This is a genomic window from Syntrophales bacterium (genome assembly GCA_023228425.1).
GTDB lineage: Bacteria > Desulfobacterota > Syntrophia > Syntrophales > UBA2210 > MLS-D.
In genome coordinates, this window is record JALOBE010000001.1 from 57672 (window position 1) to 115342 (window position 57671).

The 57671-nt window shown below is 56.0% G+C and carries 54 protein-coding genes and 1 pseudogene (2 of these 55 cut by a window edge); 29 read left to right on the plus strand and 26 right to left on the minus strand.

Going from position 1 to position 57671, the window contains the following annotated elements:
- From M0Q23_00270 to M0Q23_00305, 8 genes are all read left to right on the plus strand, one after another.
- Positions 1-936: the 3' portion of a prenyltransferase gene (locus M0Q23_00270; protein MCK9527082.1), read on the plus strand. 6 nt of this gene lie to the left of the window's left edge; 936 of the gene's 942 nt are visible here — the last part of the coding sequence; its start codon lies off the left edge, out of view; the stop codon is at positions 934-936.
- A gap of 5 nt (positions 937-941) precedes the next feature.
- The gene (locus M0Q23_00275; GenBank protein MCK9527083.1) at positions 942-2198 is read left to right on the plus strand and encodes a radical SAM protein; all 1257 of its coding nucleotides are present in this window, start codon (positions 942-944) and stop codon (positions 2196-2198) included.
- A gap of 156 nt (positions 2199-2354) precedes the next feature.
- Positions 2355-3446, plus strand: coding sequence for a histone deacetylase (locus M0Q23_00280; GenBank protein MCK9527084.1), 1092 nt, complete (start codon positions 2355-2357; stop codon positions 3444-3446).
- A gap of 25 nt (positions 3447-3471) precedes the next feature.
- Positions 3472-3759 (plus strand): Asp-tRNA(Asn)/Glu-tRNA(Gln) amidotransferase subunit GatC, encoded by a 288-nt coding sequence (gene gatC, locus M0Q23_00285; protein ID MCK9527085.1) that lies wholly within the window; start codon positions 3472-3474, stop codon positions 3757-3759.
- Positions 3760-3784: 25 nt separating this feature from the next.
- Complete coding sequence (gene gatA, locus M0Q23_00290; protein MCK9527086.1) at positions 3785-5245, plus strand: Asp-tRNA(Asn)/Glu-tRNA(Gln) amidotransferase subunit GatA; 1461 nt, start codon at positions 3785-3787, stop codon at positions 5243-5245.
- Entirely contained in the window at positions 5245-6678 is a 1434-nt protein-coding gene (gene gatB, locus M0Q23_00295; GenBank protein ID MCK9527087.1) for an Asp-tRNA(Asn)/Glu-tRNA(Gln) amidotransferase subunit GatB, read from the plus strand. Before gatA ends, gatB begins: the two co-directional genes overlap by 1 nt.
- Positions 6675-7712 (plus strand): S-methyl-5-thioribose-1-phosphate isomerase, encoded by a 1038-nt coding sequence (gene mtnA / locus M0Q23_00300; GenBank protein ID MCK9527088.1) that lies wholly within the window; start codon positions 6675-6677, stop codon positions 7710-7712. The genes gatB and mtnA overlap by 4 nt, the downstream gene beginning before the upstream one ends.
- 313 nt (positions 7713-8025) lie before the next feature.
- Complete coding sequence (locus tag M0Q23_00305) at positions 8026-8658, plus strand: HAD-IA family hydrolase (protein ID MCK9527089.1); 633 nt, start codon at positions 8026-8028, stop codon at positions 8656-8658.
- 322 nt (positions 8659-8980) lie between these two features.
- On the opposite strand, the gene M0Q23_00310 is transcribed toward M0Q23_00305, so the two are convergent.
- From M0Q23_00310 to M0Q23_00335, 6 genes and pseudogenes are all read right to left on the minus strand, one after another.
- A complete protein-coding gene (locus tag M0Q23_00310; protein ID MCK9527090.1) occupies positions 8981-9478 on the minus strand; it encodes a rubrerythrin family protein in 498 nt (165 codons plus the stop codon).
- A 178-nt stretch (positions 9479-9656) separates the two neighbouring features.
- A complete protein-coding gene (locus tag M0Q23_00315; GenBank protein ID MCK9527091.1) occupies positions 9657-9926 on the minus strand; it encodes a hypothetical protein in 270 nt (89 codons plus the stop codon).
- Between the two features lie 199 nt (positions 9927-10125).
- Positions 10126-10536, minus strand: a complete 411-nt coding sequence (locus M0Q23_00320; GenBank protein MCK9527092.1) for a pyridoxamine 5'-phosphate oxidase family protein — start codon at positions 10534-10536, stop codon at positions 10126-10128.
- 277 nt (positions 10537-10813) lie between these two features.
- Positions 10814-11293 (minus strand): ferritin family protein, encoded by a 480-nt coding sequence (locus tag M0Q23_00325; protein ID MCK9527093.1) that lies wholly within the window; start codon positions 11291-11293, stop codon positions 10814-10816.
- Between the two features lie 71 nt (positions 11294-11364).
- Entirely contained in the window at positions 11365-11535 is a 171-nt protein-coding gene (locus tag M0Q23_00330; GenBank protein MCK9527094.1) for a rubredoxin, read from the minus strand.
- A gap of 165 nt (positions 11536-11700) precedes the next feature.
- Positions 11701-12081: pseudogene (locus M0Q23_00335) on the minus strand (flavin reductase family protein).
- 595 nt (positions 12082-12676) lie between these two features.
- On the opposite strand from M0Q23_00335, the gene M0Q23_00340 reads away from it, so the two are divergent.
- The 5 genes from M0Q23_00340 (at position 12677) to M0Q23_00360 (ending at position 17766) form a co-directional block, all read left to right on the plus strand.
- Positions 12677-14350: a hypothetical protein gene (locus M0Q23_00340; protein MCK9527095.1), complete on the plus strand. Its 1674-nt coding sequence runs from the start codon at positions 12677-12679 to the stop codon at positions 14348-14350.
- Between the two features lie 23 nt (positions 14351-14373).
- Positions 14374-15174, plus strand: coding sequence for an enoyl-CoA hydratase-related protein (locus M0Q23_00345; protein ID MCK9527096.1), 801 nt, complete (start codon positions 14374-14376; stop codon positions 15172-15174).
- An 80-nt stretch (positions 15175-15254) separates the two neighbouring features.
- Entirely contained in the window at positions 15255-16445 is a 1191-nt protein-coding gene (locus M0Q23_00350) for a pyruvate carboxyltransferase (protein ID MCK9527097.1), read from the plus strand.
- A gap of 145 nt (positions 16446-16590) precedes the next feature.
- Positions 16591-16806, plus strand: coding sequence for an acetyl-CoA carboxylase biotin carboxyl carrier protein subunit (locus M0Q23_00355; GenBank protein ID MCK9527098.1), 216 nt, complete (start codon positions 16591-16593; stop codon positions 16804-16806).
- Between the two features lie 168 nt (positions 16807-16974).
- A complete protein-coding gene (locus M0Q23_00360) occupies positions 16975-17766 on the plus strand; it encodes an SDR family oxidoreductase (GenBank protein MCK9527099.1) in 792 nt (263 codons plus the stop codon).
- Positions 17767-17772: 6 nt separating this feature from the next.
- On the opposite strand, the gene M0Q23_00365 is transcribed toward M0Q23_00360, so the two are convergent.
- Positions 17773-17976 carry a zinc ribbon domain-containing protein gene (locus M0Q23_00365; GenBank protein ID MCK9527100.1) on the minus strand — a complete coding sequence of 68 codons (204 nt, stop codon included), beginning with the start codon at positions 17974-17976 and terminating at the stop codon, positions 17773-17775.
- A 444-nt stretch (positions 17977-18420) separates the two neighbouring features.
- A complete protein-coding gene (locus tag M0Q23_00370) occupies positions 18421-18816 on the minus strand; it encodes a carboxymuconolactone decarboxylase family protein (GenBank protein ID MCK9527101.1) in 396 nt (131 codons plus the stop codon).
- Positions 18817-19313: 497 nt separating this feature from the next.
- On the opposite strand from M0Q23_00370, the gene rplU reads away from it, so the two are divergent.
- The 4 genes from rplU (at position 19314) to proB (ending at position 22220) form a co-directional block, all read left to right on the plus strand.
- Positions 19314-19625, plus strand: a complete 312-nt coding sequence (rplU, locus tag M0Q23_00375; GenBank protein MCK9527102.1) for a 50S ribosomal protein L21 — start codon at positions 19314-19316, stop codon at positions 19623-19625.
- Positions 19626-19638: 13 nt separating this feature from the next.
- Positions 19639-19893, plus strand: a complete 255-nt coding sequence (gene rpmA, locus M0Q23_00380; GenBank protein ID MCK9527103.1) for a 50S ribosomal protein L27 — start codon at positions 19639-19641, stop codon at positions 19891-19893.
- A gap of 158 nt (positions 19894-20051) precedes the next feature.
- Positions 20052-21062 (plus strand): GTPase ObgE, encoded by a 1011-nt coding sequence (gene obgE, locus M0Q23_00385; GenBank protein MCK9527104.1) that lies wholly within the window; start codon positions 20052-20054, stop codon positions 21060-21062.
- 6 nt (positions 21063-21068) lie between these two features.
- Positions 21069-22220 (plus strand): glutamate 5-kinase, encoded by a 1152-nt coding sequence (gene proB / locus M0Q23_00390; GenBank protein MCK9527105.1) that lies wholly within the window; start codon positions 21069-21071, stop codon positions 22218-22220.
- Between the two features lie 11 nt (positions 22221-22231).
- On the opposite strand, the gene M0Q23_00395 is transcribed toward proB, so the two are convergent.
- Positions 22232-22852: an MGMT family protein gene (locus M0Q23_00395; GenBank protein ID MCK9527106.1), complete on the minus strand. Its 621-nt coding sequence runs from the start codon at positions 22850-22852 to the stop codon at positions 22232-22234.
- Between the two features lie 205 nt (positions 22853-23057).
- On the opposite strand from M0Q23_00395, the gene M0Q23_00400 reads away from it, so the two are divergent.
- Positions 23058-23732 carry a lysophospholipid acyltransferase family protein gene (locus tag M0Q23_00400; GenBank protein ID MCK9527107.1) on the plus strand — a complete coding sequence of 225 codons (675 nt, stop codon included), beginning with the start codon at positions 23058-23060 and terminating at the stop codon, positions 23730-23732.
- On the opposite strand, the gene M0Q23_00405 is transcribed toward M0Q23_00400, so the two are convergent.
- From M0Q23_00405 to M0Q23_00420, 4 genes are all read right to left on the minus strand, one after another.
- On the minus strand, positions 23733-24260 hold the full coding sequence (locus M0Q23_00405) for a gamma carbonic anhydrase family protein (GenBank protein ID MCK9527108.1): 528 nt from the start codon (positions 24258-24260) through the stop codon (positions 23733-23735).
- Positions 24261-24324: 64 nt separating this feature from the next.
- Complete coding sequence (locus M0Q23_00410) at positions 24325-25299, minus strand: polyprenyl synthetase family protein (GenBank protein ID MCK9527109.1); 975 nt, start codon at positions 25297-25299, stop codon at positions 24325-24327.
- A 145-nt stretch (positions 25300-25444) separates the two neighbouring features.
- Entirely contained in the window at positions 25445-26860 is a 1416-nt protein-coding gene (gene rmuC, locus M0Q23_00415) for a DNA recombination protein RmuC (GenBank protein MCK9527110.1), read from the minus strand.
- A 1-nt stretch (position 26861) separates the two neighbouring features.
- Positions 26862-27581, minus strand: a complete 720-nt coding sequence (locus tag M0Q23_00420; GenBank protein MCK9527111.1) for an SOS response-associated peptidase — start codon at positions 27579-27581, stop codon at positions 26862-26864.
- 151 nt (positions 27582-27732) lie between these two features.
- Here M0Q23_00420 and M0Q23_00425 point away from each other — a divergent pair, with 151 nt between their 5' ends.
- A complete protein-coding gene (locus tag M0Q23_00425) occupies positions 27733-28167 on the plus strand; it encodes a universal stress protein (protein ID MCK9527112.1) in 435 nt (144 codons plus the stop codon).
- Positions 28168-28352: 185 nt separating this feature from the next.
- On the opposite strand, the gene M0Q23_00430 is transcribed toward M0Q23_00425, so the two are convergent.
- The 3 genes from M0Q23_00430 to M0Q23_00440 all read right to left on the minus strand — a co-directional run bounded on the left by M0Q23_00430 (position 28353) and on the right by M0Q23_00440 (position 33466).
- Positions 28353-30173, minus strand: a complete 1821-nt coding sequence (locus M0Q23_00430; GenBank protein ID MCK9527113.1) for a long-chain fatty acid--CoA ligase — start codon at positions 30171-30173, stop codon at positions 28353-28355.
- Positions 30174-30737: 564 nt separating this feature from the next.
- A complete protein-coding gene (locus M0Q23_00435; protein ID MCK9527114.1) occupies positions 30738-32021 on the minus strand; it encodes an NAD(P)/FAD-dependent oxidoreductase in 1284 nt (427 codons plus the stop codon).
- A gap of 146 nt (positions 32022-32167) precedes the next feature.
- A complete protein-coding gene (locus M0Q23_00440; protein ID MCK9527115.1) occupies positions 32168-33466 on the minus strand; it encodes an OFA family MFS transporter in 1299 nt (432 codons plus the stop codon).
- Positions 33467-33730: 264 nt separating this feature from the next.
- Between M0Q23_00440 and M0Q23_00445 the strand changes: the two genes are divergently transcribed.
- Positions 33731-35431 (plus strand): acyl-CoA dehydrogenase, encoded by a 1701-nt coding sequence (locus tag M0Q23_00445; GenBank protein MCK9527116.1) that lies wholly within the window; start codon positions 33731-33733, stop codon positions 35429-35431.
- 24 nt (positions 35432-35455) lie between these two features.
- Here M0Q23_00445 and M0Q23_00450 read toward each other — a convergent pair whose 3' ends face one another.
- The gene (locus M0Q23_00450) at positions 35456-36397 is read right to left on the minus strand and encodes a TIGR01212 family radical SAM protein (protein MCK9527117.1); all 942 of its coding nucleotides are present in this window, start codon (positions 36395-36397) and stop codon (positions 35456-35458) included.
- A gap of 162 nt (positions 36398-36559) precedes the next feature.
- Between M0Q23_00450 and mnmG the strand changes: the two genes are divergently transcribed.
- The 7 genes from mnmG to M0Q23_00485 all read left to right on the plus strand — a co-directional run bounded on the left by mnmG (position 36560) and on the right by M0Q23_00485 (position 44686).
- Positions 36560-38476 carry a tRNA uridine-5-carboxymethylaminomethyl(34) synthesis enzyme MnmG gene (gene mnmG, locus M0Q23_00455; GenBank protein ID MCK9527118.1) on the plus strand — a complete coding sequence of 639 codons (1917 nt, stop codon included), beginning with the start codon at positions 36560-36562 and terminating at the stop codon, positions 38474-38476.
- Positions 38476-39732, plus strand: coding sequence for a UDP-N-acetylglucosamine pyrophosphorylase (locus M0Q23_00460; protein ID MCK9527119.1), 1257 nt, complete (start codon positions 38476-38478; stop codon positions 39730-39732). The genes mnmG and M0Q23_00460 overlap by 1 nt, the downstream gene beginning before the upstream one ends.
- Positions 39733-39751: 19 nt before the next feature.
- Positions 39752-41026: an ATP-binding protein gene (locus tag M0Q23_00465; GenBank protein ID MCK9527120.1), complete on the plus strand. Its 1275-nt coding sequence runs from the start codon at positions 39752-39754 to the stop codon at positions 41024-41026.
- 22 nt (positions 41027-41048) lie between these two features.
- On the plus strand, positions 41049-41282 hold the full coding sequence (locus M0Q23_00470) for a hypothetical protein (GenBank protein ID MCK9527121.1): 234 nt from the start codon (positions 41049-41051) through the stop codon (positions 41280-41282).
- Positions 41283-41362: 80 nt separating this feature from the next.
- Positions 41363-42379 carry a biotin--[acetyl-CoA-carboxylase] ligase gene (locus tag M0Q23_00475; GenBank protein ID MCK9527122.1) on the plus strand — a complete coding sequence of 339 codons (1017 nt, stop codon included), beginning with the start codon at positions 41363-41365 and terminating at the stop codon, positions 42377-42379.
- Positions 42380-42555: 176 nt separating this feature from the next.
- Positions 42556-43287 carry a DNA repair protein RadC gene (radC, locus tag M0Q23_00480; protein MCK9527123.1) on the plus strand — a complete coding sequence of 244 codons (732 nt, stop codon included), beginning with the start codon at positions 42556-42558 and terminating at the stop codon, positions 43285-43287.
- A gap of 61 nt (positions 43288-43348) precedes the next feature.
- Positions 43349-44686: a hypothetical protein gene (locus tag M0Q23_00485; GenBank protein MCK9527124.1), complete on the plus strand. Its 1338-nt coding sequence runs from the start codon at positions 43349-43351 to the stop codon at positions 44684-44686.
- On the opposite strand, the gene M0Q23_00490 is transcribed toward M0Q23_00485, so the two are convergent.
- Positions 44674-45600: a peptidase MA family metallohydrolase gene (locus M0Q23_00490; protein ID MCK9527125.1), complete on the minus strand. Its 927-nt coding sequence runs from the start codon at positions 45598-45600 to the stop codon at positions 44674-44676. The two genes, M0Q23_00485 and M0Q23_00490, sit on opposite strands and share 13 nt — an antisense overlap.
- A 199-nt stretch (positions 45601-45799) precedes the next feature.
- On the opposite strand from M0Q23_00490, the gene M0Q23_00495 reads away from it, so the two are divergent.
- Entirely contained in the window at positions 45800-46090 is a 291-nt protein-coding gene (locus tag M0Q23_00495) for a GIY-YIG nuclease family protein (GenBank protein ID MCK9527126.1), read from the plus strand.
- 606 nt (positions 46091-46696) lie between these two features.
- Here the strand turns inward: M0Q23_00495 and M0Q23_00500 are convergent.
- The gene (locus M0Q23_00500) at positions 46697-47005 is read right to left on the minus strand and encodes a hypothetical protein (protein MCK9527127.1); all 309 of its coding nucleotides are present in this window, start codon (positions 47003-47005) and stop codon (positions 46697-46699) included.
- Positions 47006-48349: a DUF1446 domain-containing protein gene (locus tag M0Q23_00505; protein MCK9527128.1), complete on the minus strand. Its 1344-nt coding sequence runs from the start codon at positions 48347-48349 to the stop codon at positions 47006-47008.
- 520 nt (positions 48350-48869) lie between these two features.
- Between M0Q23_00505 and M0Q23_00510 the strand changes: the two genes are divergently transcribed.
- Positions 48870-50483: a peptide chain release factor 3 gene (locus tag M0Q23_00510; GenBank protein ID MCK9527129.1), complete on the plus strand. Its 1614-nt coding sequence runs from the start codon at positions 48870-48872 to the stop codon at positions 50481-50483.
- A 37-nt stretch (positions 50484-50520) separates the two neighbouring features.
- On the opposite strand, the gene M0Q23_00515 is transcribed toward M0Q23_00510, so the two are convergent.
- From M0Q23_00515 to M0Q23_00540, 6 genes are all read right to left on the minus strand, one after another.
- Entirely contained in the window at positions 50521-52041 is a 1521-nt protein-coding gene (locus M0Q23_00515) for a B12-binding domain-containing radical SAM protein (protein MCK9527130.1), read from the minus strand.
- Positions 52042-52438: 397 nt separating this feature from the next.
- Complete coding sequence (gene glyS / locus M0Q23_00520) at positions 52439-54523, minus strand: glycine--tRNA ligase subunit beta (GenBank protein ID MCK9527131.1); 2085 nt, start codon at positions 54521-54523, stop codon at positions 52439-52441.
- Positions 54524-54569: 46 nt separating this feature from the next.
- Positions 54570-55460 carry a glycine--tRNA ligase subunit alpha gene (glyQ, locus tag M0Q23_00525; GenBank protein ID MCK9527132.1) on the minus strand — a complete coding sequence of 297 codons (891 nt, stop codon included), beginning with the start codon at positions 55458-55460 and terminating at the stop codon, positions 54570-54572.
- Between the two features lie 293 nt (positions 55461-55753).
- Positions 55754-56548, minus strand: a complete 795-nt coding sequence (gene recO / locus M0Q23_00530; protein ID MCK9527133.1) for a DNA repair protein RecO — start codon at positions 56546-56548, stop codon at positions 55754-55756.
- Positions 56548-56724, minus strand: a complete 177-nt coding sequence (locus tag M0Q23_00535; GenBank protein MCK9527134.1) for a hypothetical protein — start codon at positions 56722-56724, stop codon at positions 56548-56550. The genes recO and M0Q23_00535 overlap by 1 nt, the downstream gene beginning before the upstream one ends.
- A gap of 115 nt (positions 56725-56839) precedes the next feature.
- On the minus strand, positions 56840-57671 hold the 3' portion of the coding sequence (locus M0Q23_00540; protein ID MCK9527135.1) for a dihydroorotase. Its footprint extends 473 nt past the window's final position; only the last 832 of its 1305 coding nucleotides appear in the window; its start codon lies beyond the right edge, outside the window; its stop codon occupies positions 56840-56842.

Below are 57671 nucleotides of genomic sequence, written 5' to 3' on the forward strand. Positions count from 1 at the left end.
GAAACACTTCGGACGGGACAATCTGCCGGACAACTCCTTAAGGGCTGGATTTCCCTTTCCCGTCTTCCTTTCCATGTGGTCGGCATCCTCCCCTTTCTTCTCGGAACCTTCCTGGCCCATCGAATCGCCGGCGCCTTCAATCCGCAGGTCTTCATCCTGGGGGTCTGCGGTGTCATCCTGATCATGCTGTCCACGTACCACGCGGGTGAGTACTTTGACCGGAACGAAGACGCTATTTCAGCCCGCATGCACAACAACCTTTTTGCCGGCGGTTCCCGTATCACAGCCGCCGGGACAATGCCCCGCGCCGTTCCCCTCTGGACCAGTGTTATCAGCCTTCTGGCGGCAGCAGGAATCGGCGTCATACTCCAGTTCGCCTATCGAACAGGCCCCTGGACGCTTGTGCTTGGCTTCCTGGGCGCACTGCCGGGATTCTTTTATTCTACGGAACCGGTACGTCTCGTCAAGCGAGGAGTGGGAGAGGTGTTCATAGCCTTCTGTTACGGCTGGCTTCCCGTTGCTTCAGCCTATTATATCCAGACAGCCGCCATCGCGCCTGTTATTCACTGGATCTGGCTGCCGATCGGCTTTTCCATTTTGAACGTTATACTGCTCAACGAGTTCCCTGATTACGAAGCCGACAGAGCCACGGGCAAGAGAAACCTGCTGGTTCGCGTCGGGTGGACACGCGGTGCTGTGCTGTATATCTTTTTCAGCGTACTTACCTGCCTTACAATGATGGCATCCCCTCTGTGGGGCGTGCCCGTCGCGGTGATTTATTTTTTTCTTCCCTTTGCCGCCATTGCCCTGTACACAGTCGTTGCGATTGTGCGTGGCCTTCATCGGAACGCGGAAAAACTTGAACGGTTGTGCGGTCTCACCGTCGCCGTCAATAGTGGAACCTCCCTGGCTTACATGCTGGCCTATCTGCTGTGAGGAACATGAAGCAAACCATACGCGTCAAACCATTCTTTGATCCGCCGTCCCTGCTTTTCCGGCAACTGGGAGGCACGCTCCTGATGGGCTACCTCAATCGATGGAAGCGTATACCCCACTGGCTCATGAAACATGGCTTGCCCTCTATACCCGTTGCCAACGGCGCGTTGGGCATGGGATGCATCGGTTATCCGGGACATCCGGTCTGGGAGGTGACCGGAGCCTGTAATCTCCACTGCATCCACTGTCACGCCGTGAGCGGCAGACCTTCCCCGGACGAGTTGACGACGGACGAAGGCAAGCGGCTCATCGACATGATCGCGGCGGAAAGTGAATTCCGCACCCTGGTCTATACCGGCGGTGAACCCCTGGTGCGACGGGACATATTTGAATTGCTCAGGCACTCGCAGCGGGCGGGTCTTTCCAATATCATCGCCACAAACGGAACCTTGATCGATGAAGAAACAGCCTTTAAGCTCAAGGATCACGGCGTGGTCTGTAACGCCATCAGCCTGGACGCCGCCGATCCCTCAATCCACAACCGGATACGCAACAGGCCCGACGCATTCGAACTCGCCCTGCGGGCAATCGAAGCGACGAAAAAGGCGGGCATTCTCTTGCAGATAAATACCACCGCCATGGAATACAATATGGAGGATCTGCCCAACCTGATAGACTTCGCGGACAGGTATGGGGCGGGGATCATGCTGATGTACCAGCTCGTTGCCGTGGGAAGGGGAGAAATCATCGAGACGGCAACACTGAAGAAAAACGCGAATAAACGCTTGAGCGAGCTGATAGCCGAGAAGCAGCGGGAATGTGACATGATCATCGAACCTGTGGCCGGTCCCCAGTACTGGCCGCATCTCCTTGAAAAAGGTGACATCCGCGGAGGAGGTCGGCTCGATCTGGCCGGCATGGTCTTTCATGGATGTGCGGCCGGACGGGGCTTTGTGTACGTCAAGGCAAACGGGGACGTGTGGCCCTGTCCTTTCGTTGAAGTAAGCGGAGGCAGTGTGCGTGAAAAAAGCTTCCATCGCATTTACCATGAATCCAGATTGTTTCAAGACCTGCGCAACCGCGAAGAAAGACTGAAGGGCCTCTGCGGCGAGTGCCGGTACAAAACCGTTTGCGGCGGATGCCGCGGTCGGGCCCACGCCTACACCGGTGATTATCTTGCTGAGGATCCCCGCTGCTTTATCAGGGAACGAAAACCTGTCTCCACCACACCCGAAAGCAGCCGGCACGACCGATCGTTGTGACCCGCAGAAAAGAGAGAGGGCCACCCTCACGTATGATCCCGTTGTCCACCCGATTCGGGGCATCGGCAGTGGACCGGATCAAGGGGCTGTTCAATTGCATTTGCACAGTGCCTGTGATAGGAAAAGCATGACGGCGACGGTTGCAGGAAATGATGCGTGAATCCGCACGAGAAGGGAGGCGCCACGATGTACACCACAGGTATCGTCACCGACAACCGATATATAAAGCACGACCCGGGGGCCTTTCACCCCGAATCTCCCAGGAGACTGGAAGCTCTGTATGAAATGCTTGAAAGTGGGAACATGCGGGGTAAATTTTATCAGATCGAACCCCGGCTCGTTGAAATGAGCGAACTCACTCTCATTCACCGCCAGTCCTATATCGATGAGGTTGCCGCAACGGCCGGGATTGCTCACACATCACTCGATGCGGACACCGTTACATCGGCTGATTCCTACGAAGCGGCCCTGCTCGCGGCGGGAGGACTTATCGAAGCAGTTGACCTCGTCATGGAAGGAACCTTAAAAAATGCCTTCGCCTTCGTCAGGCCGCCGGGTCACCATGCAGAGGCAGGGCGGTCAGGAGGATTCTGCCTCTTTAACAATGTGGCCGTCGCGGCGGCGGCAGCCCGAAAGAAGCATGGTCTCAAGCGGATTCTGATCACGGACTGGGACCTCCACCACGGAAACGGAACGCAGCATTCCTTTTATGACGATCCGGGCGTCCTGTATTTTTCCACCCACCAGTACCCGTACTACCCCGGAACGGGGAGCGCCGGTGAAATCGGACGGGGACCGGGCGAGGGATATACCATAAACGTCCCTCTTTCACGGGGCAGGAATGATACCGATTACGTCAGGATTTTCAAGGAACTGCTCGAACCTGTTGCGTTGGCGTACAAGCCCGAGCTGATGCTGCTTTCCGCCGGCTTCGACATATGCCGGGGGGATACCCTGGGAGGCATGGAAGTTTCCGTGCAGGGTTTCGCGAAGCTCATGAGGGTGCTCATGAACACCGCCGACCAGTGCTGCGATGGGCGCCTGGTGGCCACTCTCGAGGGAGGCTACAACATCTCCATGCTGGTGCAATCTTCCAAGGCGGTCCTCAAGGAAATGAACGGCGAAACCCGCGTCACCGACAGGGACATTGAAGAAACGGCACAGGGCGCGGCCGTCGTGACCGATCAGGTTCTCAACACTGTTAAAGAACGGATCGCTCCTTTCTGGCCCGCCGGGACGTTTCGATAACAGGGAACAGGGAGGACGGCCGACTGTGAAAATTACGCAAGAACAGGTAGTACACGTGGCTCATCTCGCCAGGCTGAACATACGAGACGATGAAATAGAAATGTTCACTTCCCAGCTCAATGACATTCTTGTGTACATGGACATTCTCGACGGGGCCGATACAACGGGCGTGGGACCCATGAGTTCCGTCGCGGGGGGCACGGAACCGTACAGGGAAGATGCGGTTCTCCCGTCTCTCGGCGTCGAAGACGCGCTTGCGAACGCTCCCGATGTCACTGGGGGAAGCTTCAAGGTACCCAAGGTAATTGACTGAAACCATTTTACCATAAGGAATGTTCATGGAACTTTTTGAGCTGACCATACACGAGCTCGGAGAGAAGCTGCACCGGGGTGAAACGACCTCTCTGGAGATTACGGAATCTCTTTTCGAACGTATCGAAGCCGTGGAGGATCGCGTTCACTCGTACATAACTCTCATGAAAGACTCGGCTCTCGAAAGCGCCCGGCAATCGGATCTCAGGCGCCGGGAAGGAGCCGCCGCGGGCCCTCTTGAAGGTATTCCCGTGGCCATCAAGGATCTTCTGTGTACCCGGGACGTACCGACAACCTGCGGATCACGCTTCCTGGAGACGTTTATTCCTCCCTACGACGCGACGGTGGTGGAGAAGCTCAGGCAGGCCGGGGCCGTTATCGTCGGAAAAACCAACCTGGATGAATTCGCCATGGGTTCTTCCACGGAAACGTCCTACTACGGCGTGACGAGAAACCCTTGGGATCTTGAGAGAATCCCCGGTGGTTCCAGCGGCGGCTCAGCAGCGGCGGCGGCGGCTGGACAGTGTATTGCCTCGCTGGGTTCCGACACGGGCGGGTCCATACGGCAGCCGGCGGCATTCTGCGGCGTTGTGGGTCTCAAGCCCACCTACGGCCGGGTGTCCCGCTTCGGACTTGTAGCCTTCGCCTCCTCCCTGGACCAGATCGGCCCCCTGACCAGGGATGTTGAAGACAGCGCCCTCATGCTGAACGTCATCGCCGGATACGACCGGAAGGATTCCACGTCGGTTCACCTGCCCGTTCCCGACTACCGGGAATTCCTGGGGCGGGGCATCGAGGGGTGGACCATCGGAATTCCTCGAGAATACTTTATTGATGGCATGGACCCGGAGATATTTGACGCCATGGGACAGGCCAAGGCGACCATGGAGAGCCTGGGAGCCGATTGCCGTGAAATATCCCTGCCCCATACCCGGTACGGAGTGGCCGCCTATTGCGTGGTGGCCCCCGCCGAGGCAAGCTCGAACCTTGCCCGCTATGACGGTGTGCGCTACGGTTTCCGCTCCACCGACGGGGATGATCTCCCGGGTATGTACCGGAACACCAGGACGGCAGCCTTCGGTGCCGAGGTCAAACGGAGGATCATGATCGGAACGTATGCCCTTTCCTCGGGATATTACGACGCGTACTACAAAAAAGCCTCCCAGGTCCGGGCTCTCGTGAAGAATGATTTCGACGAGGCATTTAAGACCTGCGACATTATATTGGCACCCACCACGCCCACGGCGGCTTTCAGGCTGGGCGAAAAAATTGAAGACCCCCTCCAGATGTACTTGTCGGACGTCTTCACCCTTCCCGCGAATCTTGCGGGCATTCCGGCCATATCGGTCCCCTGCGGCTTCACCGGAAAGGGACTTCCGCTGGGCATCCAGTTTCTTGCCGGCTCCTTCCAGGAAGGAAAACTGCTGCAGGCGGCATCGGCCTTTGAAAGATCGATGACCTTCGAGAAAAGGAGACCTCCGCTGTAATGGAATACGAACCCGTAATCGGGCTCGAAGTTCACGCCCAACTGCTGACAAAAACAAAGATATTCTGCGGCTGCTCCACACAGTTCGGTGCCCCCCCCAACAGCAACACCTGTCCCGTCTGCCTGGGCATGCCCGGGGTGTTGCCGGTGCTGAACCGAAGAGTGGTCGAATACGCCCTCAAAATGGCCCTGGCAACCAATTGCACCATCAACTTTTCCAGTAAATGGGCCAGGAAAAACTATTTCTACCCGGACCTGCCCAAAGGATACCAGATTTCCCAGTACGCCGACCCCCTGGCCGCAGGAGGATACGTGGACGTTGAAACCGACGGCGTGACAAAGCGGATCGGAATCACCCGCATTCACATGGAAGAGGACGCGGGAAAGCTCATTCATGACGAGACTGCCCCCGTCAGTTACGTGGATCTGAACCGGGCCGGCATGCCACTCATCGAAATCGTGAGTGAACCGGATATACGGAGCCCCGAGGAAGGAGCCGGGTACCTGAGACGGCTCCACGAAACCCTCGTGTACCTTGAAATCTGCGACGGAAACATGGAAGAGGGGAGCTTCCGTTGCGATGCAAACGTTTCCCTGCGCCCGAAAGGCAGGGAGGAGCTCGGAACACGGACGGAACTGAAAAACATGAATTCCTTTCGGAACGTGCAGCGTGCCCTCGAGTATGAAATAAAGCGCCAGCAGTACATTCTGGAAAGCGGGGGGCAGGTGGTTCAGGATACACGTCTCTGGGACGAAGCCAAGGGGATGACTTTCGCCATGCGGAGCAAGGAAGAAGCCCATGATTACCGGTACTTTCCCGACCCGGATCTCCTGCCCGTGAGGGTTTCACGAGAATGGGCCGAGGCCGTCGCCCGCAGCCTGCCCGAACTGCCCATGGAAAAAAGGAAACGCTTTACCGGTTATTACGAGCTTCCCCCCTATGACGCGGGAGTCCTCACGGCGGACCGGGCAGTTGCCGACTACTTTGAAATCGTTGCCGGCCGGTGCGGAAAACCCAAGGCGGCCAGCAACTGGGTCATGGGCAGCATCCTGGCCTTCCTGAACGAATACAAGGTTCATATCCATGAATGCCCCGTGACGCCACAATCCCTGGGAGATCTTATTCTGCTCATCGACGATGGAGCTATCAGCGGCAAGATGGCGAAAGAGGTTTTCGAGGATATGTGGGCCACCGGCAAGGAACCAGAGACGATCATCGAGGAGAAGGGGCTCGTCCAGATCACCGACACCGAAGCCATCGAGGCAGCCGTTGACGCTGTACTGGAGGCCCACCCCGCCCAGGTTGAGCAGTACCGGAAAGGAAAAGAAAAGGTTTTCGGCTTTTTCGTTGGACAGACCATGAAGGCCACCCGGGGAACCGCGAATCCCGACCTGGTAAACCGGATTTTGAAGGAAAAACTTTCCCGCCCATGATTCGAACCATAGCGTGGCAGGACGACATGGTGGTCCTGGTTGACCAGAAGGCCCTTCCAGCGCAGGAGGCCTATGTCCTCTGCCGGGACTATACCGATGTTGCCGCCGCCATCAAGGATATGACCGTTCGGGGAGCGCCGGCCATAGGTATCGCCGCGGCCATGGGAATCGCTCTCGGGTTCGGCAGGCGCCGCAGGGAGGCACGGGAAGACCAGCGGGAGTCCCTGCATCGGATATGTGACGACTTCGGAGCGACGAGACCCACGGCGGCCAATCTTTTCCGGGCCATCCATCGTATGAAGGAATGCTTCGAGGCGTCAGACGATGCCGATTTCACGATTGTGGCCGGGCGTCTCAAGGAAGAGGCGCTGCGGATGCTCGATGAGGACATCGAATCGAATCAATGGATCGGACGATTCGGAAGGGATCTGGTCCCGCCGGGAAGCACGGTACTGACGCATTGCAATGCCGGAGCCCTGGCGACGGGAGGTTATGGTACCGCACTGGGTGTTATCAGGGCGGCCCATGAAAAGGGGGCCATACGCCGTGTTTTCGCCGGTGAAACGAGGCCCCTGCTCCAGGGAGCCCGGCTGACTGCCTGGGAACTGGCCCGCGAAGGCATCCCCGTGACGGTTATAACGGATTCCATGGCGGGGCATTTCATGGCCCGGAAAGAAATCGACCTGGTCATCGTGGGGGCCGACCGCATAGCGGCTAACGGTGATACGGCGAACAAGATCGGAACCTACACGCTGGCTCTCCTGGCACGGGAGCATGACATCCCTTTTTACGTCGCGGCGCCGAGAACAACGATAGATGCGGAAACAGCGACGGGCGATGATATTCCTATCGAGGAGCGCTATCCGGAAGAAGTGTTGACCATGGCCGGAACACCCACGGCACCGGCCGGAACCCAGGCCCTCAACCCGGCTTTCGACGTCACGCCCAACAGGTTGATCACAGCGATCATCACCGATGCCGGCATCATACGGCAGCCCTTTGAAGCGGGTATTATAGAAATTTTCAAAAGCTGACGAGTTCCCTGCCGGAACGGCGGATGCGGGCAGACACCGTTATCGTCCGGCGACGACGGCTCGCAGATCTTCGCCCGATACTGACGGTCCCGTAAAACGGTCGAAAAACGTCCGATAGAAGACGGCTTTGCAAAAAGCTCCCTGAGGCGCGGCGCGCACATCCTGAGGAATGAGGCGTACTGCGAGGTACGCCGCAGTGACGGGGAAGGGAGCGCAATCAGGCCTCCGGCACCAGTGTACGGAGCCGTCAATCCTGCGCGGCAGGACCATCCCGTGGGGTTCGTGACCAGAGAAAAGCACAGGAGAGTATCACATGAACCGGCTGTACCTTTTCGATTTCGACGGTGTCATCGCCGATTCCCGTTCAGTCTACGAGCATTTCGTCATTGCTTGCCTCGAAAAGATGGACGAGCCCCTGCGCATAACGGCCGATGACTTCCTTGAATTTTTCGACGACAACTTCTTCGAGTCGATACAGAAGCGTGGGATTCCCCTGGACCGGTTCCTGGAAATGGGGGCGACCCTGAATCCCGTCGACTATTCACAAATAGCTGTTTTTCATGACATACTGCCCGTTCTCGAAGAGCTTTCACACAGAAACCGTCTCGCCGTCATTTCATCCAGTCTGTCAGACCCCATTGAAGCGGTCCTGAACCGGACTCAAGCGTACCACCTTTTCAGTGCCGTTCTCGGTGCCGACTACTCGACCAGTAAAACGGAAAAAATTCTTCACATCATGGAACAATGGAAGAAAGGACCCCGGGAGACCTTCTACATCGGCGACACAACAGGCGATATACGGGAAGCGAAACGGGCCGGCGTCCAATCCGTGGCCGTCACCTGGGGGTGGCATCCGGAAGAACGTCTTCGGACCGCCGATCCCGATCACATCGTCAGGACCCCCCGTGATCTGCTCACTCTCAACGACGGGGCCGGCCGACCCTGAAACAACGGCTGGGGGCCACGAACGACCCAACGATCATGCATCCTGCCACAGCGAGTCTTATTCCAAGACCTTTATCACCTGTCGGTTGTGTCAATGCGGCGGCATGGAGAAATTGCACGAGATACCACCGGTGAAGAAAGATTTCTCGTCGCTTCGCTCCTCGACATGACGGTATTTACAATGCGCCTCGACATGACGGAACTTTACAATGCGCTTCGAACCGACGGAACTTGATAATGCTCCTCGAACTGACGGTGTTTACAATGCTCCTCGAAACAAGGAAATTCATCAGTTCCACAGGAAACCGTCAAGACCGGAACTCTCACTCCACTCTCTGGAAGACGGATCCCCTGGCGCCACAGACGGGACAGGTGCCGGGAGGCTCTTCCTCGGCGGTGAAGCCGCACACGGGACAGATATAGTAGGGGTACTCCCTTCCCCCGGCATCGAGGTTTTCCAGCATGTTCCGGTAGAGGTTCGCGTGCAGTTCTTCAACTTCCATGGCAAAGGCAAAACTGCGTTCGGCCGCGGCGTTTCCTTCTTCCCCGGCGACGGTAACCATATCAGGATACATGCTCTTGAACTCGTGAATTTCACCCTCTATCGCCTCTTTCAGGTTTTCCTGCGTGGTCCCGATCCCCCTCATGACCCGCAGGTGGGCATGGGCGTGTACCGTCTCAGCCGCGGCGACCGCCCTGAAAAGGCGCGCAGCCTGGCGATAGCCGTCCTTGTCCGCCTTTTCGGCAAAGGCGAGGTATTTCCTGTTCGCCTGGGACTCACCGGCAAAAGCTTCTTTCAGGTTTTTTTCCGTTTTCGACATAACCTCCATCCCTCCTTTTATACGCAGTATGCGTCAGGCCCCTCCTTCGGGCAACGCCTGGAAATCGAAAAGAAGATGAACAGGTGATGGTGATTCCTGAAGTCGTCACGGGTCTCTCTCTGGAGAAAGACCCGCGACATCTGAAAAAGACACGAAGTTTCCCGCGCTGTCACCGGTATTACCTGTCTCCGGAAAGCTTCTGAAGCTCCCGCACAATGATCTCCAGGGGAGGCCTCTTGTTAATGTCATGAACATCGATGTAGGCGGATAACACCATCCCCACCGTGGGGCCGGAAACCCGAAAGAACGGGGAGCCAGAGACCCCCTTCTGTTTCGTCCACGCCCGGAGCGAGGGAACACTGTCAACGCCGACACCCGGCAGGACGGCATTATGGCACGAGAACAGTTTCTTCAGGACGTTGTATAGCCCGGCCGCTGGTCGGAACAAACCGGTGTCCATGCGGTCGGCACGAAGGAAATTACCACGTTCCGCCCCGTGAACTCCTTCAGGGATGTCGTTGCTCCCCACAGATTCGGAAGCTCGGAATCAGGGGCCTTCTCACCAACGGCGATTTTCAGGACACTGCCGACAGGTGTGAGCTTCTTCGTTTCGTACACGGTACCCGAAAAAGCAAAGGACTGTCCGCCTACCCCTGTTCCCTTATGCCGGGCCTCAAAACCCCATCGGCAACCAGCGGGAGAACCTTGTCGACCCTGAAGAACACAACATACTTCGATTCGTTATTGTATTTTATGGTGAAAATGGGATACCGCTTTTTTCTGATGGTCTCGATCAGCTCGCTGCCTTCTTCCTCTTTGATTTTCGTCAGATAGAGTCGTTTGCCGTCATAACCGTCTTGTTCCCTGAAAAAATAGCACGCCTTGGGGTTTGACGTCAGATTCTGATGGGTCAGGTGGCCGGACATGATGAAGGCCACAGTGTTTTCATCCATCATCACCGGTTTTGAAAGCGCGGCGGCATTGACGTTTCCTTCCGCATCGGCCGTCGCCATGACGCCGACTCCCTTTACCTTGTCGAAATATGCTCCTAAATTCATGAATGACGTACCCTCCTCTGATAGACATTGAACATGTCAAACATAATGACGGCTTCGTAACATGGTACCGGAGGCATGCCTCCGGCGCTCCGGCCGGATGCTTGATCGCGCTCCCTCCTTCGTCACCGCGGCGTACCTCGCGGTATGCCTCATTCCTCAGGATATGCGCGCCGTGCCTGACGTAAGAAACTTTTTACAAAGCCGTCCCCATCGGACGTTGTCCAGCTTTGTACGAGATCGTCAGCAATGTGTTGCCGCTCATGACGTCCGCACCATTTTATGTGTACTTCTTTTTAAGTTCAGACAGAACCTCGAAATGCCTGCGTTCTTCATCGATGATGTCATCGATGGCCTGGTGGTGCTTCGGGGGCACAAAATTCTTGATCTCGTGATAGTAGAGAATGGAATCGAGTTCCCGCTTGATGGCAAAGTTCAATGCCGAGGGCGTATCCTGTACGCCCTCAAGTTCACGGTCCATAACTTCCTTCGTAAAGATGATGTTGTTGTCAACGTAGCTTCTCAGATAGGCACCGTACTCACCGGGATACCCTTCCCGCGGTTCCTGCCGTTCGATACCCGCGAGCATGGTCCTGAATATTTCTTTATGCTTGTCCTCTTCCTCGGCAAGGCATCTAAAAAGCTGTTTTGCATCTTCAGTAGCAGCTATCTGAACGGCAAACCGGTAAAAGTTGCTTCCGTTCTCCTCGATTCTCATGGCAATCTCAAAAATATCCCCTGCTTCAAAGCCAGTGGTCATGGAAGGCTCCTTTTCTGTGAATGTCAAGGCTGACGGCCTGGTAATGTCATCGGACAAATTATATATCCGAATCACTCTCTGTCAAACTCATCCCTGGAGGCACCGCAGACCGGGCACACCCAGTCATGAGGAAGTTCCTCAAAGGCCGTTCCGGCCGGTATCCCCCCGTCGGGATCCCCCGCAGCCGGGTCGTATACATAACCGCATATGGAACAGACGTAGCGCGCGGCCGGCGTGGATATCCCCCCGTCTTTGTTCGTACCCGGATCCGGCGCCGGTCCCGGTTCGCTGATATAGGTAGCGGCATTTTTCGGTGTCTTGCCACCCTTTACGGTGTGATAGTAATCATACGTCATGGGTTCGCCCTCTCTCAGGACACCGGCATCAACCACCCGGCCGACGAAAAGGGTGTGCGTTCCCACGTCGAGGGTATCCACAACCTCTGCCTCAAGGAAGGCAAGGGTGTGGTCCAGCACAATGGGACACCCCGTCGTCCCGGTTCTGCATGAAACAGTGGCGATCTTGTCAACGTCACGGCCTGTTTTAAAGCCGAAGGTGCCGATCATTGTCATCGGGGCGTCAACGGCAAGAACGGATACGGCAAAAACACCACTTTCCGAAATGTGGGCATGGGTAAGATTGCCCTTGTAGATGGCGGTGACAATGTGAGGAGGATTCGAGGTAACCTGGAAAACCGTGTTTACTACCTGTCCGTTGCGTTTACCCCCCTTAATCGACGTGACGATATAAAGGCCGTAGCTGAGGGCACGAAGGGCTTTCACATTCATACGCATATTCCCTTTTTCGGTGACACCGGTGAAGCCGTCAATGATGAACGACCGATTACCCGGAACCCGCTGACACGGTGACTGCGGAAGTATACCAGAAATTCGGACTGAAAGAAATCCTCTTTTAAGAAAGAAAAGGATTATACCCGGACCCAAAATGATGCTCGCGGACTCCCGAAAACCGCCGTTGCCGTTTTCATCCCGAAGGGGTCATTACAACCCTTCGGAGTTCCCTTGAACCTGTATTATACAGGCTTTTTCCCTTGACAGACATAGGCGCCTCTGGTACACATGATCATCTATCGAGGAGAAACGGCATGAAATCCGGGAGTCTATCCTCATCAGGTTCGGCGATACGCTTTTTTCAGGTCTTGTCCGACTTTTCCGATCTCTGCCGTTCCCCAAAAGTTTTCAATCCCCAAAAGACATATCAACTAAGCCGGGTATTACACCACATAAGGATCGGGGTCATGACTTCGGAAGCGATGGGGTTGCGCGTACCGGCGGTATTTCCATCGCCTTTTTCCCTTCAGGCCGTATGAGAGAACTGATTCGTGGTAAACTATAAAGGTTATTAAACGAAGGAGGATCACCAATGGCAGAGGAAAAGAAGAAGTTGTCGAGAGCGGAGCGGCTCGAGCTTGAAAAGGCCGCTAATCTGAAGCACTGGGAGGAGCAGGACGCCCTGCTGATGGAGCACCGCGCCGAGGCTTACAATATCGGCGGCGAAAAGCAGGTAGCGCGGCTGGCCAAGCAGAACAAGAAACCCATGCGTGACCTGATAGTGAAGTTGATAGACCCCGGAACTGAATTCTATGAGCTGGGTCTTGACGCAGGATACGACATCGGTCAGAAGCGTCTTTACGGCGGCGAGATTTACGAGTCGGAAAACCGAGGCCACATCCCCGGCGGCGGTGTGATCACCGGCGTGGGAACAGTTATGGGCCGTGACTGCATGATTTTTGCGAACGAGAACCGCTATGCCGCGGGAACCTATTTCCCGATTACCCTGAAAAAGCACATGCGTGCCCAGGCCATTGCCGAGGAGTGCGAGCTCCCCTGCATCTACATCGCCGATTCAGGCGGGATCAACCTGCCTCTCCAGGTGGGTTGCTTTGCCGACGACGGCCATTTCGGAACTATGTTTTACAACATGTGCCGCATGTCAGCCAAGGGAATCCGCCAGTACACGCTCTCTACGGGCGGTAACACGGCGGGTGGCGCCTACATTGTGTACCTGGCCTCCGAGTCGATCATGATCGAGAAGATGGCCTACGCCTTTCTGGCCGGCCCCCCCATGGTAAAGTCGGCCATCGGCGAAACGGTATCCATGGAAGATCTGGGCGGCGCCTATGTCCACACGCAGCATTCCGGCGGTTGCGACCACTTTGTCCGGAGTCAGGATGAAGGCATTGAAAAACTTCGGGCCATGATGGAGTTTGAACCACCGAACGAGCTTCACGTCGACCGTCGGGAAAGCCGCGAGCCCAAGTTCGATTTCGAGGAAATGATGCGCAACACCCCCATCGACACCTACAAGTACATCAACATCAAAGATACCATCAAGTGCCTGGCCGATGACAGCTATTTCCACGAATACAAGCCCACCTACGGTCCCGGCAGGGGCGATGCGATCGTAGCCGGCAAGATGTGGATGAAAGGCATTCCCGTGGGCGTGATTGCCTCCAACGCCAGCGGCGTCATTTATATCGATGCGGCGCGGAAGGCAACGGAATGGATGATCCGTTGCGGCAACTCGAAGATTCCCGTTCTTTTCCTCCAGGGCTCTCCCGGTTACATGGTAGGCAAGTCGGAGGAATGGGGCGGCATCGGAAAGTACGGATCCGACATGGTGCGCACCTGTACCTGCCTTGACACGCCGAAGATCACCTACGTGATCGGTCCCGACCACGGCGCGGCAAACTACGGGATGTGCGGCCGGGCCTTCAAGCCACGGTTTGCCTTCACGAACATGCGTGGCCGCACGACGGTCATGTCTGGTGAAACAGCTGGTTTTATTGTTGAAACCGTGCGACGAAAGAACATCGAGGCCAAGGGTGAGGCGGTGAATGAAGAAGAAATGGCCCAGTTCCGCCAGATGATGCGCGACCGGTACGACGCGGAAGGGCATCCCTTCTACACCGGTTCGCTGCTCTTCCACGACGGCGTTATAGCCTTCAGTGAAGCTCGTGAAAAAATCGCCCGGGGCTTCGAGATCGCGCTCCGCGTACCCATCAAGCAATCCATCTGGGGCGACTTGAAAGTCTGATGCCCTGAAGGGAGGTACTGATCATGTCAGAAATTCTGTTGCAGGAAAGGACAGACGAAGGCATCCTGATTCTCACTCTGAATCGCCCCGATGCCATGAACTGCTTCAATTTTGATCTGCTTGCCGTTCTGTCCGATGTGATTCGCGAAGCCAATTTCGACATGGACCTTCGCTGCATCATCGTTACCGGATCCCGTTCCGGCGACGATCCCAAAAAGTGGGCATTTTCAACCGGGGCAGACTTGAAGGAGCGCCGGACACTGACGCAGGACCAGGTCCGCCGGTTCATCTTCACGATCCGTAACACTTTTACCGCCGTGGAGCAGGTTCGTGTTCCCGTGATAGCCGCCATCAATGGCTACGCTTTCGGCGGCGGGACAGAACTGGCACTGGCCTGTGATCTGCGGATCGCCTCGTCAAACGTTCTCATGGGATTGACAGAGACGAGCCTCGCCATCATTCCCGGAGCCGGCGGGACTCAGCGTCTCCCCCGCATTGTGGGCGTAGCCAAGGCGAAGGAGCTTATTTTCACGGCCAGAAGGATCAACGCCCAGACGGCGCTTGAAATCGGTCTCGTGAGCCGTGTCGTGGAACCTGACCAACTGATGGACGCGGCCATGGAGCTGGCCCGAGAAATTGCCAAGAACGGCCCCATCGGCGTGGCCCAGGCGAAATTCACCCTCAACTACGGGACCGAAGCCAGCCTCGGCGTTGCCCTGCCACTGGAATCCAAGGCCTACGAAGTGACGATTCCCACGAAGGATCGGCTGGAAGCCCTGGCCGCCTTCGTGGAAAAACGCAAACCAGTCTTTAAGGGAGAATAAGAATCCTCCTCCCTTCTGCCGCCGGGAGGAGGAATAATTCGTTATTAACGATTGACAAACACTGAAGGAGGAGAAGTTGTATGGCGACAGAATATGATCTTTGGAAAATTTTTCCAAGAATGCCGAAAAAGGTTACCATCGGCGACATAACCATCCGTGATGGTTTTCAGCACCATGAGAAGTTCATTTCCACGAAGGCCAAGATTTTTTACGGCCAGGAAATGATCCTCGCCGGGTGCCGGGAGCTCGAGGTGACGAACCTGGCTCCGCGCACGACACCGCAGTTCGTCGACGCGGCTGATGTCATGAAGGCTCTGCGGGACGATGAGTTCCGGAAGCGTGCCGCCCGTCGCGGCATCGACATCGACAAGGACATCTGCCTGACGGCCGTCACGATCCGCGAACCATCGGTTGACCTTGCCATCCAGATGAAGCAGGAAGGGTACGGCCCGGACCGCATACTCATGATGGTATCCACCGACCCGGAACACCATTTTGCCAATTCGGGCACCACGCTGACCCAGTACTGGCGCGAAGCCGAGCGCTGCATCAAGAAGGCCCGCGACGCGGGAATCAAGATGTGCGGCACGGTGAGTACCATCTGGGGCAGCCCCATCAGCGGCGCCACGAAACTCGAGGATGCCGTGGAATTCACCAAGCGCTGGTTTGAGATCGGTGCCCATGACATCGAGCACGCCGACCATGACGGTTCTGCCAATGCCGCCGACGTGTACCGCTACTTTTCGATGATTCTCGATGCCATGCCGAACCCCGAGGCCCATCTCTGCCACCTGCACGAAACAAAGCGCATCGCTTCCTCGTCAGTCCTCGCAGCCCTCCAGGCCGGTCTCACCCGCTTCGAGGCGACGCTTGGAGGTATGGGCGGCCAGCCGGCGAACTTCCTTGATGATTGTCCCATCAGGGGAACCGGCGAGTACTATTACAAGGACGCCCGTTATGTGGGTCTCATCTGCATGGAAGACCTGCTCGTTCAGATCGACGAGTTGGGAATCGAGCATGGCTACGATGTGGACCGCATCCTCTGGCTCGGTCAGAAAATGGAGAAGACAGCGGGCATGCGGCTTCGGTCGGAAGCGGTCATCAATGGCCGGACCCAGAAGGAAGGGAACTGGCAGTTCGCCCGTCCGGGCCTGAAAAAACTCATTGAAAGGGAAGGGGAACAGCCGGGTCAGCGAATTCCTCCGGACTGGGCTCCGAAGGCCGTTCTGCCCGAAAAGTGGGGTCCCTCGGATCCGACCTGGGCACAATAAACGTCTCATCACGGGTGACGGCAGGGGGAGCCCCGGCTCCCCCTTTCATCCGGAACCTGAAAACATTACACAGGATACACTGCCCGAAGCAGGCATATCTTGCAGGGCAAGCCAATTAAATACCGAAGGAGGAGGTTCACACACAATGGCTTTAGAAATCGTAGCACCCATGCCCGGAACGATCGGGGAAATTCTGGTTGAGGTCGGCGATGCCGTCAATGCGGATGATGAGCTCATCATCCTCGAAGCCATGAAAATGGAAAACCCCATCGTCGCTCCTGAGGCGGGGACCGTTAAAGAAATCAAGGTAAAGGAGGCGGATAAAGTCGACTCCAACCAGTTGCTGATCGTGTTGGAGTAGCTGTTTTGCTGCCTTGAAGCTCCCTCCTCCGTGTGGATACGGTGGGGGGAGCTTTCACTTTTTTGATGGCCTCGTAAAAAGTCCTGATACTTATAGGTACTATTTTTTAGCCACGACAGCCGGCTTACCGGCCTGTGAGACTCATTTCTTCAGGAGGAGGAACAACCGATGGATCTGAAATTGAAAGATAAAGTCGCTTTGGTTGCCGGCGGCAGCATGGGGTTGGGAAAAGCTGTGGCGATGACGCTGTCGGAAGAAGGAGCCCGCGTGGCTGTCGGAGCCCTCGATGATTCCTTCCTTCCCGAAGCGGCCGATGAAATACGCCGCGCAACCGGTGGCGAGGTACTCGCCATAGCCACAGACGTCAGCAAGCCTGACGAAGCGCGGCTGTTCGTGCGGAAAGCCATCGATCATTTCGGGACGGTGGACATCCTTGTCAACAACGCCGGCGGACCGCCATCGACGCCCTTTCTTGATATAGACGATACCCTCTGGGAGTTTGGTTTTCGCCTGAACCTTTTGAGTACCATCGCCATGACCCGCGAAGTAATTCCCGTTATGAAAGAGAAGAGGTGGGGCCGCATCATCAACATGACGTCCATTTCGGTCAAGCAGCCCATCGATGGATTGATCCTGTCGAACACGATCCGTTCCGGCGTCATCGGCCTTGCCAAGTCACTGTCCAATGAACTGGCGCCCTTCAACATCACCGTCAACAGCGTCTGCCCCGGTTATACCATGACCGAACGTGTCCGAACGCTTGCCGCATCTATGGCCGAAAAGGAACAGACAACACCGGAGGAAATAATCCGGCGCTGGGAATCCGCCATTCCCATGGGAAGAATGGGTACCCCTGAAGAGTTCTCGACCCTTGTCGCCTACCTTGCGTCTGAGGGGAGCGGGTATATCACGGGGGCGGCTATTCAGATCGACGGGGGATGGTACAAGGGAATCATGTAGAGACGATCATTTGAACTTTAGAGGGTTAACCTTCCGTTCCATGCCATCGAGGAACTTGGACCAGGCGTCGGTCTTGAAGGCCGTAACCAGTTTTTTCGGAGACCGGCCTCCGCATTTCGGGCACTCAAGTCCATCCCAGGGTTCATCAATTTTTAAAAGCGCCTCGTATTCATGACCGCATAGGGTACAGGCAAAATCATACAGTGGCATTGCTTGAGTTCTCCGCTTCGGTTCCAGTCATGACGCCCTCGAAAAAAGCCGGGAAATATCCAATGGATTTCTCGTCGCGATGCTCCTCGAAATGACAAAATTCAAAGGTCTCGGAGGCGTGCCTTCGGTACCATGGTACGAAGCCGTCAGTCGTGGCACCATCCTGTTTTCTTTCGTAGTCTCACCTCTCCTACCACAAGCCCCGGGGTTGGTCAAGTCTGACGCGATGTGCTTTGAACGCGATCAATGACTGACGAAACTTTGAGGTCAAACTACACCATGATGACCTCTGTTGAAAAACCGGGTACGGAATACGGTACCCCCAACCTGAAAAGCCTTTCCTTCCGAATCAGCAGGGCTTGTGGGAACATAAGGACACGATGGCGGTTCCCCCTTGCTCGCGCCGCGGAGGGAGAGGGAACCGCCCGGTGTAATCACCAGGGATCATGTGAGCGGCCACTCACCCCGCTCCTTGAGAACTTCCCGGTAGACTTCCAGTGCTTCATTGACCGCCGGCATGCCCGCGTAGGTGGCAACCTGAAAGAAAATTTCCGTAAGTTTGTGCGGATCGCACCCCACATTCAACGCGGCGTTCACATGCAGGCGCAACTCGTCAGCGGCCCTGAGGGACGCGAGCATGGCGCAGGCCGCCATCTGCCGTTCCTGGATCGTCAGAACCTTTCGGGAATAGAGGTTCCCCGTGATAAAGCGTGAAAAATCATTGGCCAGCTCACGATTGAATTCCCGCCACATAACAAAGGGCGGCGTGAGCTTCGCGCCACCTGAAAAAAGTAATTGAGCCGTTTCCTGCGTCTGGGTCTTGATATCTTTTTCCGCCATTGTCCGCTCCTTTTGCATACCAGTATTGACGAGCCCGTAAAAAGTTGCCGGAAATAGGACCTCCGGCACTACAGCCGGATGCTTAATCGCGCTCTCTCCTTCGGGGGGAAAACTGCTCCGTGGAACGCCCGGTCATGCTTCCCAAGGAATAATAAGCCTGACATGGTACGCGTGCCGTGTAAAAGCTCATCCTCCGGAGCAAAAACTGCGCCGGGGGATACGAAGCCACGCTTCCCAAGGAAATAATAAGAGCGTGACACGGTACCTGCCTATATCAAAATCATCGAGCTTACTCAAGCATCAACTTGCCCCGGCGACCTCTGCAGGCAACCCTGTCAAGCATCGTGGGGCACCGCACGAGCCCGGCCGTCCGGTCTCGTCGGCATAAAAAAGTGGTTGATTTTATCACTTCATTCTGGTAGGTAAGCGTTTTCTCCAGGTTCTTCGAGAATCGGGAGTGATCAGTATCGATATTCTATGGTAAAGGGTAGTCGACTATGTATGCTGTCATAAAAACCGGAGGGAAACAGTACCAGGTTGCTGTTGGTGAGATGCTCGAATTTGAGAAAATCGAGGGAAATCCAGGAGAGTCGGTTGCTTTTGATCAGGTATTGATGGTCCGCGACGACGACTCCATCAGAGTGGGAACGCCTCTGGTGAAAGGGGCAACGGTGACGGGAACAATCATCGCACAGAAAAAGGGTCCCAAGATTACCGTCTTTAAAATGAAACGGCGCAAGGGATACAGGAAGAAGGCAGGTCACCGGCAGCAGTTGACACGGCTCAGAATAACGGAAATCGCGGGGTAGGGAGGAAGAAGCCATGGCTCATAAAAAAGGCCAGGGAAGCAGTAGAAACGGACGGGACAGCCAGTCCCAGCGTCGGGGCGTCAAGGCCTTCGGCGGAGAGCGTGTCAGCGCCGGTTCGATCATAATCCGCCAGATCGGAACAAAGATACACCCGGGGCTCAACGTGGGTATGGGAAAAGACTACACGATCTACTCGAAAATAGACGGGATCGTCACCTTCGAACGAAAGGACAAAACCCGGAAAAAAGTGAGTGTTTACGCGAGCTGATCCCTTTTTGCGCGGCGGAACCGGCCGCCGGATCTTCTCACATACAAGGATCTTCAAGGTGTTAGTGGCGACCGCCCCGGCTAACACCTTTTTTTATGGACCCGCCAAAAGACACTGATGAAGTACTGTCGCCATGAGGACGGATACTTACCACCGCCATGAAATTTGTCGATGAAGCAAAAATTTACATAAAGGCCGGCAACGGGGGACGGGGGTGTGTCAGCTTCAGGCGGGAGAAGCATGTTCCCCGGGGCGGTCCCGACGGTGGAAATGGAGGCAAAGGAGGGAACGTAATCCTCAGGGCGTCATCAAACCGGCACACCCTGCTGGACCTGAAGTTCAATCAGCATTGGAAGGCTCAAAACGGAGGACCGGGGGGAGGAAACAACCGAACGGGGAAAAACGGTACTGATGTGGAAATTTCCGTACCCATGGGAACTGTGATCCGTGACGCTGAAAGCGGAACCCTCCTCGGTGATCTGGTCGGAGAAGGACAGGTCTGTATCGCAGCAAAGGGCGGCATGGGGGGCAGGGGAAACGCTCACTTTAAAACCGCCACCCGCCGGACACCCCGTTTCGCCCAGGATGGGATCGCCGGCGACGAACGAACGATCACCCTCGAACTGAAACTTCTTGCCGACGTTGGAATTATCGGATTTCCCAACGCGGGGAAGTCTACACTCATTTCCAGCATATCGGCGGCGCGGCCCAAAATCGCTGATTATCCCTTTACGACGCTGACCCCCAACCTCGGCGTGGTTCAGTACGGGGACTATGACAGTTTCGTTATCGCCGACATTCCGGGCCTGATCGAGGGTGCTCACCGGGGAACGGGACTGGGGACACAGTTTCTTCGCCATGTGGAACGAACATCCGTACTTCTTCATGTCATCGACATATCTCGTGAAGAATGCCGCGGCGCATGGCAGGATTATGAAGCCATCAACAAGGAACTCGCCCTGTTCAACGATTCGATGCTCGAAAAGCCGCAGGTGGTGGTTTTCAGCAAGATGGACCTTCCCGCGGTCCGCCGGGAAGCAGACAGGGAGTCACTCCCCTTCCGGAAACACAGCATCCCTGTTTGTCTTGTATCGGCCGTCACGGGGGCGGGTCTCACAGAACTTATACGGGAAACCGTTTCACGGCTCAGTGAAGAAAAGAACAGGTAAGCCGCCATGATCGAAGAACGATTGGAAATTGTAAAAAAAACACGAAGAGTCCTCGTTAAGGTGGGAAGCGGCGTCCTGACGAAGAGCGGAGGAATAGACGGGAAAATCATCGCCAATCTCGCGCAGGAAATAGCCCGCCTGTCCGATGAAGGACTCCAGTTCGTCATCGTTTCGTCCGGAGCCATTGCATCGGGAAGGAGCAGGTTGGGAGCACGGGCACCCCTGAAGAATCTTCCCCAGAAACAGGCAGCCGCAGCAGTCGGGCAGGGACTGCTCATGGAAGTCTATTCAAAGGCTTTTGGAAAGCACGGCCTGATTGTGGCGCAAATGCTTCTCACCATGAGCGACCTTGTGGACCGGAAGCGGTACCTCAACACCCGCAACACCCTGTCGGCGCTCATGGAATGGAAGGTCATCCCTATCATCAACGAAAACGACACCGTTTCCGTCGACGAAATCAAGTTCGGCGACAACGACACACTGGCTTCCATGATGGCAAATATCATGGAAGCAAACCTCCTGATAAACCTGACTAACACCGAAGGCCTCTATGATCGGAATCCCCGGTCCGCCCCGGGAAAGGCGCGGTTCATACCACTGGTACGGGAAATTACCGATGAAATAGAATCCTTCACATCTTCAGAAACGGACACCGTGGGTACGGGAGGCATGAAAAGCAAACTCATGGCCGCGCGGAAGGTCACTTCCTTTGGAATTCCCTGTATTATAGCTCCTGGAAAGCGAAAGGGGGTTCTCCAGGAAATATTCGAAGGCAAGGAAACCGGAACGCTCTTCCTTCCCAGGCAGACACACATGACCAGCAAAAAATACTGGATTGCCTTCACCCTGAGGTCACGGGGAAAGCTCGTCATTGATGACGGGGCGGTGGGCGCCATCGTCAACAACGGCAAGAGCCTTCTGCCCACAGGCATTATAGAGGTGGACGGGGATTTTTCCATCGGGGACCCCGTAACGTGCATCGACACGAAGGGAACGGTCATAGCCAAGGGGCTGGCAAATTACAGCTCTGCCGACCTGGGAAAAATCAAGGGTCTGAAAACCTCCCGCATCGAACAGGTCCTGGGAACCAAGCCCTATGACGAGGTCATACACCGTGACAATATGGCCGTATCGATGCCGGCGAAAAAAACGGTTTGAATGAGGGCTGTTCAGTCTTGTAAGCGCTCCCCCCGGAACCCGGCTACGAGGCATCGGGGCGACACAACCCCCTTCCCCGAGAAAATCACGCCCTCCCGGCGCAGGAGAGATTCCTTCATGGAGGTGCCGCCGCCGAACTGTCCGATTTCCCCTGAGACCCGTATGACCCGATGGCAAGGAAAGACCAGGGGAAAGGGATTGCGGGCGAGGGCCGTTCCCACGGCCCGGGCAGCCCCGGGAGCGCCGATGGATCGGGCGAGCGTTCCGTATGAAACGGTCATGCCCCGGGGAATATCCCTCAATCTTAACAGCACCTTCCGCTGAAAATCATAACAGTGGTCGAGGTCAATCAGGTCGAGGGACGGATCTTTGGAAGCCTCGCCTTCGAAGGAACGCCGAAGTTCCTCCTCCAGGGAGGTCAAGGAGGTCGGCGGAGAGGAAAGGGTATTCCCGGCATGCTCCTCCCAAACGTGGCACAGGCGGCCGGCTGGCAATGCCTCTCCGGGCAGGTGAATAGCCACAACCGAATACCGGAAACCATCATGACGCCGGCATATCCGAAGGTCGCCATACTCTGTGGCTACTGTTTTACAGCACAGGGAGTCTTTCGGGGAATCGGCGGCAGTCTTCATGGTCGTATCATATCCTTCGGAACCATTTGACAAACTGGTACAAAATCGAAAAACGTCCGATAGAGGGCAGCTTCGTGAAAAGCTCCTTTTACGAAGCCATCATATTTTCTTTGACAGGTACCAAACGATGCTTTACCCTGTCCCTCTCGACGCGTCGCGAAGATCGAACAGCTGAAAGGAAGCCCCCGGCGAACTCCGGTCTGTCATGAGCAGAAAAAAAACTTTCAAGTTCAGACTCTTGAACAACAACCTCACCATCATTCTTCTATCGCTCCTCCTGACGACGTACTCAAAAACCGTACGGGTACGATTTGAGGGGCTCGACAGAATACTCGATCATATCAGCAGTAGCGGTCCCGTGGTTCTATGCTCCTGGCATCAACGCTTTTTCGCCGGCTTCTATCTTCCCCGGATACTCAAACGGCCCATTGCCATCATGATCTCCCAAAGCAGCGACGGCGATTTCATCTCCGCTGTCGTGGAGCGGATCGGATGGATACCGGTCAGGGGATCCAGCTCCCGGGGAGGTAAAAAAGCGCTTCGTGAGCTCATCGACCTGGCGAACCGGCACGGAATCTGTGGACATATCGTCGACGGTCCCACAGGGCCTCCCCGGCGGATCAAGCCGGGACTCATCAGCCTGGCGCACCAGGCAAGGGCGGCCATCTGTCTCGTCTATGTTCACTACGACAACCCCTGGGTTTTCAACAGCTGGGATCGATTCATGGTCCCCAGGCCCGGCAGCGGTGCCCTTATACGGTTCGGTCCTCCGCAGCAGGTCCCCGACGATATGGATGACGGTACATTTGAAGCACTGCGGCGCCGCGTCGAAGAAACCATGATCAGGGAGTACGAATCCCGCGAAGGATCCCTTGCATGATCAGCGGAGGCATTGCATGGTCTCTTTGTAAAGCCGGACAAGTCCCTGGTAGAGTTTCGCTCCTTCCCGGATGTGTTCCACCTGCTCCCGGGAGATTGAATCTTTAATAATCCGCGCCGGGTTTCCCGCCACCACCGCCCCGGCAGGTACCCTCATACCCGTGGGCACTACGGAACCAGCCGCAACAATGCATTCCTTTTCACAATGGACACCGAAGAGAAGTACAGCCCCCATGCCGACAACGCAGCCGGGTTCGAGATGAACATCGTGAAGCAGGGCCCCGTGACCGATGGTGCAGTTGTCCTCGATTACCACGCTCATTCCAGGGTTCACGTGGATGACTGCATTATCCTGGAAATTGACGCCTTCACCGATGACGACGGGCCCGAAATCGGCCCGGATGACCGATCCCGGGGCGATGAAGCAGCCGCTGCCGATGGTGACATCACCGATAATAACGGCATGGGGATGGACAAAGGTCCCGGGCGATATGACGGGTTTTTCCCCTTGTAAGGAATAAACGGACATGACGGTCTCTTTCGTGGGGATATTCTGCTCCCCGTTGCTGTACCCGCCGGAGCGGCAGGCATGTTTATAGATTCCTTTGAAGTACGTGATCCGACATCGAAAGAAGCGCCTTTTTGGGAAAAGAGTCCGGAAAGGGGGTCAGAAGCTGCTTTGCTTCCTCTACAAACCGTCCGGCCCTTTCTCGAGCGTAATCGATACCACCATAGGCATTGATAAACCGTGCCACTTCAAATACTTCCTTGTCTCCGACAGTCTTCCCCGCAATGATTGCCCTGATGCGGTCTCCTTCTCCGGCGGGACACTGCTTCAACGACCATATAAGGGGAAGGGTCATCTTCCCTTCCATGATGTCCATTCCTATGGTTTTACCGAATTCTTCCTCGATGCCGACGTAATCAAGCGTATCGTCGGTCATCTGGAAGGTAACGCCCAGCTTCATGCCGAAGCGCTTCATTATATCAACCGAGGATTCGGGAGCCTCCGCCAAAACCGCGCCCAGGGCGCAGGCCACGGCCATGAGTACGGCGGTTTTTTTCTCCGTTATAGAAAGATACTCCTCTTCAGTAATGTTGACGTCCCCGCTTCTCATCAACTGGATGGTCTCCCCCTCCACCATGGCCGTCGTGGCCCAGGCGACCAGCTGCTGAACAGTTTGGTTGTTTATTTCCGTCAGTAACCTGTGGGCCGTAGCATACAGGTAATCCCCTACCAGTACGCTCGCGGCATTGCCCCATACCCGGTTGGCGGAGGCTTTCCCCCGTCGCATGCTGGCGTGATCGATGACATCATCGTGAAGAAGAGATGCCGTGTGGATAAATTCTATGACCGTCGCGAGGGGATAGCGTCCTTCACCCCGGTAGCCGAAAAGGTCGGCGGTGATCATCAGAAGAAGGGGCCGGATGCGCTTCCCGCCGCTCATGATGATGTGCCGTGATATCTCGGGAATAAGCTTCACATAGGAATTCTGCTCTTTTTCAAGAAGCGATTCGACTATGGCCATCTCATGCTCATAAGCGGTGGTGATGTCCCGTAATTGCATAAAGCGACTACCTCGCGTCCAAAACCGTAATGGCTTCGTATAGTTCATGGATACGATATTGTCAACTGTTGCGGACTGAGATCCGTACCCTTCATCACGTGATTACGCCGTTTCACGCAATCTCCGGGTATCATGATTTTTCCCTTTAAGCCTGGTCGTCTTCCTCCATCTCCGGCGCGGTGAGCGCCCGAAGCGTTGTCTCGACGGGTGACAGCGGCGGTATCTCGTTGCCGGTCGTGGCGCCCAAATCCCTGAACCTGCGGGCGGCGGGCAGAACCCTGGCTTCCATCGAGCCGATGGCGCTGTTGTAGGAAGCATTGGCCTTTTCCAGTCCCTTGCCGATGTCGCCGATGTGCTCGGCCATGGTCCTCATGCGTTCGTAGAGCTGCCTGCCGAGATCGCTGATGGCCTGGGCGTTCCTGGCAATTTGTTCCTGCCGCCACCCGTACGCTACCGCACGGAGTAAAGCGATGAGCGTCGTTGGAGTCGCAAGAATCACGCGCCGTTCGAGTCCGTCTTCGATGAGTCTGTGATCGGCATCCACCGCCGCACCAAAAAATGACTCGCCGGGAATAAACATCACGACAAACTCGGGAGTTTTCGCGAACCGGCTCCAATAGGCCTTCGACGCGAGGGAATTCATGTGAGTCCGGACCTGCGCCGCATGGCGCGTCATGGCCGCCCTGCGGGCGTCTTCTGACTCGGCGTCTACGGCATCCAGGTAGGCTTCCAGCGATATTTTCGAATCCACGACGATTTCCCGTTCAGCCGGCAGACGCACGAGGAGATCCGGGCGCTGTCGCCCCTCCACGGCATCGGCACTGACCTGCTCGGAGAAATCGCAGTGCTCCGACATCCCCGCCAATTCCACCACACGGCGCAGGGTCATCTCTCCCCAGCGGCCGCGTACGTGCGGCTTGCGCAGGGCTGTGACCAGATTGGCTGTCTCCTTTTGCAGTTGCTGCTGACTCGCGGACAGAAGCTTCAGATGCTCCGACAGTCCGGAATAGGCCACCTGCCGATTCTTTTCGATCTCGCGAACATGTTCTTCAAACCTGGTGAGGGACTCCGCCAGAGGATTGACCAGGCCCCGGATAGCTTCCTGTCGTTTTCCAAGATCCCCTCTGGCTTCGACAAGTACCTTGTCGAGAGTCTCTTTAGCACGTTCAAGAAAGCTGGTCGTGCTGGTGTTGAGAGTGTCACCGGCCAAGGCTTTGAAAGTATCCGTCAATCCGGATTTAGCTTCGTCGAGGAGCGTCTTCTCTTCCTGAAGCCGCAGTACGGTTTCCTTCAACTCGGTTTCGGCTTTCACCCTGGCACTGTTCTCTTTGGTCAGTTCATCTCTCACCCTGGAAATATCCTCGGCAACCTTCTGATTCTGCACTCGCAGTTCAGCTATGGTGCCTTCCAGACCCGAAGCATGTCCTTCAGCTGTATTCGCACGGCGCTCGGATTCCTCCAGCCTGGCGGCCAGGGACTTGGTAACGCGGGCGGAGACAAGCAGCCAGGCCACAAGACCGCCGATGAGAAAACAAGCCAAGACGATGAGGGCGTACTCCATTTTAATCCTCCTTCCCGAGCTGAGTGTTTCCGTTTCGACCCGCCCACGGGCACTTGACAGGTTCAATGCACTCGGGGCCGTCATGGGCGGGGGAATTTACCAGCGTTGACACTTCCCAGGCATCCATGCCTTCCGGTGACCGGGGCGCCATCAGAGTCAGCAATGCCGGCTCGGTACTCGACGGTTCGAGCCACAGGTCGATTTGATCCCCGGAGAGGATGACCGGCATCCTGTCATGTATCGGCAGAATCAGATCATTGGCCGCCGTGGTGACAATGACGCAGGCAGGAAGCGTTCCGCCATCGGATGGGCGGCGGTACAGGGCGGCAAATCCCGAAGGATGGGGCGCTGCCACAGGGATATACCAGGGGATTCTCCTCCCTCCCCGTCTTTGCCATTCGTAATACCCATCGGCGATCACCACGCACCGGCGTCGTTTGAAGGCTTCACGGAAGGTAGGCTTTCTGTGAACCGTTTCTGAACGGGCATTTATCAGTGTTTGAACCGTCCCACGGGTTCCTGTGCCGAAAAGGGGAATACCCCAGTACAGGTCCACCAGGCTCCGATTGCCGTCATCATCCTGAATGGCCGCCGCCACAGCGCTTCCGGGAGCCTTGTTGTAACTCTTCGACAGGGAGGATGAAACACGCGCTATATTGAACCGTTGGACGGTCTCCTCCAAACCCGATATCATGACGAAACGACCGCACATGTCGTACATTCTCCGTGGCATTCATGAGCAAAGGTCTGTTGACTTATTCCGGCGGTTATTCTATATGAATTTTCAGTGAAAAGACAGTGGCTATGCGATTATGCCGGATAGCCGGAGGAAATGACCACACTGCGGGAACGGCTTCAAAAGGAGACGCGCCATGTTCAGGAAAATACTCTATCCCACTGATTTTTCTTCTATATCGAAGAAAGTCGTCGCTGCGATCAAGCAGTTGAAAGATGCAGGAACCGAGGAGATCGTGCTGATTAATGTCATTGACAGCAGAAACATCGACGCCATGGTTCACTGGGCGCCTACCGAATATGAACACATAAGGAATGTTATCGAAGACAACACGCGGAAAGAAGCCGAAGAAGCAGCCCGTGATCTGAAAGAGGCGGGGTTCAAGGTAACTGTCATGGTTACCGAGGGAATCCCGGCCCAGGAAATTCTGAAGGCTGAAAAGCAAACCGGTGTTTCATCAATAATTATCGGTTCCCACGGGAAAAGCAATCTCCAGGAAATGTTGCTGGGCTCCGTGTCTGATGTCGTCATACGGAAGGCAGAAAAACCCGTCATCGTTATCAAGCGTTGAGACAGGGCCGTCACCTTTCTGCCACCCCCGTCCCGGGCAGCGGGTGCCGGAAACTATCCCGGCGCCTGACAGGACATCAGCCGAAACCGGGGAAACGCAAAAATACCCCTGCCTTTCAAACCCGTTGTTGCGGTCGCGAAGGCAGGGGAATCTTTCGTGTCAATACCTGCACTCCCGTGTTTCTCTTACTCTGACCCGTATGTCTCTTCAATGCGGTCGGCGTACTTTTCGTAGACGGCCCGTCGTTTCAGCTTCATTGTCTGCGTGAGGGTACCATTTTCCAGGGAGAAGCCTTCTTTCAGGAAAATGTATTTTTTGGGTATTTCATACGAACCGTACTTGCCTTCCAGCACCGCGTTAACCTGCTTTTTAATCTCTTCCTGAACCACGGGCAGGTCGATCAGTTCCTTCGCCGTTCCGGTGAGATTATTGTCTTTCGCCCAGGTTTCCAAAGCGATGTCGTCGGAAACGACGAAGCAGATATTGTAGGGACGTCCGTCTCCATAAAGCATCGCGGCCTCAACAAGGGGAACGAGGCGGATGTCCTCTTCCAGGGAAGCGGGAAAGACATACTTCCCGTTCTCCAGCTTGTACTGTTCCTTGATTCTTCCGGTGATAAAAAGGTACCCGTCGTCGTTCAGACGGCCACGGTCACCGGTACGGAATCCACCGTCCTCCATGAGAACGGCCTTCGTTTCCTCGGGTTTGTTGTGATAGCCCTTCATGACATTCGGCCCGTACACAATTATTTCACCGTCACCCAGTTCGGGGTCGCCGTAGGTAGTGTCTATGACGACTTTTACCTTCTCGATAGGCCTTCCCACCGATCCGAGGCACACGCCGGAGGGAGAATTGACCGTTACGGCCGGTGAGGTTTCCGTCAGGCCGTAGCAGTCGTAAACCGATATGCCGATATCGAAGAAAAACTGGGCAATATCGGGATTCATGGCGGCGCTTCCAGACATGGACTCCTTGAGACGCCCTCCGAATCGCTCGCGGATTTTCGAGAAGACGAGCTTGTCGCCAAGGTTGAACTTGAAATTTGTCATGGCGCCGGGAGACTGCCCTGCTTTCAGGGCATTTCTCTTTTCAGTCGCGGCGTTCAAGGCGAACAGGAAAAGTTTCTTCCTGATCCCCCCATCTTTGTTCATTCTGGCCCAGAGACCGTCATAGATCCTGTTGAAAATCCGGGGCACGGCAATGAGGAACGTGGGCTTCACTTTCTGGATGTCTTCCAGAATGGTCTGAGCACTCCCGGCTATTCCCATCGTGGCTCCTACACGGGTCATGGCGTAGAGCTCCGCTGTCTGGCCAAAGGAATGTGCCCAGGGAATAATGGACAGGGTCACTGAATGTTCGTTGACCGTTGTAAAGTCTTTGAGTCCCGAGATAACGTTGCTTGTGAAGTTGCCGTGAGTGAGAAGAACCCCCTTGGGGTCTCCCGTGGTCCCCGACGTGTAGATAAGAACCGCGACTTCATCGCCGGCGGGATACACCGACGGTACAGGGTGTTCTTTCCCCGCCCGTTCCAGTTCCGCCATCGTTCCGGGGCCGTCTCCTTCGACCAGAATGAGCTTCTCCAAGGTGGTGATTCCCTCGATCACGGGTTTGAGTTTCTCCATGACCTCGGGCTTTGACACAAACAAAACTCGAACGGAAGCATCCTTGAGGATGTACTGCCAGGTTTTGGGAAGTTCCGCCTCGTACATGGGAACAAAGCGGGCTCCGAGTCCATAGGTGGCAAAGGCGGCTATGGCCCACTCGGCCCGGTTGTTGGCGATGAGCCCCACGACATCTCCCTTGCCGATCCCCATCTTCGCGAGACCCGCCCGCAGGGCATCAACCCGCTCGCCCGTTTCCCGGTAGGTCATCCAGCGAAACGTTCCGTCCGCCTGGCGGGTACCGAAATGGGGCTTGTCGGGAAACCGCTCCACGGCCGATTCCAGAAACTCTACCAGGTTGTCCGGTTTTTCCAGCTCGTAGGAAAGTGTGCCTGCTTGCTCCATGGTATTCAACTCCTTTCTACCGAATTTAGTTTGTGCATTCCCTTAAAAAGTCGAAAACGTCCGATAGAGGACGACTTGCAAAAAGCTCTTTGAGGCAAGGCGCGCACATCCTGAAGAATGCGACGTACTTTTTGAGGTACACCCCGGTGACGAAGGAAAGAGCGCAATCAAGCATCCGGCTCTCGTGCCGGAGGCATGCCTCCGGTACCATGGCACGAAGCCGTCATTCCCCGGCCGCACTCATCCTGGTTGCTTATTGCAACTCTCTGAAAACACTCCAGTCCACCAGGACATCCGGACCTGTGTCGCAGACGCACCGGCACGAAGCACGGCAGTGTCCACGAGAGGATAATTCGACATGGGGAGCAGCCCTTCGCCATGTAATTCCGTCGATATTCCGGTTATGATGTACATTGAAAAAGACGAGGCCCGGAATTGTCCAGAGCAGGGACCTCAACACAACATCAGCCCTCACAATAGGACTATATCTACATGAATGCCCGTCGAGAATCAATGTATTTTTAGCCTGTTTCACTGAAAATGGAAGGGTGGTACAGGCAACGCTTAAGAATGTCTGTCTCGCAGCACGAACCGGGAGGCTGAGACTCCCGCCAGGTATCCCGTTGAAAAGGCCGCCTGCAGGTTGTATCCTCCCGTGTCGGCGTCCACGTCAAGAACCTCCCCAGCGAAGAAAATGCCTGTACCACGTCGTGAATGCATCGTTTTTGGATCGATTTCTTTCAGGGAGATACCGCCGGCCGTCACTATTGCCTCGGCGACAGGACGGTGACCTGTCACGGTGAGCCGGAAATCCTTCAGCCATAGCCGAAGCCGAAGCCGCTGACGGGCTGTCAGCTGGTTTGCCTGTTTTGCGGAAGGAATCCCTGTCATATCGATACACAAGGGAATCAGCAGGGAAGGGATCAGTCCTTTGAGAACATTCCTGAATTGTGTTTTTCCACGGGCCTCGAAATCACGAAGAAGCCGCGCGTCGAGTTTCTTCTCATCAAGAGCGGCCTTCAAATCGATGGACAGTTCGACCCTCTTTCCGTCTTTCAGGGCATCGACGGCACGGCCACTCAAACTGAGTATGATGGGCCCGGAGAGACCGAAGTGGGTGAAGTTCAATTCACCAACCCCGGAATGGACTTTCTTCCCATCCAGTCGGAGGGTCGCTCGAACGTTTTTTAAACCCAGCCCCTGCAGGCGCCGTGCGCTGTCCCCCTCCGTTTCCAGAGGAACCAGGGCGGGGCGCGGAGGAACAATGGAGTGGCCGACGGAACGGGCAAGGCGATAGCCGTCACCGGTGGATCCTGTCAGGGGATAACTCAGCCCCCCCGTGGCAATGATAAGGGCATCGGCATGAAGATCCTCCTCGGTTCCGGAAGTCAGGTCAAGCACGCGCAATCCCCTGATTATTCTTTCCTTCTCAAGAATCTTCACGGCCCGGGTCCGGAGAAGAGTCCGTACACCCTGTCGCTGTGTCCAGTCGATCAGAGCGTCCACCACCTCCTCCGCCCTGTTGCCGGCGGGAAACACGCGACCGCCCCGCTCCGTCACCGTTGCGATCCCCAGAGATTCCAGAAAGGCCATGAGATCGAGGACAAAGAACTCGTGAAAGCAGGGTTTGAGAAACCGCCCGGCAGTTCCAAAGTGAGGGACAAATTCGTCCAGGGAGCGGTTATTTGTGATATTGCATCGCCCCTTACCGGTTATGCGCAGCTTTCGCCCCGGCCGGTCCATGGTTTCCACAAGCGTCACCGGGGCGCCCAGCCCAGCCGCTGTTCCGGCGGCCATCATGCCGGCGGGACCGGCTCCGATAACGATAATTCCCGGTATGCTTGTCATTGGCCGGCGCTTGCTTTCCTTCAAAGAGCGGTTCACCACGTCGGCATGTCCGGGCGATCCGACGACCCGCACCGGAACGACAGGACGGTATCCCGGAGCATACCCGGGATGCCGTCCTGTTTCAACGGGACCGCGGAAAAACCGTACTATCGGTTCTTGCTCCGGGGAAGCCGATACACCAAGGCTATCACCAGGCCCACTGTCAGCAGCAGGGACGCGATGAAGAGCGCCTGGTCCTTCATCCTGGCAAAGACAAAGGGACCGATCAGGCCCGCCGCGCTCCAGGCTGTGAGCATGACACCGTATACTTTTCCTATGTAGGTGGGTCCGAAGGAATCCGCCGCGTAAGCGGGCATGGTGGCAAAACCTCCGCCGTAGCACGCGAGAAGATAGCAGGCCACAACCATAAAGAGATAATAGCTGTTGATATACCCCAGGGCAATCAACAGATAAAGGACCGCCTGGGTGGCAAACATGATGGAGAAGACCGCTTTTCGGCCGATATTATCCGATATTTTAGCCCAGAAGAGTCTCCCCAGACCGTTGAAGATAGCCGAATAGGCAACGACGGCTCCTCCAGCCGTTGCCAGGACGACGGCGAGGGCCTCCGGTGCAAGGTTCGGGTCCGCCAGGGGGCGATACAGATCCTGCGCCAGGGGGGATAACTGGGAGATCAGTCCCAGTCCCGCGGAAATATTAAGGCAGAGCATGGCCCAGAGCATCCACCACTGGGGGCGTCGGACGGCTTCACCGAAGGTGAAGGAGTCGGCGGCGGATACCGTTGCAGTCGACGGTGTAAAGCCGGCCGGAAGCCATCCCGCGGGAGGGTTTCTGAAGAGCCGGGCCGACGCGGTGACGAGGACCAGGAAAATAATACCCCAGATGTAAAACGTGTTTGCGACACCCGAACTGAGTATGACACCATCTTCCACCACCCTGAAATGGGCTATCATGGGAGGGGCTATCCGACCCATGAAAAAGGCACCGAGGCCGAACCCCATGACGGCCAGCCCCGTTACAAGACCCCGCTTGTCGGGGAACCACCGGACAAGGGTTGCAATAGGGGTGACATACCCGAAGCCGTTACCGAGGCCGGCGATGAGGCCGAATCCCAGGTAGAGCAGAACAATGTTTCCCGACTGGTCGGCAAATCCTGCCAGAAGGGTTCCCAGACCGAAGAGGACGCCACCGATAGTAGCCACCAGTCTGGGCCCGTACTTGTCGACGAGGGACCCTCCGAATGCGGCGGCCAGGCCGATAACCAGCATCAGGATCATGAAGGTAACCTGGATCTGAAAATCATTCTCCGGACTGCCCCACCCATGTTTGTTCATCAGAGGAATTTTAAATACCGACCATGCGTAGACCGTGCCGAGGCAGAGTTGAATGACAACGGCAGCGCCGGCGATCCACCAGCGTTTCATTTCCAGATTATGTTCAGACATGGAAGCACTCCTTCATTCGTGTATTGAATCGTTCCCTTCATTCCCGGCTCCGGGGGAACAGACGGTACGATACCGGTGTGGAGCCGGTGCATATTTACTCTTTTTTGGGGGTTGTGTCAAAGAAAGACACCCCCTTCCAGATTCGTGCTCTTCTCTTGACACCATGATGAGATGAGCCTATAGTTTCAACTAGTTTCAAGCAAACAATCCTGACGAACCCGAAAAAGCCGACCCCGCATCACGATACCCCTTAGGAGGCCCGCCATGATTTTGCTCAACCCCACGAAGCACCGGCGACGGTATCCCGATGAGCCGTCCCGGGACATCATGCTCAAAACCATCGAGTTTTTTGAAACGAAGGGAAAAACAAAACTCAAGGAAGACGACCGTGACCGGGTCTGGTATGACGACTTTCTGGAGTTCATCAAAAAAGAAAAAATCTTCGCACGACTCCTGACGCCCTCGAAATACGGTCCCGATGAGAGCTACCGCTGGGATACCTGGAGGAACTGTGAGTTCAATGAAATCACTGCGTTTTACGGACTTCACTACTGGTACACCTGGCAGGTGAGCATTCTCGGTCTCGGACCCATCTGGATGAGTGATAACGAGGAGGTCAAGAAAAGGGCCGCGGAATTGCTCGAGGAAGGCGCCATTTTCGCCTTCGGGCTTTCAGAGCGTGATCACGGGGCCGACATATATTCCACGGAAATGACCCTCACACCCCAGCCTGACGGGACCTGGCTGGCCAATGGTGAAAAATATTATATCGGGAACGGCAACAAGGCGGAAATGGTCTCCACATTTGGCAGAACATCCGACACCGGAGACTATGTCTTCTTCATTTCGAACTTTCGCCACAAGCAGTACGAACTGCGGAAAAACATCGTCAATGTCCAGTCTTACGTCGCCGACTTCAAACTCACCAACTATCCCGTGACGGAGGCCGACATCCTGAAAAAAGGCCCCGGGGCCTGGGACGATATGCTCAACACAGTAAACGTGGGCAAGTACAATCTTGGCTGGGCCTCCATCGGAATCTGCACCCATGCCTTTTACGAAGCCATAAACCACGCGTCGAACCGGAAGCTCTACGGGATGTACGTCACCGACATGCCCCACGTGAAACAGATGTTCACCGATGCCTATGTCCGCCTGGTGGGAATGAAGCTTTTCGGACTTCGGTGCGCTGATTACATGAGAACGGCCCATGCCGGGGACCGGCGTTACCTGCTTTATGACCCGACCATGAAGATGAAAGTCACTACCCAGGGTGAGCAGGTAATTGACTTGCTCTGGGACGTCATCGCCGCCAAGGGATTTGAAATGGACACCTATTTCGAGATGGCCACCCGGGACATTCGGGCGCTTCCCAAACTAGAGGGGACAGTCCACGTGAATATCATGCTCATCGTCAAGTTCATCAAGAATTACCTCTTCGATCACCATGAGTTTGAACCTGTTGGAACCATCGACGATATGAAAAGTGACGATTTTTTCTGGAACCAGGGACCGGCGAAAAACCTGGGCAGTGTCCGCTTCCATGACTATTCAAAGGCGTACGATGCTTTCGATCTTCCCAACATCAGCATTTTCAGAAAGCAGATCGATCTCTTCAAGGAGATGCTCATAACCGCCATGCCCGATGAGAGTCAGATGCGAAATCCGGATTTTATGCTTACCCTGGGTGAAATGTTCACCCTCATAGTCTACGGACAACTGATTCTGGAAAACGCTCCCTTGTACGGCATCGACAAGGACATAATCGACCAGATGTTTGACTGCTATGTCAGGGATTTTTCATCCTTCGCCCTGGAGATGCATAACAAGCCTTCGGTAACGCAACAGCAAATGCACCACTGTCTGAAGCTGATAGGCAAGCCCGTGGTAGACGAAGCACGGTATGACAGGGTCTGGAACGGGTATGTCATTGCCCTCAAGAATGCCTATGAAATGAATCCCTGAAGATACCGGGGCCGGCGACGGGGATCAGCGATGAACGAGAGCGGCGCCCTGGAAGGTATTCCGGCGATCCAGTTCGTCGTCAATGGCGTTCAGCACAGCCAGCTTATTTTTCCCCCACTCGGGGGCCAGGAAGATGTCCCGGTAGCCGTCCGCTGTGAGACGCTGAATCACGATCTTCGGAGGCAACACCTCCAGTATGTCCACCACGGTGGACACGTATTCCTCCCGGGTCATCATCGGCAGGGCTCCTGTCCTGTAGAGGCGTCCGGCTTCAGTTCCGTCCAGGGCCAGCAACAGGTGTATCTTGATCCCGTCGATGGGCAGATCTGCCAGGAACCGTGCGGTTCGCATCATGTCGTCCCCGCTCTCGCCGGGAAGGCCCAGGATAATATGAGCACAGATATAGATGCCCCGCCCGGCGGTTCGTTCCACCGTATCGACGAAGGCCGCCGCGTCGTGACCACGGTTGATGGCCCGCAGGGTGCGGTCATGAGCCGACTGGAGACCGTATTCGATCCAGACGTGGCGCCCTTGATCGGCATAACGCTGAAGCAGGTCGATGACATCGTCGGCAATGCAATCCGGCCTCGTTCCAACGGAAATGCCGAGCACGCCCTCCTGGGCAAGAGCCTCGTCATAGAGCGCCTTGAGGTGCGGGAAGGAACCGTAGGTATTTGAAGCCGTCTGAAAATAGGCGATATACTGTGTTGCCCCCCGGATACGCCTGTAGAGCTCTCTTCCGGCGGCTATCTGTTCGCTCACCGTGGGCAGGGGACCTGACTGGCGGAGACGGGAATACCGCCCGTCGCAGTAGATGCAGCCTCCACAGGCGATGGACCCGTCACGGTTGGGACAGGTGAAGCCCGCGTCTATCTGTATTTTGAAGACCCTGCAGCCGAAGAGATCGAAAAAAAAACTTTTCAGGTCCCGATAGCGTTTTCCGGAATGATGCCGGTTTGGTTCCATCCCCAAATCGTCCTTTGCCCTGGAAGAAACGATTCATGCATCGTAGTAAAGTACTGTCGTTAATTCAAGAAACAACCGTCACTTATAATTTCCTTGTTTTTTAAAATTTCATGATAGTAGTATTATAGTTTATTCGTGTGCGGATCAACAACGGATATACCCATGGCAGGCAAAACAGGCTTTGATATAATTGTTGTCGGCGCGGGACACGCCGGTTGCGAGGCGGCATTGGCCGCCGCCCGGATGGGCTGTGACACGCTCCTTTTCAACATAAATCTTGACTCCATGGCCCTCATGTCATGCAACCCGGCCATCGGAGGTCTCGGCAAGGGTCAGATCGTCAAGGAAGTTGATGCCCTGGGTGGTGAAATGGGCAAAATAGCCGACCTGACGGCTTGTCATTTTCGTCGGCTCAATGTCTCCAAGGGACCAGCGGTGCAGTCCACCCGGTGCCAGTGCGACAAGCAGCTCTACCGCCTGGCAATGAAGCAGGTTCTGGAGAGACAGCCGGGACTGGCGCTTCGTCAGGGTCTGGTTGAAACATTGGTTGTCCGGGACGGCCGCGTTCGGGGCGTCCTGGACAACACGGGCTTTTTTTCCGAGGCCAAAGCGGTGATCATCACGGTGGGAACCTTCCTCAACGGCCTCGTTCACATCGGCATGTCCCGGCAGCCGGCCGGCCGTGCGGGGGAAATCGCGTCGATCCGACTGGCCCAGAATCTCCGGGAACTGGGGTTTGTCATGGGACGGATGAAAACGGGCACACCGCCACGGCTGCGGGCTTCAAGCATTGATTTTTCCGTCATGGAACGACAGGACAGCGACCCGGACCCACGACCCTTTTCTTTCAGCACAACGCGGCTCCGGGAGGAACGCCTGCCCTCCTATTTCACCGCTACCAGCAATGAAACCAGGCGCATCATAATCGACAACATCGGCCACTCTCCTCTTTATTCCGGTGCGATCATGGGCAGCCCCGCCCGGTATTGTCCATCCCTTGAAGACAAGTTCATGCGTTTCGCCGACAAGACGAGTCATCCTGTGGTCCTCGAGCACGAAGGTCTTGAAACAGAAGAAATCTACGCCAAGGGCCTGGGAAACAGTCTCCCCCTGGAGCTCCAGGATGAACTGGTCCGTTCCGTGCCCGGTCTGGAAGAAGCGGAGATCATGCGGAGCGCCTATGCCATCGAGTACGACTACATTCAGTCCACCCAACTGGCGCCGACCCTGGAGACGAAACTGGTGCGAGGCTTGTACCTTGCCGGACAGCCCAACGGCACCTCAGGGTATGAAGAGGCAGCCGGGCAGGGGATTCTGGCGGGAATCAACGCGGCCCTGGCAGTGCAGAAACGGGAACCTTTCATTCTCGACCGATCGGAGGCCTACTTGGGGGTTATGGTCGACGACCTGGTGACGCAGGGTGTCGACGAACCCTACCGCATGTTCACCTCCCGCGCGGAGTACCGCCTTATGCTGCGAGAAGACAACGCCGCGGCCCGCCTCATGAAACGGGGCTTCGAGCTTGGACTGATCACCAGGGAACAGTACCTGGAGATGGAGGAGACGGAACGTCGAATCAGAGAGGGGATCGGGACACTCACATCCCGGAAGCTCTACCCCCTGCCGGAAACGAATCGCCTTCTTGAATCCCTCGGAACGGAACCCCTGAAACAGGCAGTCACCTTCTTCCAGATTCTGAAACGGCCGGGCATTACCTGTGACGGCCTGGCGGGCCTTGAAGGATGGGAGGGAATGGGTATCGAGGGCGACGATGTGAAACGGCGGATCGAGACGGAAGCCAAGTACGAAGGCTACATTCAGCGTCAAAAGGAAGACGTTAAACGCTTCAGGGATCTGGAAGGGAAAAAACTGCCACCCGACATTGATTACAGCATGATCCCCAGCCTTTCAAGGGAACTGGTCAAAAAGCTCAGTGCCGTACGGCCATCGTCCCTGGGCCAGGCTAAGCGAATACCGGGGATGACCCAGGGAGGTCTTTCGGCCCTCCTGATATTCTCCCGGAAAATCAATGCGGCGCGTGAGCCGGACAACAGGAACCAACAGGAGACAGCATCATAGTGACTATGCACATACCCGAAAAGACACGGCTTTTAATGGACCGTGGCGTTACCGTTCACAACCCATCGACGGTATATGTCGGCGACGAGGTTATTCTGGAAAGAATATCCGGAAACGGCGTGGTGATCTGGGGAGGTACCCGCATACGGGGCCCGAAGACCCTCATCTCAGCCGGTTCCCGGCTGGGGGAAGAGGGCCCGGTTACTCTCGTCGACTGCCGGTTAGGACAGTCGGTGACTCTCAAGGGGGGAGGGTTCAGAGAGTCCCTGTTCCTCGAGGGGGCCTCCGTGGGTTCGGGAGCACAGGTCCGGGAGGCCTGCCTGCTGGAGGAGGAAGCCGGCGCTGCTCATTCCGTGGGCCTGAAGCAGACTATTCTGTTTCCCTTCGTCACGCTGGGAAGCCTGGTCAATTTCTGTGACTGCCTCATGGCAGGCGGCACCGGTCGGAAACACCACAGCGACGTGGGAAGCTCCTACGTGCACTTCAATTTCACGCCCAATCAGGACAAGGCAACAGCATCCCTCGTCGGTGATGTACCCCGGGGTGTCATGTTGCGGGAGCGGCCCATTTTCCTGGGCGGTCAGGGAGGACTTGTAGGACCCGCCCGGGTCGGGTACGGGACAGTGGTTGCCGCCGGAACAATCCTGCGGGAAGATCTGGGTGACGATTGTCTTTACTACGGAGATAGCAGGAGATCGGCGGGCTCGCGGCCCTTTTATAACGGGTTTTACGGCAACCAGGAACGTATCATTATGAATAATATCAATTATATAGCAAATCTCGTAGCCCTGCGGGAATGGTACCGTCTGGTGCGGCGCCCTTTTTTCGATGACTCCGAGTTCGGTCCCGCTCTCTACGAAGGGGCCATGGACATCCTCGACATGGCACTGAACGAACGCATAGGACGATTCGGCGAGCTTGCACAAAAAATGGATCCTTCCGCCGGCAACGCCGAACCATCTTCCTCCGGAAGCGGCGGGACGGGCACTACTCCCCTGCGGCAGCCATTGAACAGGGTCTGGCCCCATCTGAGGGACTTCTTCTCCTCCATCGAATCCCGCCGTTTCGACACGAAGCACAGTGATGCCCTGTGCCGAGTACTGGCACAGAAAGAACATGAAGGGCACGGCACCTCCCGCTACCTGGAGGCGATCCGTTCCCTTGACAATGCCATGGCGGCCCGTGGAACAGCCTGGCTCAAGGGAATAACGGAGCAGGTCGCAACACAGGCCCGCACGCTGCTATACAAGGCGTGAGAACACAGAGGAGCTCCCAATGAACCTGTTTCTGGCATTTCTTTTCGGTCTCGTCATATCCGCCGCTGCCGGCCTGGGGTATGCTTACCGGCAAAAGGCGGAGCGTGAACGAATGATGCGCAGCATAATCAAAGGATCGCCCATTCCGACCTTCGTCATTAACAGGGATCACACCGTGATTTACTGGAACCAGGCCCTCGAGGCCCTGAGCGGTGTCAAGGTCAGGGATATCGTGGGCTCAAAGGAACACGGAAAGGCATTCTACGGGAAAGAAGGTCCCTGCATGGCGGACATGATCGTCGACGAATCGCTCAAACCCGATTCCGACTGGTATCCATCCTCTATCAGGAAGTCACCCCTTATCAGAGATGCCTATGAAACAACGAAGTTCATCAAGGAAATGGGGGGAACCGGACTCTGGGTCCGCATCACCGCTGCGGCGATACGTGATTCCCGGGGCAGAATCACGGGAGCCATCGAAACTCTTGAGGACATAACCGACAGCAAGCGCTCTGAAGAGGAACTGATCCGGAGCAAAAAAATCGAGTCCCTGGGAACCTTTGCAAGCGGCGTGGCAAGAGATTTCGACAGCCTCCTGTCGGCGGTTTTGCGTAATATCTTCCTGGCAAAAATCTCGGCGGACGATGAAAATAAAATGCTCGAAGAGGACTTGGCCATCGCGGAAAAGGCGGGTCTGCAGGCAAAAAAACTCGCCCACAAACTGATCACCTTCGCCAAGGGAGGGTTTACCGTGCGGCAGATTGAACCCATTGACGGCATTCTCCGCGAACTTGCCGATTCGATGGACAAGCGGGAGGACATCATCTGGCGGATTTCACTTCCTCCCGACCTCTGGTCCGTCTATGGCGACGGCAAACAACTCCGGCAGGCCTTCAAAAACATCATTGAAAATTCAATCGAGGCCATGCCCCACGGCGGGTACATCGAACTGTCCGCCCAAAACGTGGTTGTCGGTCCTTACATGCCGTCCCTGCCGCGGGGAGACTACGTGAAAGTATCCATCACGGATCGTGGCTCCGGCATCAATGAGAAGGATATGCCCCGCATTTTTGATCCCTACTTTACGACAAAACGGGACGGCGGTCGGGGGACGGGTCTTGGACTCGCCGTTTCTCATTCCATACTGAAGAATCACGATGGCCTGATCACTGTCGAATCATCGGAGCAATCAGGGACAACCTTCGATGCTTACATTCCCGTCAAACCACCCGATGTTTCGGGGGATACCCCCGGAGAGGAGGAAACGCCGGAAGCCGGGGAAACAAGAGTTTGATTTTTTTACGAGGTTATCAATCATGATACTCATAGTGATCGTCGTAGCCGTGGCCGCGCTCCTCTGGTTCTCCGCCGAATCCATCTACGAATCGCACCTGAGGGCAAAAGACCGGCATCCCGTCATGTTTTCAATAACGGGCATCAATTCAAAGTACATCGATGACCGCAAAAAGTGGATCAGACAGTTCCGGTGGCAGCTGGTGCTGGTAATTATTCTGTTTCTGGTGGTTCTCCTCGCCCTGTATCTGCGCTGATGCCTGTTCAGGATGTATTGTCAACCCAATTGTCGTTTTATGGTTGACAAATACATTCAGAGCAGGATACTCGTCTCTCTATGAAACGAGCCATATTAACCCGCCTCAAGGAGGGATGCACCGTCTCGGGTGAAGTCCTGGCCGCTGAGTTGGGTGTCTCCCGGACCTCCATCTGGAAATACGTCAAAAAACTACGCCTGGAAGGGTACCGTATTTCCTCCTCGCCCCGAAGGGGCTACGCGCTGACCGGTGTCCCCGACCGCCTCCTGGCCGATGAAATCGCATCGGGTCTCGAAACCCGCACGGTGGGTCGAAACATCGTCCTCTTCGAAATGCTGTCTTCAACACAGAACCATGCGAAAAAGTTGGCATACCAGGGAAGCGCTGACGGGACATTGGTGGTAGCGGAAAGGCAGACCGACGGCCGGGGACGACTGGGCCGTTCCTGGGCCTCGCCTCCCGGGGGACTATATTTTTCCCTTATTCTCCGTCCCCCCGTCGACATCGTCGATGCCTGCCGGATTCCCCTGGTTGCCGGCGTCGCCCTGCTCAGAGCCATCGGGCGGCACACAACGCTGCGGCCCCGGCTGAAATGGCCCAATGATGTTCTTGTCAATGATCGCAAGACCGCGGGCATTCTGGCGGAAATGAGCGCCGAAGTGGATCGTCTCGACTGGATTGTCCTCGGAGTCGGAATCAACGTCAACACGCCACCCTCTGAATTCCCCGAGGATATTCGGGAGAAGGCGGGCTCGCTGGCGGGGAACAATGGAGCAGCGGTGTCGGGAGTGAAGCTGCTCCAGGACAGCCTTCGTGAACTGGAACAGGCTCTCGATACGTTTGGTTCGGACGGATTTGAACCGTTCCGGCGGCAGTGGAAGGACCAGAACTGCACCATGGAACAACGGGTCACGGTGACAGGGGGAAGGGAGGCCATAGAAGGACGAGCCGTCGATATCGATAGCGACGGAGCCCTGGTTCTGGAGTGTGACGACGGCATCAGGCGAAGGATTTTCACCGGCGATGTGTCCTTCGCAGAAGCGACTGAAGGCGCTTTCCCGAAGAACAGGCGCCCGGACCGCCCTGCCCGGGCTTGACATGTCCGTCGACTGTCGCTAGTAATAGTGCTGTTGAAATGACGTTTCACCAACACCCGCCGCAAAACTCTCTCCGACACCCTGTGTGCTGTACCGACCGTTTCCGGACAGTCCCCTGACGTTTTCTCAGCCCCATCGTGAAAGCCAAAAAACATCTCTACGAGGAGGGCTGCATCATGCCGAAACAACGGGGATATTCTCTTTCGATCCGCCAGTGGTCGAAAGACGACCGTCCCAGGGAAAAACTGCTGAAATATGGAGAGCAGACTCTCAGCAATGCGGAACTTATGGCCATCATAATCCGCACGGGAACGCCGGGCAGAAGCGCCGTCGATATTGGCAGAGAGGTGCTTCACCGCTTCAGGAGCCTTCGGGCCATGAGCGATGCCGATATAACCGAGTTCAGAGAAATCGCGGGGTTGAAAAACGCCAAGATCGCCCAGATCAAGGCCGCCGTCGAGTTGGGCCGGCGCATGCACAGCGAGGAAAAGAGCGTCGAGCAGCCTGTGCGCAACTCATCCGACGTGGCGGAACGGCTCATGCCCCTCTTGCGGGATCTCAAAAAAGAACGGTTTGTTGTGCTGCTGCTGGACCGAAAAAACGTTATCGCCGACGTCATTGAAATCGACCAGGGTACCGTGGACCAGGCAAATCCCCATATACGGGAAATTCTCCAGCAGGCCATCAGGAAAAATTCCGCGTCCATCATCGTTTCGCACAATCATCCGTCCGGTTCCGTCGAACCGAGCGATCAGGACAGGCTGTTTACGAAAAACCTCGTCATCGCCGCCCGGGCAACGGGGATCTGCTGCTTTGACCACATCATTATCGGCGACAACTGTTATTACAGCTTCGCCGACGAGGGACTCATGAACGCCTACGCAATGGTTGCGAAAGGGGATCCCTGAAGGTATCATGGCAGTCAGCCGTCCGGATCGACGGCAAGCCGCGCGCAGAGGAAGCAACAACATGAAAGGAAAAGACTCCTGCAACGTATTCATCATCGGGTCCGGACCCGCGGCACTGTTCGCCGCGATCAGACTCGAAGAGCTCGGCATGGAGGGAATCATCATAGCCGACCGGAACAGCTATCCCGCCGGGGGACTCCTGAACGACGGAAAGCTGAATTTTGATCATCGGGTGGGCATCGACCTGGAGGAGCTTCAGATCGACATCGGACGAGCTCGGGAGCTCATGGAGTCGATGAAAAAGATCCTGACGGGTTTTCCTCACCTGCGGCAGGTCACCTTTACGGACAGACATGAAACCGTCGATGTATTACGGGAAATCGCCCGCGAACAGAACGTGGAATTTATTGCCCCCGAACAGTGGCATTGGGGAACGGACAATGGAAAGGCCGCTGTGGATTACCTTCGGAACCGCCTGAAAAAAACCATATTTTTCCTTGGAACGGAAGTCATATCCATTGAAAAGGCCGGCAAGGGGATATTCGACCTTCTGCTTCAGGACGGCACCAGGAAGTTCCGCCATTCAGCCCGGGTGCTCCTGGTCGCGCCGGGGCGCAGCGGAGCCTACTGGTTCAGGGACAGAGCACGGAAACTGGGTATTGACAACCGGTTTGGACCTATCGATGTAGGTATCCGGCTGGAACTCAACCGGTCCATTTATGATCCCGTCACCTCCCATGTCTACGATCCCAAATTTATATTTCTTACGGCCGGCCATGGTGACCGGGTGCGCACATTCTGCACCAATCCGGGGGGCCGGGTGCGGTTTGAAGCCTACGAGTCCTTCAAGCTCGTGAACGGCGACGCACTGCACCGAAAAAAGTCAGGAAACACCAATTTCGCCCTTATCAACACGGTGGCCCTCACAGAACCCTTTTCCGACACCACCGAATTCGGACGAATGATAGCCCGGCAGTTTTTTCTCCTCGGCGACGGCACGCCCATCGTCCAGCGCGTGGGTGATTTCAGAGAAGGAAGACGAAGCACCCGGTCGACCTTCAACAGTAAAATCCGCCACTTCGATTTTTGCAAGGCCTCCTGTACTGCTGTCCCGGGAGACATCGGCCTGGGAATGCCCGCTCGAATCATGGACAACCTGTGGGAAGCTCTAAAAAAAATGGACAAGATCGTCCCCGGGATCCTCCACCCCTCCACCCTGATGTACGCGCCGGAGATCAAATTTTTCGACACCAACTTTCCAACCACGGCTGATCTCGAGACGAACATGGCGGGCCTGTTCGTCGCCGGTGACGGAACCGGAAAAAGTCGGGGCATCGTGGGTGCCGGAATTTCGGGAATCATTGCCGCCGAAGGACTGTTCAGAAACTATTTTTCCTGACCTGTGTCATCTCCTTCATCGAACCGTCTGAAATCCCTTTTTCGTTTCATAGTCCGGATAAACGCAGCGACCAGGAGCAGTGCGGCGCCGACGAAAAGCAGCTCGTAGAGATAATACCCCGCAAAGGCTATCCAGGAGGCCCGTCCCCTGACGTGGTCGTGCCAGCGGCGTTCCAGTTCATCAAGGGAGATACCGAGGCTCCCCGGCACCGCCCCGTCAATGTCGTCGCCCCGGCGAAGACCCTCGAGAATCCCCTGAAGACCCTCACGGCCGTAGTCTCTGAGTATGAACTCGACGATGCTTTTGCTCGCCTCGTATGACAGCAGAAGTTCCTGCTCACTCGCGGGAAATGATGTCTCCATGTGACGCAGGGGGATGATGTTGCCCGTCCTGACCGCCCTGGAAACCAGAAAAGGATTCCGTTTCATAAGGATTTCCGACATGCCGTCGCTGGTCCACTGGGCGACGCCTTCATCGAGCCATCGTGGCAGTCTCGGACTATCTATGTGCCGGTGGAGAAGCAGGTGACAGAGTTCATGCTTCAGGGTGTGTTTCAAGGTAGAAGACCGCAGAGTCATGCGGGAATGGTCGATAAGAATGAGTTGCTTCCGGGGAATCGCCACGGCAGCCACGTGATCGGAACCCGCCATGCGAACGAAGGTTCTCCTGTCCGCCGTGAGGACCACCGCCGGAGACTCCGGAAGCCGCCAGCCCAGGACAGCCTCAAGTTCCCGGACCAGGTCCCGGAAGGAAGCTTCGATTTCGAGTGCCGACGCTTCCAGGGAGTCCTCATAGTAGACGGTCACATCCTGAGAGGCAAGAACCTGGAGCTCTTTACATCCGGACGAGACAGGAATCACAAGGACAAGCACGACGGCCGCGGCGGCCAGGATGGCTCTGGGAGAATATTTCATCGAAGGTTCTTTCTGTCCCGTTGCATTCCGGTCCCTTCCGGCGGTCATGGGGACCTTCGTGAGGACTTTTTTGCCGGTTATGCAGAGAACTCGGCACCGAAAAGCAACAGGACGGCTCTTGTGTTGCGCTCAACCCCCGTATAGGGTAATGGGTCAGGAGGCATGGCGACTTCAAGTGACTTTTGAGAGACGATCAGGTATGGAGCAGACTTGGTATGTCTACATTATACGCCGCGCCGATGGATGTCTTTACACCGGTATCAGCACCGATCCGCACAGGCGTCGAGTCGAGCATGAACGGGGCGGAGGGCGGGGGTCACGTTATCTCAGGGGGCGAGGTCCGCTGGAACTGGTCTTCATTCGTACCGCAGGAACCCGGTCGGCTGCCATGAAACTGGAACGGACCATCAAGAACCTGTCCCGGGCCGCGAAACTTTCCCTGATCAGCGGTTCGTCCATCACCGAGCCCCCTGTCGATACCGGGGAATGACAGAGCTCTCCCTCAAAAATGATGATCTCGTACAAAGCGCCCGGCCCGCCTCCGGCGGGCCTGCATCATACAACTGACGTGCCATACGCGGGCATCGTCGAATATGGGCTCACCGGCACAACCGGAGGCCGTGGAAAATCTTCAAAAAAGGGCCACGGAACTCGGCTGTACGCCGGTACAGGCAACGCTCCCAGCTCCGGAATTATGCGCTGCATGATGTCATACACGTACGCCTATGGTACGGAGAAGTCGCAAAACGTCCGGTAGAGGACGGCTTCGTAAAAAGCTCCCTGATGCACGCGCGCGCACACCCTGAGGAATGAAGCGTGCTTCGAGACCTTTCATTGTGTCGCTTCGAGGAGCATCGCGACGAGAAATCCATGTCCCGAACAAAGCGAGGGATCTTTCAGACTTCTCACTTGCGTTCGAAGTGACAGGGAAGCGTTCGAAGTGACCTTTAAAAATGTCATTTCGAGGAGCGTAGCGACGAGAAATCTTTCCTTGATATCGAAATGACACAATCGATAGTTTGAAAGGTCTCACTTCTACGCCGCAGTGACGAAGGCCGGAGCGCACGCATGCCTCCGGTACCGTTTTATGAAGCCGTCATGTTTCGGGAATCTCCATTTCCAATATTCTCGAACTGAGCGACTTGCCGTGGAGATCAAGGGCAAGGCTCCGCGTAACGCCGCCACCGAGGGCTCCCTGGAGCACAAAGTTCAGGGCCCCCAGTTCCGGAAGCTCATAACGCTCCACAGTACCCCTCACGACCCCGGAGAAAAAAACCTTCACCCGCTCCGCCGTGACATGACGTTCCAGGAGCGGATACCGGGAGGGATCAAAGGCAATGACCGAGATAGTGGCCTGGTCACCCTTGTCACCGGACCGTGAATGGGCGATGTCCCGCAACTTCATTCAGTCTGCTCCGTAATACCGTATGTGATGCCGAACCAGGGAACACGGAATGAACGTTGAGGCGACGGCAATAATTTCCCGGGCAGCCTTCCAGGCACCTGCCCCCCCTGCCGGACCGTTGGTGTAGAGGCGTTCCACTTCGTCGCCGATGCGAAGAGCCTCTTCCATGGTCCATACACGACCGGCGAACCGGACCCTCACCTCGGGAGGCTCCTGTTCACTCTGAAGCACTCCTTCCCCCACAAGAGAGTTGAGTCCGATAAGTTCCCGCCTGATCTCCCGGCATTCAACGCCCGCCAGTCGGAGCCTCTCGGCAACGATGTCCAGTGCCAGGCGTCCCCGTGCCGCGGCACCGGTCCCGCCATAACTGATCTGTCCTTCACCGATGAAGCCGTCCAGGTATCCGATGGAAACCTTGAGGCTGCCGGTCCTCGCTCTCCCCCGTCCCCCCGTGACCCGGACCCGGTTCTTTCCGGTTTTCTCCATCCTCACTCCGGTAAAATCGGCCACGACGTCAGGGGTGACATAGGAAGAGGGGTCGAATAGTTCGTACAGCAGTTGTTCCTTGCACGTGGCGAGTGTCACCATACCGCCGGATCCGGGGGGTTTCGTCACCGTGAAGGAGCCGTCGGCTTCCACTTCCGCAAGGGGGAAGCCCAACCTCGCCAGGTCCGGTACATCCTTGTATCCCGGGTCAGCGAAATATCCTCCCGTTACCTGGCCCGCGCATTCCAGGAGGTGCCCCATGACGACAGCCTGCCCCATCATATCCCAGTCGTCCATGGACCAGCCGAATTCGTAAATTGCCGGGGCGGTAAACAGGGCCGAGTCTGCGACGCGGCCGGTAATCACGACATCAGCGCCCGCTTCGAGAGCTTCGACAATGCCGCCGGCACCCAGATAGGCATTGGCCGACACCATCCTGCCCGGAAGCGTCGTTGATCTATCGCCCGTTTCTTCAAGCGGATACGTGCCCTTTTGGACCAGATCAAAAACATCGTCCCCAAGAACCGCGGCAATCGAGAGGTCTCCCATACCAAGCCTCTGGGCGATGTCCCGGGTGGCCTCCGCGGCAGCTTCGGGATGTGCGGCTCCCATGTTGGTGATAATCCGGATACCCTTATCCCTGCAGACGGGCAGGCAGGTCTCCATACGTGCTTTCAGCATGGGATCATAACCCGTTTTCGGATCCTTTCGCCTCGCCAGTTGTGCCAGGGCGATTGTTCGTTCGGCCAGGCATTCAAAAACAAGATACGCGATGTCGCCCGTACCGGCCAGTTCCACCGCCGGTTCAATCCTGTCTCCGGAATATCCTGCACCCGAACCGATACGAATTGAACTCATTGGACAAACCGTATAAAAAGGGGTGTCATGCTCACGGGTTTCCTCCCGCCCGGCCGCGGACATCGGGACCGCCTAGCCGGGTACTCAAGGCGACTATACGGACAGCTGTGCTGTATGTCAATGGAATCATGGCATACCCGGTGCGCGGACCCGGTTCCCTTAATCCACCGGCAGGAAAATAAAAATACTCCCCGCACCGTGTGGACAGGAGACTCCGAGCCGTTCAGTTCCGGTACCGATGCCCGGCGGATCGCCGCACCACGACCCGCGAGAGAGACCTTCGTCCGTACTCTTCCGAACTATCGAAACAAACAGCCATTTTTATGCGCAGATGCGGACAATACTCCGGGCAGTCTCGCAGCCGCAGACGCCGGCGCAATACAAGGCTTGAAAAACACAAAAACGTGACGCAGCAGAATGGTGGTGGTGGATTGGGGGTTCGTCCCTCTGTACAAACAGGTGGAACTGTGCTACATGCCGTCTCTTTATCGAAGTTCGCTACCTCGAAAACCATCCTCTGATGGAAAAAGAATCGATACGTATCATCGTGGACAGACATCACCAAAAAGAAGTGCGCCAGCGTCGGAACTTCGGCATCATCAGTCACCCCGACGCGGGGAAAACCACACTGACAGAAAAACTTCTCCTTTTCGGCGGCGCCATCCAGCAGGCAGGTGCTATCCGGGCGAGGAAGGCTTCCCGCCACGCCCTGAGCGACTGGATGGCCGTGGAAAAAGACCGGGGAATCTCCGTCACGACATCGGTCATGAGATTCAATTACCGGGACTATGAAATCAACCTTCTCGACACACCGGGTCACCAGGATTTCTCGGAAGACACGTACCGGGTCCTTACCGCGGTGGACAGCGCCCTCATGGTCATCGACAGCGGCAAGGGGGTCGAACCGCAGACGGAAAAACTGATGGAGGTGTGCCGCATGCGCAACACACCCATCATTACCTTTATTAACAAGCTTGACCGCGACGGACTGCCGCCCCTGGATCTCTTGTCCGACATCGAGGACAAACTCCAGGTTGAATGCATCCCTCTTTCCTGGCCCGTGGGAATGGGAAAAAGCTTCAAGGGGGTCTACAACCGCTACCGCCGGGAGATGCACCTTTTTACACCCGGAGAAAACCGACATATACATGAGGGTATTACCATCAGCGATCTCACCGACAGCCGGCTGGATGCACTGCTCGGAAGTCAGGCCGGTGAGTTGCGAAGCGATATGGAACTCCTGGAGGGTGCCGCCGACACGTTCTCGATAGAGCACTACCTGAAAGGCAGCCAGACGCCGGTATTTTTCGGTAGCGCTATCAACAACTTCGGCGTCAGGGAACTGCTGGATACCTTCGTTGAAATGGCCCCGTCTCCCCTGCCGAGAACCGCTGTAACCAGAACCGTGTCGCCCTACGAGGAAGACTTCTCCGGTTTTGTTTTTAAAATACAGGCAAACATGGACCCGTCCCACCGGGATCGCATCGCCTTTTTTCGAATCTGCTCGGGAACATTCCACCGGGGTATGAAGGTTGTACATCACAGGATCGGCAAGGAGATGTCCCTGGCCAACGCGACAATCTTCATGTCCCAGGACCGGACCAGCGTGGAGGAGGCATGGCCCGGCGACATCATCGGAATTCATAACCACGGAACGCTCAAGGTAGGAGACACCCTGACGGCGAAGGAACCGCTCAAGTTCACGGGCATTCCCAGCTTCGCCCCGGAGCAGTTCCGTCGTGTCCGGCTTAAAAACCCCATTAAAATCAAGCAGTTGCAGAAGGGTCTGGTGCAGCTTGCCGAAGAAGGGACCGTGCAGGTTTTCAGGCCGAGGGCACGAAACGAGATTATCCTGGGAGCTGTTGGAACACTTCAGTTCGAGGTAACAGCCCGGCGCCTGAAGGACGAATACGGTGCGGAGACGGTCTATGACGAGGCCCCCTGCACCGTTGCCCGGTGGGTATCATGCGGGGACCGGAAAGCACTGAAGGAGTTCGAGGAACAAAACAGCTCCTCCTTCTTTTATGATTCCGAGGACCGACCGGCATTTCTGACAACCAGTGAATGGCGCCTGGAACACACCATGAAGACATGGCCCCATATTGCCTTTCACAAGACTCGGGAACATCGTTGAGTCAGGAATGGCGGCTTTGTAAGAGAGTTGTACGAGTTCATCCGGAATACTCGATGACGAGAAGGGCATCCCGGGAGAGCCGGCGGGCCACCTTGCGGAAATGGTGGCCGTAAATCATCAGGGTGATCGCTTCCGGCAAGGCCTGCCGATACCAGGCAAGGGTCTTGACGAGGGTTTTCCAGAAATACCACTGTGATATCCCGTTTCCCAGGACTCCCATGTAGAAAATGGACTTGATCAGGGCCGGCACCTGTTCCATGCCGGGCTGTCTCATGGGGCAGGTCGGCTTGTTGTAGTTTTCAAGAAAGGTAAACAGCCGTTGGTGAAACAGCTTCGGGCTGTAGATAGCCCGCAACAGCGTCACATATCCCCGAATGAGGTTTTGTCTTCCCATGGCAGGTATAAAGTTGACGCTTCCATCGGTGTTGTCTCCCGTTGATGGCGCGGCAAGGCGGTTTTCATCCCTGAGCCGCCGCCAGAGTCGGGTGTTGGGAAGAGCCTGTAACAGTCCCACCATGGCTGTGACCACACCCGTTTCTTGAATAAATCTCTTTTGCCGGGCAAAAATATTATGGTCATCATTGTCAAAGCCGACAATGTACCCGCCCATTACCGCCAGTCCCCTGCCATGTAGTTTATGTATGGAGGCGACAAGATCACGTCCAAGGTTCTGCGTTTTCGAACATTCCCTGAGACTTTCCTCATTCGGTGTTTCAAGGCCTATGAAGACACTGTCAAAACCGGCCCGGACCATCATGTCGAGCAGCTCGTCATCTTCGGCAATGTTAATGGAAGCCTCCGTGAAAAACGTAAAGGGATGATCGCGCTGTTCCATCCAGTGAATGACGGAGGGGAGCATTTCCTTGATGGCCTTCTTGTTTGCGATAAAATTATCGTCCACCACAAAGACCCCCCCTCGCCAACCCATGTCATATATTGCCTGAAGCTCGGCCACGAACTGCACCGGCGTTTTAAGGCGGGGCCTGTGGCCGAAGAGAGTGGTCACGTCACAGAATTCACAATTGAAGGGGCAGCCCCTTGAATTCTGAATCATCATGGAAGCGTAATCGTTCACCCGGATCAGGTCCCAACGGGGAATCGGCGATTGGGTCAAATCAGGAAATTCTTCAGATTGATACATTTTCCGGGCGCAACCGGCTTTGAAGTCTTCGACAAAGAGAGGAATCGTTTCTTCTCCTTCACCGGCAACCAGGTGACTCACCCGTGGAAGATACTCCTCTTTCAATGCCGTAAAGAGGGGGCCTCCGGCAATTACGGGCTTTGCCAGTGTGGCGCACCTGGAAAGCACCTGGTCCGCTGATTCTCTCTGGACAAGCATGGCACTGATCATGACACAGTCAGCCCATTGAAGGTCCCCGTCACAAAGATCGGTACTATTAAGGTCGATAAGGCGGAGATTCCAGTCTTCGGGCAACAACGACGCCACCGTCAACAACCCCAGGGGGGGGAAGGCGGCTTTCTTGGCAACGAATTTCAGGGCGTGTTGAAAGCTCCAGAAAGTCGTGGGGTATCTGGGATAGATCAACAGTACGTTCATGACAACCTGCCCGGCCTTCTTCCCGAAGGGGCGAAAGTCTCTTGGGTAACACGTCAAGACCTTTAAAAAACTATTGATTTTACCATTTCAACCGCAGGAAGAAATCGTGCGCGGTGACGATAGTAAAGAAGGATTCCTCGCCGCGATATTCCTCGAAGAAACAGTTTACGGAGGTCTTGTATCATCTTTTTTTTGGATGTTCAAAGATATTACCAGAGACGGGCAGTCCGGGCAACATAAAACCGGACAAATCTATTTGTTGCTGACACATAAAATCGGACAATTGTCGGGAGCACGTACACTGTCCGGTTTAGAGGGTATCTTTATGGAGGTGGTCTGTGAGACGGACGGAGCTGTCACAGGAGACCCGGAAGCACGTGAAAGGGTTTCCTGTGAATCAGACGGATGTCTGGCGTTCCGTGACGATTTTCGAGAAATCGGCCACCCGGAAAAAAAGTTCCGCTATACCCGCCAGCAGAGAAAGCCGGTTCGTTCGAACCGTTTCGTCATCGGCCATGACCAGAACCGTTTCGAAGAAGGTGTCCACGGGTTTTCTGAGCCGCGCCATGGCCGCCAGGGCTTTGGGGTAGTTCCGTGTTCCCAGGGCTCCCCCGGCTTCTTCGCTGATGTCCAGAAAAGAGCGGTGAAGATCCCTTTCGGCATTGGTCTTGAAGTATTCTTCCTTGAGGATTCCTCCTTCGAAGCCCTTCAGAATATTGACGACCCGTTTGAACGCTATAACCAGAGGTTCAAAGTCGGGGTGGCTTTTGAAGGCCTCAACGGCATCGATGCGTGCCGCGGCATCAACGAGATCCGTAGCGCCGATGGAGAGAACAGCGTCCACCACATCGTAGGGGCGTCCCTGGGAAATAAGCTGATTTTGAAACCGGGCCATGAAGAATTCCAGAATCTGTGACACCGTTTCCTCGGCGGGACGTTTCAGAATATGTGCCATCGTCGCCAGGCTTCGTTGCACCAGGTCATCCAGGGCCACGCGCCAGGATCTGTCCAGAATGATGTTGATAACGCCCAGGGACTGCCGCCGCAAGGCATAGGGATCGGCTGTTCCCGTGGGAACGAGGTTGACGCCGAAACATGCCGTAATGGTATCCACCTTGTCGGCGATGCTGATTATGGCACCCGCGTCGCTTTCCGGAAGCGCGCCGCCTGCCTGAATCGGCAGGTAGTGTTCATAGATGGCGTCGGCCACGGCGGCATCTTCACCCTGTATTCGGGCGTATTCACGACCCATTATTCCCTGCAGTTCGGGAAATTCGTAGACCATCTGTGTCTCGAGGTCTCCCTTGCAGAGAAGAGCGGCTCTGTCCACGATATCCGTTACGGCTGGATTGACCATACCGGCAATGTGGCGGGCGAGTTCGCGAAACCGCATGACCTTGTCGTAGGAAGTCCCGATGAGGCTGTGGAAAATGACATTTTTAAGTTCCTCCAGTCCCTGTTCGAGAGGCTTCTTCCGGTCTTCCTCAAAGAAAAAGCGAGCGTCCGCGAGACGGGCCCGCAACACTTTCTCGTTACCGGCGGCCACTACGGCAGGGTTCCGGGCCACCGTGTTATTTACCGCGATAAAATGGTTGAGAAGGTTTCCCGTCTCATCGGTAACGGCAAAGTACTTCTGGTGTTTCATCATGGATGTGACGAGGACCTCCCGGGGCAGATCGAGGTATCCCCGGTCAAAGGTTCCGGTCACGACAGACGGGTATTCAATGAGATAGGCTATCTCCTCAAGGAGGGCCTCGTTTTCAAGTACCCTGCCTGAAAGATCCGATGCTGCCGTGTGCGCCTGTTCCCGGATGATTTCTTTGCGCTCTTCCGCATCGACGATAACACAATGCTCCCGTGTTTTGCGCATATACTCGTCGAGAGACGCCACGGTGAAGGAGCCGGGATTCATGAACCGGTGTCCCCGGCTTTTCCTTCCGCTTGTGATGCCGCCGATTTCGAAGGGAAGCACCCTTCCGCCGAAGAGTGCCAGGATCCAGTGAATCGGACGAACGAATCGAAGTTCGAGATCCCTCCATCGCATGGACTTCTGAAACGGTATGGCCCTGATAAAATCCGGCAGTAAAGAAGCCAGTATGGTCGCCGTATCCTCGCCGGCGATATGCTTCCGTGCCGCCAGGTATTCGCCCTTTCCGGTACATACACGTTTCAGGTCGGAGACATCGAGTCCCTGCCCACGGGCAAAACCCAGAGCGGCCTTCGTGGGATTGCCCGCCTCGTCGAAAGCGGCGCCAACGGCAGGACCCACCTTTTCAACCACCTGGTCCTCCTGCCGTTCCGCCACATCACTGACGGCGAGGAACATACGTCGAGGCGTCGCCATGGTTTTCACGGCACCGTGGGTGATACGCAACCGGGACAACTCGCGCGGCATTGTCGACGTCATGTGGTCCAGGGCCCTTGGAAGAAACGCCGCCGGAATTTCCTCCGTCCCTATTTCAAGCAGAAGTTCCATGCCCATGGAGTGTCCTTTTCACAGTCTGTCGTCCCGCCGTTGTACCGGAAACTCATCCCGGCAAGGAGTTTTTCCACCGGCCCATCAAGGGATGTCCCATGTCATCGCGTTGTTTGACATATGCCTCGGCGGCAAGCCGGGCCAGGTTACGCACACGCCCGATGTAGCCGGTCCGCTCCGTAACGCTTATGGCGCCCCGGGCATCGAGAATATTGAACACGTGGGAGCATTTGAGGCAATAGTCATAAGAGGGAAGCACCAACCCGCAATCACCGGCTTTCCGAGACTCCGCTTCGTACATGTCGAAGAGAACTCTCAGCATGTCCGTGTCGGCGCATTCAAAATTGTACCTGGAGCCCTCAACTTCTCCACGGTGGTGAACATCTCCGTAGGTAATGCCGTGCGCCCACTGCAGGTTGTAAACGTTGTCCACGTTCTGGAGATACATGGCGATACGTTCGATGCCATAGGTGATCTCGACGCAGACAGGGTTCAAGTCGATGCCGCCTACTTGTTGAAAGTATGTGAACTGGGTTATTTCCATCCCGTCGAGCCAGACTTCCCACCCCAGGCCCCAGGCACCCAGTGTTGGAGATTCCCAGTCATCTTCCACGAAGCGAATATCATGATCCAGCGGTTCGATACCGAAACTTTTCAGCGAATCCAGGTACAGATCCTGAATGTCCATGGGCGAAGGCTTCATGATCACCTGGTACTGATAGTACTGCTGAAGACGGTTCGGGTTCTCTCCGTACCGCCCGTCGGTGGGTCGTCGGGAAGGTTCCACGTAGGCCACGTTCCAGGGTTCCGGACCCAGCGCCCTGAGAAAGGTTGCCGGGTTGAAGGTTCCCGCGCCCACCTCGATATCGTACGGTTGCTGGATGATGCAGCCCCGGTCCGCCCAGTACCGGTCGAGGGCCATGATGAGTTCTTGAAGGGTCACTCCCTGTCTCCTTCGCAGGATTGACGGTTTCGTACAAAGTCGAAAAACGTCTGATAGAGGACGGCGTTGTAACAAGCTCCTCGAGGCACACCGTGAGGTACGCCGCGGTGACGAAGGAAAGAGCGCAATCAAGCCTCCGGCACCATCGTACGAATCCGTCAGGATTGTGAGAGAGGTGTATGATCTGTCGCCTGCGGAAACTATCACCACGCTCAAAACCTGTCAAGGCAAAAGGTCGGATTTCGGCAGGGTTGCAGGCATCAGGACAGACATCGCCGAGCCGACCGGCACCGTCAGGACGGACTGCTTTCCTTTCGGCGTGCCAGGAGAAGGACTTCTTTGCAGACCCTCATCGATCGGGGCTCCCGGCCCAGGATATGCCGAATGAGGCGAGACATCATGGCATCGCTTTCCCGAAGCGCCCGGCCGGTAAAGGACAGCCTTCTTATTTTGTCAAGGGCGATGGTGTTCCCCGCAATCAAGGTTTGAATCGTGCCGGGAGAGAGGTGAACCCCCGATGATTCAGGTCCGCAGCAACCCTCACACCTGCTCCTGCCTTCCTCCGGAACAAAAGAAAGGCCTCTTGTTCCGCCGAGCGGAGATCCGCAGCCGGCACACCGGTCCAAGGCCGGTTCATAGCCGGAAAGAGAGAGCAGACGCAGTTCAAAGAACCTCGACAGGGACTCCGAGAGCGGTCCGTGTTCAAGGAGGTCGAGAAATCCCTTCAGGTGATCAAAGAGGCGGGGACCCGGTTTTTCTTCCGCCGTGAAAAGGTCCACAAGTTCACTGAAATACGACGCCGCAAGAGTTTTTTCGAGATCTTCCCTGATGGCGGGATAATGATTGATAACGTCGCACTCTTCGATGAGATACAGCCCCTCCGGGCGACGGCGTGAAACAAGAATCGACGAAAGGCAGAAGAGTTCAATAGCGTTGGCGAACCGTTTCCTGCTCCTGCGCGCGCCCTTGGCAATCCCCTTGAACTTCCCTTTTTCTCCGGTAAGCACGGTGACGATCCTGTCAGACTCTCCATAATCGCGGTATGCCAGCACATAGCCCCGCACCCGTTCTACAGCACGCCCGGTCATCACAGCAGATGCCTGGAAAATATCGTTGTAGGGCCGGAAAGGGTGCAAAACCCGAAGGCATCTGTACGGACCGCCGAAAAAAAATGAGTGTAGAGGGCCACAACAAGACTGAAGCGCTTGAGTCCCGAGGGATGGAGCAGCCCCGCGAACGTTCCGTCATGCTTGCGCGCATTCATCAAAACACCTTGATTGTCCGCCCTCGCAGGGGCAACCACTTTGACCATGCAGGTTCCCGAGGCTTTTGATAAACGACCGGTACATTTTACGAAGCCGTCAGAATCCATGGCTCTGTCACAGGGGAAGGTCGTCGTCCCGGTATTTTATGACACCGCCGACGATGGTCATGACGGCCTTACCTGTCAGCGCCCAACCATGGAACGGGCAATTTCTGCTTTTCGATCTGAAGGACGAGACATCCACCGTCCAGTTCCTGTTTCTGTCGATGACGGTAACGTCGGCAATGGAACCCTTTCGCAGGGTTCCCCCGCTCACGCCCAGGATTCGGGCCGGATTCAGGCTCATTGCCCTCACGAGTCCCGGCATGGTGAGAATGCCCTTTTCTACGAGCGCGAGGGACAGGGCGAGGGATGTTTCGAGACCGATCAGCCCCGAGGCAGCGTAGGCGAATTCAACATCCTTTTCTATGGAAGAGTGGGGGGCATGGTCGCTGGCAATGGCATCAATGGTTCCGTCCTTAAGTCCTTCCATGACGGCTTCCCGGTCCCTGGTTTCCCGAAGTGGAGGGTAGACTTTGAGGTCTGTCGAATAGGATCGAAGGGCATCATCGGTCAGGGTGAAATAATGGGGGGCCGTTTCTGCCGTTACGGCCACTCCCCGGGCTTTCGCATCCCGTATGAGCGCCACCGCCCCGGCGGTGCTTACATGGGTGATATGAACCGTAGTTCCCGTGTAACGGGCAATTTCAATGTCCCGGGCCACCATGACATCTTCCGATATCGACGGTATTCCCGGAAGACCCAGTTCGGTCGCGACAAAACCTTCGTTCATCATGCCGTTTCCGGCCAGTCCCCGGTCTTCACAGTGCGAAAGCACCGGCAGGGACAGCGACCGCGCGTACTCGAGGGCCTGCCTCATGAGGCCGCCGTTCTCCACGGACTTTCCG

Coding starts and splice junctions, on each gene's coding strand:
- M0Q23_00275 (MCK9527083.1), top strand. CDS start 942: ATGAAGCAAACCATACGCGTCAAACCATTCTTTGATCCGCCGTCCCTG.
- gatA (MCK9527086.1), top strand. CDS start 3,785: ATGGAACTTTTTGAGCTGACCATACACGAGCTCGGAGAGAAGCTGCAC.
- gatB (MCK9527087.1), top strand. CDS start 5,245: ATGGAATACGAACCCGTAATCGGGCTCGAAGTTCACGCCCAACTGCTG.
- mtnA (MCK9527088.1), top strand. CDS start 6,675: ATGATTCGAACCATAGCGTGGCAGGACGACATGGTGGTCCTGGTTGAC.
- M0Q23_00305 (MCK9527089.1), top strand. CDS start 8,026: ATGAACCGGCTGTACCTTTTCGATTTCGACGGTGTCATCGCCGATTCC.
- M0Q23_00310 (MCK9527090.1), bottom strand. CDS start 9,478: ATGTCGAAAACGGAAAAAAACCTGAAAGAAGCTTTTGCCGGTGAGTCC.
- M0Q23_00320 (MCK9527092.1), bottom strand. CDS start 10,536: ATGAATTTAGGAGCATATTTCGACAAGGTAAAGGGAGTCGGCGTCATG.
- M0Q23_00325 (MCK9527093.1), bottom strand. CDS start 11,293: ATGACCACTGGCTTTGAAGCAGGGGATATTTTTGAGATTGCCATGAGA.
- M0Q23_00340 (MCK9527095.1), top strand. CDS start 12,677: ATGGCAGAGGAAAAGAAGAAGTTGTCGAGAGCGGAGCGGCTCGAGCTT.
- M0Q23_00345 (MCK9527096.1), top strand. CDS start 14,374: ATGTCAGAAATTCTGTTGCAGGAAAGGACAGACGAAGGCATCCTGATT.
- M0Q23_00350 (MCK9527097.1), top strand. CDS start 15,255: ATGGCGACAGAATATGATCTTTGGAAAATTTTTCCAAGAATGCCGAAA.
- M0Q23_00355 (MCK9527098.1), top strand. CDS start 16,591: ATGGCTTTAGAAATCGTAGCACCCATGCCCGGAACGATCGGGGAAATT.
- M0Q23_00360 (MCK9527099.1), top strand. CDS start 16,975: ATGGATCTGAAATTGAAAGATAAAGTCGCTTTGGTTGCCGGCGGCAGC.
- M0Q23_00365 (MCK9527100.1), bottom strand. CDS start 17,976: ATGCCACTGTATGATTTTGCCTGTACCCTATGCGGTCATGAATACGAG.
- M0Q23_00370 (MCK9527101.1), bottom strand. CDS start 18,816: ATGGCGGAAAAAGATATCAAGACCCAGACGCAGGAAACGGCTCAATTA.
- rplU (MCK9527102.1), top strand. CDS start 19,314: ATGTATGCTGTCATAAAAACCGGAGGGAAACAGTACCAGGTTGCTGTT.
- rpmA (MCK9527103.1), top strand. CDS start 19,639: ATGGCTCATAAAAAAGGCCAGGGAAGCAGTAGAAACGGACGGGACAGC.
- obgE (MCK9527104.1), top strand. CDS start 20,052: ATGAAATTTGTCGATGAAGCAAAAATTTACATAAAGGCCGGCAACGGG.
- proB (MCK9527105.1), top strand. CDS start 21,069: ATGATCGAAGAACGATTGGAAATTGTAAAAAAAACACGAAGAGTCCTC.
- M0Q23_00395 (MCK9527106.1), bottom strand. CDS start 22,852: ATGAAGACTGCCGCCGATTCCCCGAAAGACTCCCTGTGCTGTAAAACA.
- M0Q23_00400 (MCK9527107.1), top strand. CDS start 23,058: ATGAGCAGAAAAAAAACTTTCAAGTTCAGACTCTTGAACAACAACCTC.
- M0Q23_00405 (MCK9527108.1), bottom strand. CDS start 24,260: ATGTCCGTTTATTCCTTACAAGGGGAAAAACCCGTCATATCGCCCGGG.
- M0Q23_00410 (MCK9527109.1), bottom strand. CDS start 25,299: ATGCAATTACGGGACATCACCACCGCTTATGAGCATGAGATGGCCATA.
- rmuC (MCK9527110.1), bottom strand. CDS start 26,860: ATGGAGTACGCCCTCATCGTCTTGGCTTGTTTTCTCATCGGCGGTCTT.
- M0Q23_00420 (MCK9527111.1), bottom strand. CDS start 27,581: ATGTACGACATGTGCGGTCGTTTCGTCATGATATCGGGTTTGGAGGAG.
- M0Q23_00425 (MCK9527112.1), top strand. CDS start 27,733: ATGTTCAGGAAAATACTCTATCCCACTGATTTTTCTTCTATATCGAAG.
- M0Q23_00430 (MCK9527113.1), bottom strand. CDS start 30,173: ATGGAGCAAGCAGGCACACTTTCCTACGAGCTGGAAAAACCGGACAAC.
- M0Q23_00435 (MCK9527114.1), bottom strand. CDS start 32,021: ATGACAAGCATACCGGGAATTATCGTTATCGGAGCCGGTCCCGCCGGC.
- M0Q23_00440 (MCK9527115.1), bottom strand. CDS start 33,466: ATGTCTGAACATAATCTGGAAATGAAACGCTGGTGGATCGCCGGCGCT.
- M0Q23_00445 (MCK9527116.1), top strand. CDS start 33,731: ATGATTTTGCTCAACCCCACGAAGCACCGGCGACGGTATCCCGATGAG.
- M0Q23_00450 (MCK9527117.1), bottom strand. CDS start 36,397: ATGGAACCAAACCGGCATCATTCCGGAAAACGCTATCGGGACCTGAAA.
- mnmG (MCK9527118.1), top strand. CDS start 36,560: ATGGCAGGCAAAACAGGCTTTGATATAATTGTTGTCGGCGCGGGACAC.
- M0Q23_00465 (MCK9527120.1), top strand. CDS start 39,752: ATGAACCTGTTTCTGGCATTTCTTTTCGGTCTCGTCATATCCGCCGCT.
- M0Q23_00470 (MCK9527121.1), top strand. CDS start 41,049: ATGATACTCATAGTGATCGTCGTAGCCGTGGCCGCGCTCCTCTGGTTC.
- M0Q23_00475 (MCK9527122.1), top strand. CDS start 41,363: ATGAAACGAGCCATATTAACCCGCCTCAAGGAGGGATGCACCGTCTCG.
- radC (MCK9527123.1), top strand. CDS start 42,556: ATGCCGAAACAACGGGGATATTCTCTTTCGATCCGCCAGTGGTCGAAA.
- M0Q23_00485 (MCK9527124.1), top strand. CDS start 43,349: ATGAAAGGAAAAGACTCCTGCAACGTATTCATCATCGGGTCCGGACCC.
- M0Q23_00490 (MCK9527125.1), bottom strand. CDS start 45,600: ATGAAATATTCTCCCAGAGCCATCCTGGCCGCCGCGGCCGTCGTGCTT.
- M0Q23_00495 (MCK9527126.1), top strand. CDS start 45,800: ATGGAGCAGACTTGGTATGTCTACATTATACGCCGCGCCGATGGATGT.
- M0Q23_00500 (MCK9527127.1), bottom strand. CDS start 47,005: ATGAAGTTGCGGGACATCGCCCATTCACGGTCCGGTGACAAGGGTGAC.
- M0Q23_00505 (MCK9527128.1), bottom strand. CDS start 48,349: ATGAGTTCAATTCGTATCGGTTCGGGTGCAGGATATTCCGGAGACAGG.
- M0Q23_00510 (MCK9527129.1), top strand. CDS start 48,870: ATGGAAAAAGAATCGATACGTATCATCGTGGACAGACATCACCAAAAA.
- M0Q23_00515 (MCK9527130.1), bottom strand. CDS start 52,041: ATGAACGTACTGTTGATCTATCCCAGATACCCCACGACTTTCTGGAGC.
- glyS (MCK9527131.1), bottom strand. CDS start 54,523: ATGGGCATGGAACTTCTGCTTGAAATAGGGACGGAGGAAATTCCGGCG.
- recO (MCK9527133.1), bottom strand. CDS start 56,548: ATGACCGGGCGTGCTGTAGAACGGGTGCGGGGCTATGTGCTGGCATAC.
- M0Q23_00535 (MCK9527134.1), bottom strand. CDS start 56,724: ATGAATGCGCGCAAGCATGACGGAACGTTCGCGGGGCTGCTCCATCCC.